Source organism: Mucilaginibacter ginsenosidivorax (assembly GCF_007971525.1).
GTDB classification, from domain to species: Bacteria; Bacteroidota; Bacteroidia; order Sphingobacteriales; family Sphingobacteriaceae; genus Mucilaginibacter; species Mucilaginibacter ginsenosidivorax.
This window is the reverse complement of sequence record NZ_CP042437.1, coordinates 5,411,835-5,469,505: the sequence shown is the minus strand read 5'-3', so window position 1 is coordinate 5,469,505 and position 57,671 is coordinate 5,411,835. Positions and strand designations below refer to the sequence as shown.

The 57,671-nt window shown below is 43.1% G+C and carries 42 protein-coding genes (1 of these 42 only partly in view); 12 read left to right on the top strand and 30 right to left on the bottom strand.

Going from position 1 to position 57,671, the window contains the following annotated elements; all coding sequences use genetic code 11:
* Positions 1-360, bottom strand: the 5' portion of a protein-coding gene (locus FSB76_RS22805) for a helix-turn-helix domain-containing protein (RefSeq protein ID WP_147057468.1). 492 nt of this gene lie to the left of the window's left edge; 360 of the gene's 852 nt are visible here — the first part of the coding sequence; the start codon lies at positions 358-360; its stop codon lies beyond the left edge, outside the window.
* Between the two features lie 206 nt (positions 361-566).
* Here FSB76_RS22805 and FSB76_RS22800 point away from each other — a divergent pair, with 206 nt between their 5' ends.
* The gene (locus FSB76_RS22800) at positions 567-1,379 is read left to right on the top strand and encodes a 3-keto-disaccharide hydrolase (protein ID WP_147057466.1); all 813 of its coding nucleotides are present in this window, start codon (positions 567-569) and stop codon (positions 1,377-1,379) included.
* Positions 1,380-1,455: 76 nt separating this feature from the next.
* Here FSB76_RS22800 and FSB76_RS22795 read toward each other — a convergent pair whose 3' ends face one another.
* The 10 genes from FSB76_RS22795 to FSB76_RS22750 all read right to left on the bottom strand — a co-directional run bounded on the left by FSB76_RS22795 (position 1,456) and on the right by FSB76_RS22750 (position 18,134).
* A complete protein-coding gene (locus tag FSB76_RS22795) occupies positions 1,456-2,103 on the bottom strand; it encodes a class I SAM-dependent methyltransferase (protein ID WP_147057463.1) in 648 nt (215 codons plus the stop codon).
* Positions 2,104-2,200: 97 nt separating this feature from the next.
* Positions 2,201-3,058, bottom strand: a complete 858-nt coding sequence (locus FSB76_RS22790; protein ID WP_147057461.1) for a helix-turn-helix domain-containing protein — start codon at positions 3,056-3,058, stop codon at positions 2,201-2,203.
* 112 nt (positions 3,059-3,170) lie between these two features.
* On the bottom strand, positions 3,171-5,390 hold the full coding sequence (locus FSB76_RS22785; protein ID WP_147057459.1) for a tetratricopeptide repeat-containing sensor histidine kinase: 2,220 nt from the start codon (positions 5,388-5,390) through the stop codon (positions 3,171-3,173).
* 512 nt (positions 5,391-5,902) lie between these two features.
* Positions 5,903-6,937, bottom strand: coding sequence for a LacI family DNA-binding transcriptional regulator (locus FSB76_RS22780; protein WP_225976285.1), 1,035 nt, complete (start codon positions 6,935-6,937; stop codon positions 5,903-5,905).
* 192 nt (positions 6,938-7,129) lie between these two features.
* Positions 7,130-8,803 carry an RICIN domain-containing protein gene (locus tag FSB76_RS22775; protein ID WP_158642961.1) on the bottom strand — a complete coding sequence of 558 codons (1,674 nt, stop codon included), beginning with the start codon at positions 8,801-8,803 and terminating at the stop codon, positions 7,130-7,132.
* Between the two features lie 389 nt (positions 8,804-9,192).
* Entirely contained in the window at positions 9,193-9,810 is a 618-nt protein-coding gene (locus FSB76_RS22770) for an RNA polymerase sigma factor (RefSeq protein ID WP_225976551.1), read from the bottom strand.
* A gap of 473 nt (positions 9,811-10,283) precedes the next feature.
* Entirely contained in the window at positions 10,284-14,414 is a 4,131-nt protein-coding gene (locus FSB76_RS22765) for a hybrid sensor histidine kinase/response regulator transcription factor (RefSeq protein ID WP_147057453.1), read from the bottom strand.
* 595 nt (positions 14,415-15,009) lie between these two features.
* The gene (locus FSB76_RS22760) at positions 15,010-16,197 is read right to left on the bottom strand and encodes an ATP-binding protein (protein WP_147057451.1); all 1,188 of its coding nucleotides are present in this window, start codon (positions 16,195-16,197) and stop codon (positions 15,010-15,012) included.
* Positions 16,198-16,311: 114 nt separating this feature from the next.
* Positions 16,312-17,232, bottom strand: coding sequence for a helix-turn-helix domain-containing protein (locus FSB76_RS22755; protein WP_147057449.1), 921 nt, complete (start codon positions 17,230-17,232; stop codon positions 16,312-16,314).
* A 59-nt stretch (positions 17,233-17,291) separates the two neighbouring features.
* On the bottom strand, positions 17,292-18,134 hold the full coding sequence (locus FSB76_RS22750; RefSeq protein WP_147057447.1) for an SDR family NAD(P)-dependent oxidoreductase: 843 nt from the start codon (positions 18,132-18,134) through the stop codon (positions 17,292-17,294).
* 303 nt (positions 18,135-18,437) lie between these two features.
* Here FSB76_RS22750 and FSB76_RS22745 point away from each other — a divergent pair, with 303 nt between their 5' ends.
* A complete protein-coding gene (locus FSB76_RS22745; protein WP_147057445.1) occupies positions 18,438-19,874 on the top strand; it encodes an AAA family ATPase in 1,437 nt (478 codons plus the stop codon).
* 299 nt (positions 19,875-20,173) lie between these two features.
* Here FSB76_RS22745 and FSB76_RS22740 read toward each other — a convergent pair whose 3' ends face one another.
* From FSB76_RS22740 to FSB76_RS22710, 7 genes are all read right to left on the bottom strand, one after another.
* Positions 20,174-20,968, bottom strand: a complete 795-nt coding sequence (locus FSB76_RS22740; protein ID WP_147057443.1) for an SDR family NAD(P)-dependent oxidoreductase — start codon at positions 20,966-20,968, stop codon at positions 20,174-20,176.
* A 201-nt stretch (positions 20,969-21,169) separates the two neighbouring features.
* Positions 21,170-22,096, bottom strand: a complete 927-nt coding sequence (locus tag FSB76_RS22735) for an alpha/beta fold hydrolase (RefSeq protein WP_225976284.1) — start codon at positions 22,094-22,096, stop codon at positions 21,170-21,172.
* A gap of 30 nt (positions 22,097-22,126) precedes the next feature.
* Entirely contained in the window at positions 22,127-23,122 is a 996-nt protein-coding gene (locus FSB76_RS32370) for an MBL fold metallo-hydrolase (protein ID WP_192910095.1), read from the bottom strand.
* 19 nt (positions 23,123-23,141) lie between these two features.
* Positions 23,142-24,905 carry an amidohydrolase gene (locus FSB76_RS22725; protein ID WP_147057441.1) on the bottom strand — a complete coding sequence of 588 codons (1,764 nt, stop codon included), beginning with the start codon at positions 24,903-24,905 and terminating at the stop codon, positions 23,142-23,144.
* Between the two features lie 4 nt (positions 24,906-24,909).
* A complete protein-coding gene (locus tag FSB76_RS22720) occupies positions 24,910-25,692 on the bottom strand; it encodes an alpha/beta hydrolase (RefSeq protein WP_147057439.1) in 783 nt (260 codons plus the stop codon).
* A 13-nt stretch (positions 25,693-25,705) separates the two neighbouring features.
* Positions 25,706-25,972, bottom strand: coding sequence for an SDR family NAD(P)-dependent oxidoreductase (locus tag FSB76_RS22715; protein WP_147057437.1), 267 nt, complete (start codon positions 25,970-25,972; stop codon positions 25,706-25,708).
* Positions 25,973-26,164: 192 nt separating this feature from the next.
* Complete coding sequence (locus FSB76_RS22710; RefSeq protein WP_147057435.1) at positions 26,165-26,446, bottom strand: hypothetical protein; 282 nt, start codon at positions 26,444-26,446, stop codon at positions 26,165-26,167.
* Positions 26,447-26,829: 383 nt separating this feature from the next.
* Here FSB76_RS22710 and FSB76_RS22705 point away from each other — a divergent pair, with 383 nt between their 5' ends.
* Positions 26,830-28,185 carry an alginate export family protein gene (locus FSB76_RS22705; RefSeq protein WP_147057433.1) on the top strand — a complete coding sequence of 452 codons (1,356 nt, stop codon included), beginning with the start codon at positions 26,830-26,832 and terminating at the stop codon, positions 28,183-28,185.
* A gap of 18 nt (positions 28,186-28,203) precedes the next feature.
* Complete coding sequence (locus tag FSB76_RS22700; protein ID WP_147057431.1) at positions 28,204-28,884, top strand: YoaK family protein; 681 nt, start codon at positions 28,204-28,206, stop codon at positions 28,882-28,884.
* A 13-nt stretch (positions 28,885-28,897) separates the two neighbouring features.
* Here FSB76_RS22700 and FSB76_RS22695 read toward each other — a convergent pair whose 3' ends face one another.
* The 4 genes from FSB76_RS22695 to FSB76_RS22680 form a co-directional block, all read right to left on the bottom strand.
* Complete coding sequence (locus FSB76_RS22695) at positions 28,898-30,847, bottom strand: sigma 54-interacting transcriptional regulator (RefSeq protein WP_147057429.1); 1,950 nt, start codon at positions 30,845-30,847, stop codon at positions 28,898-28,900.
* A gap of 17 nt (positions 30,848-30,864) precedes the next feature.
* On the bottom strand, positions 30,865-33,123 hold the full coding sequence (locus tag FSB76_RS22690) for a tetratricopeptide repeat-containing sensor histidine kinase (RefSeq protein ID WP_147057427.1): 2,259 nt from the start codon (positions 33,121-33,123) through the stop codon (positions 30,865-30,867).
* A 342-nt stretch (positions 33,124-33,465) separates the two neighbouring features.
* Positions 33,466-35,661 carry a sensor histidine kinase gene (locus tag FSB76_RS22685; protein ID WP_225976283.1) on the bottom strand — a complete coding sequence of 732 codons (2,196 nt, stop codon included), beginning with the start codon at positions 35,659-35,661 and terminating at the stop codon, positions 33,466-33,468.
* Between the two features lie 842 nt (positions 35,662-36,503).
* Positions 36,504-40,184, bottom strand: coding sequence for a hypothetical protein (locus FSB76_RS22680; protein WP_147057423.1), 3,681 nt, complete (start codon positions 40,182-40,184; stop codon positions 36,504-36,506).
* 87 nt (positions 40,185-40,271) lie between these two features.
* Here FSB76_RS22680 and FSB76_RS22675 point away from each other — a divergent pair, with 87 nt between their 5' ends.
* Positions 40,272-40,631, top strand: a complete 360-nt coding sequence (locus FSB76_RS22675) for a hypothetical protein (protein WP_147057421.1) — start codon at positions 40,272-40,274, stop codon at positions 40,629-40,631.
* A gap of 59 nt (positions 40,632-40,690) precedes the next feature.
* Here the strand turns inward: FSB76_RS22675 and FSB76_RS22670 are convergent, their stop codons facing one another.
* On the bottom strand, positions 40,691-43,288 hold the full coding sequence (locus FSB76_RS22670; RefSeq protein ID WP_147057419.1) for a KAP family P-loop NTPase fold protein: 2,598 nt from the start codon (positions 43,286-43,288) through the stop codon (positions 40,691-40,693).
* 926 nt (positions 43,289-44,214) lie between these two features.
* On the opposite strand from FSB76_RS22670, the gene FSB76_RS22665 reads away from it, so the two are divergent.
* Together FSB76_RS22665 and FSB76_RS22660 are read left to right on the top strand one after the other, a co-directional pair.
* Complete coding sequence (locus FSB76_RS22665) at positions 44,215-46,722, top strand: MBL fold metallo-hydrolase (RefSeq protein ID WP_147057417.1); 2,508 nt, start codon at positions 44,215-44,217, stop codon at positions 46,720-46,722.
* Between the two features lie 64 nt (positions 46,723-46,786).
* The gene (locus tag FSB76_RS22660; protein WP_147057415.1) at positions 46,787-47,035 is read left to right on the top strand and encodes a hypothetical protein; all 249 of its coding nucleotides are present in this window, start codon (positions 46,787-46,789) and stop codon (positions 47,033-47,035) included.
* Positions 47,036-47,832: 797 nt separating this feature from the next.
* Here the strand turns inward: FSB76_RS22660 and FSB76_RS22655 are convergent.
* On the bottom strand, positions 47,833-49,551 hold the full coding sequence (locus tag FSB76_RS22655; protein WP_147057413.1) for an ATP-binding protein: 1,719 nt from the start codon (positions 49,549-49,551) through the stop codon (positions 47,833-47,835).
* A gap of 166 nt (positions 49,552-49,717) precedes the next feature.
* On the opposite strand from FSB76_RS22655, the gene FSB76_RS22650 reads away from it, so the two are divergent.
* From FSB76_RS22650 to FSB76_RS22640, 3 genes are all read left to right on the top strand, one after another.
* Entirely contained in the window at positions 49,718-49,978 is a 261-nt protein-coding gene (locus FSB76_RS22650; protein ID WP_225976282.1) for an ArsB/NhaD family transporter, read from the top strand.
* Positions 49,979-50,264: 286 nt separating this feature from the next.
* Complete coding sequence (locus FSB76_RS22645) at positions 50,265-51,821, top strand: sensor histidine kinase (protein WP_225976281.1); 1,557 nt, start codon at positions 50,265-50,267, stop codon at positions 51,819-51,821.
* Positions 51,796-52,176, top strand: coding sequence for a response regulator (locus tag FSB76_RS22640; protein ID WP_225976280.1), 381 nt, complete (start codon positions 51,796-51,798; stop codon positions 52,174-52,176). The genes FSB76_RS22645 and FSB76_RS22640 overlap by 26 nt, the downstream gene beginning before the upstream one ends.
* Before the next feature lie 33 nt (positions 52,177-52,209).
* On the opposite strand, the gene FSB76_RS22635 is transcribed toward FSB76_RS22640, so the two are convergent.
* Positions 52,210-53,418 (bottom strand): GAF domain-containing sensor histidine kinase, encoded by a 1,209-nt coding sequence (locus FSB76_RS22635; RefSeq protein ID WP_147057411.1) that lies wholly within the window; start codon positions 53,416-53,418, stop codon positions 52,210-52,212.
* A 105-nt stretch (positions 53,419-53,523) separates the two neighbouring features.
* On the opposite strand from FSB76_RS22635, the gene FSB76_RS22630 reads away from it, so the two are divergent.
* Complete coding sequence (locus FSB76_RS22630) at positions 53,524-53,886, top strand: response regulator (RefSeq protein WP_147057409.1); 363 nt, start codon at positions 53,524-53,526, stop codon at positions 53,884-53,886.
* A gap of 161 nt (positions 53,887-54,047) precedes the next feature.
* Here FSB76_RS22630 and FSB76_RS22625 read toward each other — a convergent pair whose 3' ends face one another.
* The 3 genes from FSB76_RS22625 to FSB76_RS22615 form a co-directional block, all read right to left on the bottom strand.
* On the bottom strand, positions 54,048-54,968 hold the full coding sequence (locus tag FSB76_RS22625; RefSeq protein ID WP_147057407.1) for a helix-turn-helix domain-containing protein: 921 nt from the start codon (positions 54,966-54,968) through the stop codon (positions 54,048-54,050).
* 8 nt (positions 54,969-54,976) lie between these two features.
* Complete coding sequence (locus FSB76_RS22620; protein ID WP_147057405.1) at positions 54,977-55,738, bottom strand: SDR family NAD(P)-dependent oxidoreductase; 762 nt, start codon at positions 55,736-55,738, stop codon at positions 54,977-54,979.
* A 97-nt stretch (positions 55,739-55,835) separates the two neighbouring features.
* Complete coding sequence (locus FSB76_RS22615; RefSeq protein ID WP_147057403.1) at positions 55,836-56,081, bottom strand: DUF2630 family protein; 246 nt, start codon at positions 56,079-56,081, stop codon at positions 55,836-55,838.
* Positions 56,082-56,189: 108 nt separating this feature from the next.
* Here FSB76_RS22615 and FSB76_RS22610 point away from each other — a divergent pair, with 108 nt between their 5' ends.
* Positions 56,190-56,483, top strand: a complete 294-nt coding sequence (locus tag FSB76_RS22610) for a hypothetical protein (RefSeq protein ID WP_147057401.1) — start codon at positions 56,190-56,192, stop codon at positions 56,481-56,483.
* A gap of 37 nt (positions 56,484-56,520) precedes the next feature.
* On the opposite strand, the gene FSB76_RS22605 is transcribed toward FSB76_RS22610, so the two are convergent.
* The gene (locus tag FSB76_RS22605; protein WP_147057399.1) at positions 56,521-57,033 is read right to left on the bottom strand and encodes a DUF892 family protein; all 513 of its coding nucleotides are present in this window, start codon (positions 57,031-57,033) and stop codon (positions 56,521-56,523) included.
* Between the two features lie 4 nt (positions 57,034-57,037).
* Positions 57,038-57,400, bottom strand: coding sequence for a response regulator (locus tag FSB76_RS22600; RefSeq protein WP_147057396.1), 363 nt, complete (start codon positions 57,398-57,400; stop codon positions 57,038-57,040).
* Positions 57,401-57,671: the final 271 nt, after the last annotated feature.

The following is a 57,671-nucleotide window of genomic DNA, read 5'->3' as shown; positions in this document are numbered from 1 at the left end:
AAACGGCGGCAAATCGGGACACAGTTTTTCCTGTTTGAACTCGGGCACATGGCTTTCCAGGAAATAATCAACAAACTCATTTTCCATAAAAATGAGCAGGCTGGTATAATCATCAGACGGGAACAGCTGGTAATTGCCCCGCCGCCTAAACTGGATATCGCCGGCCGCCAGGTGCTGTACGTAACTGCCATACCTAACATCAATGGAACCAGTTAAAATTACCTCCAGGCAATGTGCGGTTTGCAGGGTATCATCGCACCTGAAAGGGCGCTTTTTATCAATGATGATTCCGTACATATCAGACAATCGCAACCTGATATGCGAATGATGATCAAGCAGGTCTTTAGGGATTTGTATCATCGCTACACATTATTTTCACTAAGCTACATGTTGATATTTATGTTTTTTACTTTTTTGATTAATTGTAACAAAGGGATGATAAAACCGATGGTAGATGTCATTGTAAGTTGTGTTATTTGTGCTGTGATTTTGCTTATACTAATGAATTTAATGCTATTTTGGTACCATTAAACAACCTGTTCATAAACCGTAACACCTACCCTGCCATGAAAAACACACGCTATTTTTTTATATTTTCCTGTTTGCTATTACTTGGCTGTACCGGGGCTAAAAAGCTGGCCGATGCCGGTAACGATGGCAAAGGCTGGAACAAGCTTTTTAATGGAACCGATATAAAGGATTGGTTTGTAAAGATTAACCATCACCTGGTTGGCGAAAACTATGGCAATACATTTAGGGTAGAAGATGGTATCATTAAGATAAGGTATGATCAGTATGGCGAGTTTGACAATCAATTTGGCCACCTGTATTACAAAACGCCATTTTCGCACTTTAAACTGCGGTTTGAGTATCGTTTTGTTGGCAAACAGCAAAAAGGCGCACCCGACTACACCCTGCTTAACAGCGGTGTTATGTTTCATTCACAAGACCCCAGGACCATGCTTAAAGACCAGGATTGGCCGATATCAATAGAAATGCAGTTATTGGGCGGCCTTGGCGACGGAAAACCGAGGCCAACCGGCAATATGTGCTCGCCTGGTACCGATGTGGTTTATAAAGGGAGGATTTGGCCCGACCATTGCATCAGTTCGACATCGAAAACCTATGATGGCGATCAATGGGTAAAAGGCGAACTGATTGTTCTGGGCAACAAATTAGTTACGCATATTATCAATGGCGATACCGTGCTGCAATACTCCAAACCCTCTATTGGAGGCGGCGTGGCCAATGGTTACGACCCTAAATATAAACAGGACGGAAAGTTATTAAGCAGCGGCTTTGTTGCCTTACAAAGTGAGGGTCAACCGGTTGATTTCAGGAATATCGAGATTAAACAGCTGCCGGATACAGACGATTAAAACACGCCTTACCTAATTCCGGCAGGACTGTTAGCCTCTAAACAGGTAAATATGTTGTTTTGATAACTTTGTACTGCTATTTTGAGGTTAAAGGCTTCCGGCCAACAAACCTTATCACCAATCCTTTACCGTTGTGGTAACTGCTTTCGTTTAAAATATATTCTTCTTCTTCCAGCAACAATATCTCGTAATCTTTAAAATCGGCTACAAGGTTTTCCTTTGAAAACAACATGTCGATGTCCTTTGGACCGCCAATATGAGGATTATTTAAACTAAGTTGCAGGTTGTTTTTGCTAAATGCCTCAAATATCACTATCCCACCGGGCTTCAGGCATCTATCCAATTTTTGGTGAAACTGCGATTTTTTTTCGGCCGCAAAGTGCGCAAATATAAGTCCTATTACATCAAAAGATTCCTCATTAAAGGTTAATTGCTGCAAATCGCCCACAAGGTAGGCCAGGCTTACACCACGTTGCAGCGCCAATTGCAGGGCCTTGGCTTTGCCTTCGGCGCTCAGGTCAAATGCCGTTACCTGCCAGCCCAGGGTAGCAGCAAAAACCCCGTTACGGCCTTCACCATCGGCAGGCATGAGTATTAGGCCAGGTTCAAATTTTTTAAGCCATTGTTCAAAAAAAGCATCGGGAGCTTTTCCGTAAGCATACTCTTCTTTTTTATAGCGGTCGTCCCACAGTTGTTTGTATTGTTCGTCCCAGGTTTGTTCCATCGTTTTTTATTTTGTTGACTAATTATATTATTGTACGGTACAAAGATAATTTGTGCGATAACGGCAGAGATAGGACAAAAATTCAGTTGTATGGTACTTAACTAAAATTATGCCTGAAAGCTTCGGGCGAATGCCCGGTGTGTTTTTTAAAAAACCTGATAAAATACGATGCATCCTGATAGCCCAACAGGCCGGCAATTTGATTTACCTGGTTGGCTGTGGCCAAAAGGTATCGCTTAGCCTCGAGCACGATATGTTCATTAATTACTTGCGAACAGGTTTTACCCAAAGTGGTAGTGGTAATGATGTTAAGCTGATAGGCGGATAAGTTGAGCATATCGGCATAATAGGCTACCTGTTTGTGTGTGAAAACATGGGTATCTAAAAGGGTCAATAATTTTTCGAGCTGTGCCTGCGTGTGCATGCTGGCGCTGCTGACGGCATTGGCGGGCTGCAACCTTATCAAGCCGATAAAAAAGATATCCATGTTGGCCCTAATTGTTTCCTGGTAGTACAAGTGCCTATCGGTATACTCCTGTAAAATATAAGCCAGGCTATTGAATAGTTTTTGAAAACCTTTGTCGCCGGGTCGATAATGATTGATGCTGCCAGCTTTTCGTAACACATGATCAGCTGCCTTATCGTTCAAAAAATAAAACCCGGCGCTAAATTGCATCAGGTATCCCGTGCTGCCGGCCTTTAATACCAATTGATGTACCTGGCCCGGCCGCATAAAAAAAATGGTATTGTCGCAAATTTGATAATGCGTAAAATCAATATCATGATGGCCGCTTCCGTTTTTTAGGGCAAGGATGTAAAAAAAATCGTGCCGGTGAAGTTCCTGAACCATATCTGTACCGGCAAGCAATTCATCAAGCGCCCAGATATTGAATAAAGCGGTAGTATCGGGTTCTTTTTGTGTGGCACTGATGTGTCTTACCGGGATTCTGTCCATTTTTTGCTGATACAAACGCGAAGTGATACTATTTGCCAAATGTAGTCACATTTTCAGCAAACAGATTCAGGTAAAGGTGATAGTGTGCAGCGCCAGGCATGCAGGCAATTTGCTAACCGGCCTCGGTTGGTGCCATCGTAGCCGTTGGTTGCAGGGGGATAACAAAACTAAATTTGGTACCAATACCCTCTTTGCTGGTTACCCAGATACGGCCTTTGCATTTTTCGACCAGGTCTTTACAAAGCAACAGCCCCATACCTGTTCCCGATTCGTTGAGTGTGCCACTCTTGCTATCCACCTGGCTTTTAAATAGCTTATTAGCCCTGGCGGGCGGCATACCCATACCGGTATCGGTTATTGTCACCAGTACGTTTTCGTCCTGCTCAGTGGCAGATATTTCTATAACATCACCCGCACCCGAAAACTTGATGGCGTTGGTAATTAAGTTCCTGACAACTATCCTTATCGAGTTCGGGTCGGCCAGGGCCAGTAGTTCTTTATTGCCGCCATATATCACGGTAATACCTTTAAACGAGGCCTGTTCGGTATGGTTTTTAATTTCCGACTGGATAATATCATCTATTGAAAAACTTTTTCCAGATGCATTGAAATTCTCGAGCTGGCTGTTGATCCAGAATAAAAGTGTATCAAGAAAGTCGGACGTGTAATCGAGCTTTCGTATTACAGATGGGATCATCTCCAGCATTTCCTGGTGGCTGATAGATTCGTCAGACAACAGATCGAACAAACCGCGCAATGTACTCAGCGGCGACCGCAGGTCATGCGCCAATATGGATATCAGCTTATCTTTCAGTTTATTCAAATCGTTCAGCTTTTCGGCCTGTTCGTCTATATTCACTTTTTGCTCCAAAACTTCATTGTTTTTGAGTTTAAGCTGGGTGTTTATTTTTAACTGCTGTTGCTTTTGCCGGTAATACAGGAAAGCCATTAACAATACAGCGGTTATAATTATAAAAAATATAATGTTTAGCAGGTCTTTATCATGTAGTTTTTGCTGATAGAGCAGGGCATTTGCCTTTTGCTGCAATAATTGCTGCCGCTGTTTTTCGGCATAGTTATATTGGGTAATGTACAGGGTAAACTTTTGAACACTTTCATCTTTACGGAAAGTACGCTTCATGTTGTCAAAATCTCTTTGGGCGGCATATGCTTCTTTGTATAATTTAAGCCCGCCAAGGGTTTCAATTAATTGAACAGCGGCATTCGTGCGCAGCAAAACGCTGCCAATATGGTCGGCAAGTGTTTTGGCCTGCAGGGCAAAACCGTAAGCTTTAGCGTAATCGTGGTTTACATTATAAAACAGGGCCGTATTAATCAAAGCAATTACCTTGTTGTAGTCCATTTTATTATCCGTAGCTACTTTTAGCGCAAGCTGCAGGTAGCCTAAAGCTTTTTGATTTTGTTTTTTACGAATATAACAAACTGCCAAATCGCTATTACAGGTACTTATACCGTCCTTGTCGTCCTGCTTTTGGTCAATAGCCAGGGCATCGTTAAGGTATTTAATAGCGTTGTCATACTTTCCCTGGGCCATTAATACTTCGCCGATGTTTTGTTTGGCTACGCTAATGCCACCGTCGGATTGCATCTGCGTCCAGGTTTGCAGGGCCTCGGTAAAGTAGGTTAAGGCCTGGGGATAAATCTCCATACTTTGCAAAACAACACCAATGTTATTGTAATCTGCCGATATTTTCTTTTTATTACGAAGCTTTGTATCGATGTTGAGGGCCTTAAAATAGTAATCAAGGGCAGCGGATGAGTGACCAAGGTTATCATAATTGTTGCCTATGCTTAAATATAAGCGCGATAGGCCGGGCAAATCATTAATAGCAAGCTTAATTGGCAGCGCCTTATTGTAAAAACTTAATGCCTTTTGATAATCGCTTAGCTGGTAGTACAAATCGCCGTAAAGCTTATAACAATCGCTAATGCCTAATACGTTTTTTGCCTGGGTGTAAAGCGCCAAACTTTCTTTAATATACTTTAATACGATATCGTATTTAGCCTGGCTGATGTATACCGTTGTAACGGCCAGCAACCCATCGGCAATGCCGGTGCTGTAGTTTATAGTGCGCGAAATCTGTGTTGCCTTTTGCCCGTAATAAATAGTGCTATCCGGATAGTATGAGGTATAGGCTACAGCCAGTTTATTTAAATCGTTTATAACTGCCGTATCATTTACCTGCTTTTTGGCCGCAATGGATTTGAGTAATTCGTTTCGGAGGCTATCCGGTTTTGCTTCAAAACGATAGGCCAAGCACAAATTGCATAAAAAAAGCGATAAAATACTAAGCCATATTTTGGTATTCATTCAATCAAAAAAATAGAATTAGGTTTATAAAGTAAAGGTTGTTTAAACTGTATCACAAACGCCATTGCACTGTTATACAATAGCCTGCAGGATTTTTACGGCTTAAACAATATTTAAGTTATAAATATATAATTTAAATTTATTTAATAGTTGGCGTTGGTATTGTTAGCGAGTGGCAAACGCATCTAACCGGGTTAACATAACTTAACACATTTCAGATATTTTTTTTATAAATATCTCATAATCAATATTTTACATTTAATCATGGTTAACATTAAACTGATAGCGCAATTTAGACACATCCAAATATTTGTGCCTGTTGTTGGCCAGTGGTAATCCCTTTGGTAACCGGATCATTTAACCACTATCAGCCAATAAAAATAAGGTATCGTTTGATGCTATAACTTCCCGGGGCTATAAGCTTATTCAGTTAGCTATTATTCCATAACAGCTTATCGACGGTAACTATTTAGTTGCGTTTGCTCTGATTATTGGCGCAGATTAAATATTTTTTAAAACACGTTGGCTTTAAGCGGTTGGCTTAATGTGGATTCTCTTGCTATAAAATTGGTTTTAAGCACTATCCGCTGAAAAGCAGCGGGAGTATTTGATTGCAGCCTGCTCAGCATTATTTCGGTTACCTGCTCCCCTATTTGTTTTACGGGCTGGGCAACAGCCGAAATGGGCGGGCTAAATAGTTCGAAATTGGTATTATCATCAAAAACTACGATACCGATGTCCCTGGCAACCTGCAGGCCAAGTTGCCTGATAGCTTCTATACCACCCAGGGCAAGGTAATTGGTCGAAAAAAACACGGCGTCGATAGCCTTTTGGCCTGCCAGGAATCTCCGGATTTGTTCTACACATTTTGATTTTTCAAGATCATAGGGTATTTGTTTAATCCTTTGCACCAGCCCGGAATCATTCAACGCCTTTAAATAACCATTGGCACGCTCTTCCATCTGGTTTTGCTTTGACAACAGCGTTACCATGGCAATATTTTTAAACTGCCGGTCTACCAGGTGCTCGACCGCCTGTAAAGCCCCGTTAAAATTATCAATCAGCACCTTATCGCAGTCGAGGCCGGGCACATCGCGGTCAAATACAACAACAGGGAAACCATCGGCTACCAGCTCCCGGATATAATTTTCAGTTCCGGGCGGTGGAGCGATGATATATCCGTCGACATTATGGTTGCGAAAGGCCTGCAAGAGGTCAATAGCCTGTACGGTATCATTCTCGGTACTGCCATAAATAACCCTATAACCCGAAGAAAGGGCCGACCGTTCGACAACGCGGGCAATTGAAGAAAAAAACGGGTCCGAAATATCCTCAACAAGCATACCTATGGTTTTGCTTTTGCCGGTACTAAGCCCAACAGCTATGCGGCTTGGCTGATAGCCTACCTTTTCAACATACTTTAATATTTTATTTTCGAGTTTGATACTAATGCCATGTTGCCGTGCTTTGCCATTTAAAACAAATGAAATAGTCGATTTTGATACTTGTAATTGTTCGGCAATATCTTTTATAACTAATTTCTTCATCAGGTTTAACAGCAGGCTGCAGTAGTTAATAAGTTAAAAGTTGGGCAACCTCTTGCTATGACAATTAACCGGGGGTTTTATACTCATATAATCATCATGTCAATATATAAAGTAGAAAGTCTTAAGCCCTAAGTCAGAAAAACAATCTGGCCTACGACTTAAGACTTTCTACTTTGGACTTAGTTGTTAAAATCAAGGCGCAATAGACCACTGCTGGTTTAAGCTGGTATTGCTACCCCAGAATTGCATAATAGAGCCATTAGCAGTACCGCCGCCGGTATCAAGGCATTTGCCATTGGCTCGGTTTACCACTTTATAGTACGACCCAACGGGCACTATTATCCATTGCTGATTTGGCGAGGTTCCGCTTGCCCACTGGGTAACGTTGGAGCCATCGGCAGTATTGGCATTACTATCCAAACATTTACTGCTTGAAACACAGGTAAGCTTGTAATAGCCGCCGCTATAGGATAGCACCCATTTTTGGTTACCCGACGTACTGCTGGCCCATTGCCCTACATTGGCAGCATTAGCAGTAGCGCCAAGGTTATCCAGGTATTTGCCGCTTGCCCGGTTCACGAGATGATAAGTACCATTGGCAATTGGTTGGGTGGTTGTTGTATACGTAAGGGTACCAAATCCCAATTGGTCGTATCCGCCGCTTGTGCTGCCATAATCGCCTCCACCGCCTTCGGGCCTTATATTACTCGCGTACTGGGCACTATAGGTAGCTGTAACCCCGGCTACATTGGCAAAATGGTTATAAATCAACTCCCAGGACGGCCGGATATCTCCCCGGCCTGATGCCGAAATTACCGTTTGCGAATTTGCCGCGCAGGTAGTACCGCTGCCCCAGTTGTAAGTTGTAAATGGTACGGTATTGCCCAGGTTATAACTGGCCGTATATTCGCATACTGCCAGCGCCTTGTTGGTTTCGTAGCCAAACAGGTCATCGCCCTGGTTGTAGGCCATTTGGCAAAATGCGCCAAGTAAGGAGATATCAAGGCACTGGTGCCCCTGGTCGCGGCCGCTTTCCTGGCCCTGGCCAAGCCCGCCTGTATATAAAAAAGGTACGGCATGGTCTATTGCGCCATTACCGGCGCCGGTTTTGAAATAAGTAACAGCTTCATTGTATTTGGTGGCATCGTCGCACAGAATGCCGATAGACAGGATTGAAGCCATGCTGCACAAATCCCAGTTTGCCCAGTAATTGGTGATGCAGGCCCCGTTGTGGTTCACCAGGAAATCGTGGTTCATGGGGTAAAACACGGTAAGCATCATGGTTTTAAACCTGGTAAAGTCGGCCGCTGCCCAGCCGCTGTATGAGCGCATAATTTCGGCGGCATTGGCAAACTCATAGCCGTAAATGCCCGCAGCAAGCCACCTATCGGCACTACCGGATATCGCTACGAGTGTAGATGACCAGGCGTTCATAATAGCCACGGCATTATTGCCACAGGCCACATCGCCATTAATTTTCCACCGCAGTGCATTTTGATACGCTGCCGCAATATCGTTATACAGCTTGGAATAATTTTCAGGCGAGCCCGATCCCCGGTATACGGTATCAACCGGGCCCTTCATGACATAGGTAGACAGGGAGTGGGAATTTGCAGTAAGCTTATTCCAGCCCGAAAGCCAGGGCTCGGTACTTGCTGTTACCATGGTTTGCATACGGATGAAATCGGCCTCGGTATGCAACAGGCCCGGATGGATAAATGGGCTGACAGCGGCGACCTTTAGTTTGGATGATTTACCAGTTTTAACACTGTCGGTGGCAGTCGCGGCCGGGTTACCTGATTTTCTGCAGCTCCAGAAAGGCAGCAGGCAAAAAAGACAAAACAGAGATAGCAATTTTGTTTTCATAATAAATGGTTAAGTATATTGGTTTAATTAATTGCACGTAAGCACCAGCCGCAATAAGGTAGCAGTAATTGTGTTGTCAGGGCACAATTAAAGGCCACCCACAAACAGGCGGCATAGGTTTTATAATGGCTAATGATTGGTTTACAGATTACAAATCTCTGTTATAAAAATCTCTATGAGAGGGGTTTGATTAACCAAAAAGAGGCTACAGATTAATCAATAGTTAACTTTTAAAGTAAAAAGTTAAGCTTGTTGCAGGTAAGATGATGGATCGGCCACTTGGGATAGGGGACATAAGGGTTAAATAGTTGCGTCCCTTCGCAGGGAAGCAGGGAGTAAATTAGCAGCCAATAATTTTCATACACGTGCTAAATTTGCCGTTAGTTCTGTCAAACCGCGATACGGCAGGATTGCACCCTTTTATCATCTACCAAATTGGTGCGCAACTGTTGCATAGCCCGGTGTACGTGGTTTACTACCGATTGGTAATTTATCCCGGTTACCTCGGCTATTTGCTCATACGTCCAGCCGTCAAAATATTTTAAATGTACCATTTCCTTTTGCCTTTTGGGTAAGGCATTCAGCGCAAGTGTTAATAACCTGTTGAACTCCACATCATTTTCGCCGTTCACCCAAATCTCTTCCTGCGAAAAAGCCAGGTCAATTTCGCGCTGGTCTTCGGCTATTGGTAAATGGTTCTTCTGGCTCTTAAAATAGTTGAGCGCAAGTGAGCGGGCCGCCTTAAAAAAGTAAACCCTTACGTTGTATATAGGCCCAAGCCTTTCCCTGCGTTCCCACATTTTTATGAACAACTCCTGAACCAGGTCTTGCGATACAATTTCATCTCGGGTAATTTTCAGCACATAGTGATAAAGTACCGGGTACAGTTCGTGATGAATAGCGCCAAATTCACTGACATCGCCCTGCCGGGTTTTTTCCCAACGTATGGCCAACTGGTCATTCATGTTCATAAAAAATGGATAGTTATAATTGATATTGGTTCCCACTGCTCCCAAAAACAACCGTTTAAAATCAGACTAAAAAATTGGCCCGAACTTTTTTTGATTGCCGGATAATTGGTTTTACAGCAGCTAATATGAGTGGATTTTGGGCGATAGAAAGGCTATAAAACAACCATACAGCGGACGTAAACTGGCCAAAAAGGTGCTAAAAAACCGGTTTAGGAGCAGCTTTTGATATTTGGGTAAATTTCACCCTCAATTTGGTGAACGAAGTAATTATCAGTGCGCTTAGGGAGCACTACCGGGCATCAAATTAACGATATGACAAGAGCAGCATTTATTCGCGCACTAATTGCCTAATTAACAGGTAATATAAGCCGGCAACACGGAGCAGCCGGTAACAACACAGTGACCGGCTTTGCAAGAGAAGACCATTTTAAATAAAAAACCCGGCCAGGAAGCAACTCCTAAACCGGGTTAGATTTGTACCCAGGCATTGAGGCCGCCTAATATTGCGGCTACTGCCTGGCTTTCTCGGGCGACATGCCTGCACCAATGTTATAACTTTTCACAAACGTTTTCCTGTACTTGCGGATAAAATCCGACGGGTTCAATTCAAAAAGCTTAAAAAATTGCTCTCTGAAATACCGCACATCCTGGAAACCAATTTTGTAGGCCACCTCCTTAATCTGCAAATCGCTTTGAATCAATAGTTCGGCAGCTTTTTTGAGTTTGATATGCCTGATAAATTCAGAAATATTTAACCCCGAAATAGCCTTAACCTTCCTGAATAAATTAGACCGGCTCATCCCCATTCCCTTAGTGAACACCGTTGCTGAAAAATTTTCGTCATCCAGGTGTTTTTCTATCAAAGCTATACACTTCGCCAAAAACTGGCTGTACTCCTCCGGAATTTTCAGGTTATTGCTTTTTAGTGTTACCTCGTTCAGGAAAAACTGTTTAAGCGTGTTGCGGCCTTTTAAAATACTTTTAATGCGCGCAACCAGCAGGTCGTTTTCAAATGGTTTGGTTATATAATCATCAGCACCGCATTCAACCCCTTTTAACTTTATTTCGGCCGAAGAACTGCCGGTTAAAAGAATCACGGGTATATGGCTGAAGGAGGGCGAATCTTTTAATTTAGAACAAAACTCAATACCGCTAAACTCCTTAATCACCACATCGCAAACAATAATATCCGGATCAACCTGCATCACAATTTCAAACCCTTGCACTGTATCTTCTGCCTCATAAACGTTATAGGAATCTTTCAGCAACCTCCTCAGATATTGACGGATATCGCCATCATCATCAATAACCAGCACCGATGGTTTGTCTTTTACAATGTTTTCCATTAATTCACTTACGTGATCTGGCTTTTCGGGCTCCCTCAACAATCCGGGGTCATGATCTATAATAGCTTCATTCAGTATCTCAAACGCCGAAGAGCGGAAAACCGGTTTAGTTACCGCCACTGGTTTCATCACTTCGTCCGATCCCGGCAATCCTATTTTAAAAACCGTTCCTTCGCCCGGCGCGCTGGTATATGATAAATCGCCGCCATGAACATCAACGTACTTTTTGGCCAGGAATAAACCAATGCCAAATCCGCTTTGGTTGGCCCTGTCGGTTGCTTCTTCGCGGTAAAACTTTTCAAAAAGGCGGCTACCTGTCTCTGCCGAAATTCCGTGTCCGCTGTCATGAACTTCTATTTCAATTCTGCTTTCCATCTCCCGGATGTGCATAGCTACTTTTCCATGATCAGGTGTGAATTTAAGTGCGTTGGAAAGTAAATTGAACAGCACAATTTCAATTTTCTCCCTATCAATACAGGCCAGGGTTTCCTGCTCCATGTGCAGTTGATAATCAAGATGCTTTGCTTTAGCCTGGTTATTAAAACATGAAAAAACCTCGCGGGCAACGTCCGACAGGCTTACCCATTCTTTTTTCAATTCGGTTAACTCATTATCTGTCGACCGGAAAAGCAGCAATCTATCTACCAGGCTAAGGAGCCGCCTTGCATTTCGATACACCGAACTAAGGTCTATCAGGTCGATATTTTTGCCGTTATTTTGCAATAATTCTTTAACCGGATTGGCTATCAGTGTAAGCGGTGTCCGGAACTCATGCGAGATATTGGTAAAAAAAGCGATTTTCTTATCGTTAAGCTCTTTTTCCTGTTCTACCTTCAGGTTGGCCAGCTTAACTTCATAATGCAGCCGGTTTTCCTTTTTATGATAATAAATATAACCGTAAACCGACGCGGATACGATGCCCACATAAAGCAAATAGGCCCACCAGCTTCTGAACCAGGGGGGCAGTACAGTAATGTACACTATTTTTTCTTTTGTATTCCATACGCCATAACCGTTAGTGGCCTTAATATGTAGCGTGTAGTTACCTTCGCTTAATCTTGAATAATTTAAAACCCGCGCATTATTAACGTAGTTCCAGCCTTTATCCCAGCCTTGCAGGTAGTAGGCATATTGAATTTTTTCGGGGAGCGAATACTCCAGGGCAACATATTCCATTGATAGTACGGCCTTATCATACGGCAGCCTGATTTTATCGATGTTATAAATATTTGCTGCATTTTTTATATAAGCGTTATTGGCATTGGCACTTTCATTTTCGATATTAACCTGTGTAATCAATAAATCGGGGAAGCTGTTAAAGCGCCTGATGCTATCCGGGTAAAATATATTAAAACCCTTTATCCCGCCAAAAAGCAGTTCGCCAGACGCCAGTTTCCCGGATGCGTTAAAGTAAAACTGGTCGGATTGCAGGCCATCCGAACCATAGTAATTTTCGAACTTTTTTGTCGCAAACTTTAATTTTGATAGGCCATTGAAGGTGCTCATCCACAAATTCCCCTTATTATCGCTTTCGATATTTAATACGGTGTTGTTGGGCAGCCCATTATTTTCGTTATACCAGGCTATTTTGCCTGTAGCCAGCTGGTAGGTCATTAAACCCTTACCATGCGTACCAATAAATAACGTTCCACCGGTAGCCAGCAAACTCCTTACGGCAATATTTGACTGGATTATAGCCGACTGCCCGGTATGTTTATTAACCCGTACCAGGTTTTTAAAACCACCCAGCCACAAATTACCCTTACCATCGTCGGCTATTGCCAGTACATCGTCTTTAACATCAAACCCGGCCGAAACAAATTTCCCGGATGCCTTATCAAAATAAAAAAGCCGGGCTCGCTCATTCCCTGTTTTTTCGCCCCTTAAAGCCGTAACCCAAATAGTATTGTCGGCATCTACATAAATTTTCCAGATGGATTTTCTATAATTTCCGGTATTTTCAAATGGTACATTTTTAAATAAATGACTATCAGTATCGTAAATAGCTACTCCTCCCCCAAAAGTGGCCACCCATATTTGGTTCCGGCTGTCTTTAATGATTGATGAAACACGGTTATTGCTTAACGATTGTGGGTTATTTTCGTCATGTACAAAAGTAGTAAAAGTGTTTTTAGCCCTGTTCCATACGCTGAGACCCGCACCATCTGTACCAATCCAGATATTGTGACCGGCATCCTCGCAAAACGAAAATGTAAAATTGGATACCAGGCTGTTTTTATTATAAGGCTGATGTACAATGGTCTTGAACTGGTTTTTATTAGGATCAATAACACTAATCCCTCCCCTTAACGTCGCAATCCATTTACGGCTTTGGTTATCCTCATAAATGGCATAAACCGAATTACTGGAAAGGGTACCGGCATCCTGCTGCTGAAGCAGGGTACATTGGCCCGAACTAAAAATATTTACAATACCAACCCCTATACCATCGGTGGCCAGCCACAGATTTTTTGCTTTATCAAAATAGAAATCAAATATCTTGATGTTATCAAGCGCCTTATTACTGAAAGACTGATGCTTTAACTGGCCGGTAAAGGCATTGAAAGAAAACATGCCTGCATTGGTACTTATCCACAAGTTGCCGTCGGGTCCCTGCTTCATATGAGTAGCGGGCGGAAATGAGGCGGTAACCGGGAGCACAACGTTTTTGCCGGGTAAAAACCGGCATAAGCCAACATTATCAACAACCAGCCAAATGCTGTTGTCGTTCAGTATGGTAAGCGCGGTTACTGTGTATTTCCATTGTTGCTGTTTTTGGGCATTTAATAGCGGTATCTCAACCGCAAAGGTTTTATTTTTATAATAAATGAGTAAACCGGCATCTGCCGATCCGATCATCATATTTCCCGATAGATCTTTTTTTAATACATTGATTACTTTATCAACCGGCAGGGGCGCCAAAGCTTCTGCAGCGCTTTTTTTGTAAGTGATCTGCGAAAAATAGAGTGTCTTACTATCTAAAATACCAACCCCACGACGGGTACCAACCCATATCCTATCCAGCTCATCCTGCTCCAACGCTGTGATGGTATTTTCGGGTAAACTTGCGGGGTCGTTTATTTTATTCCTGATTTTTTTGAAGGAATAGCCGTCAAACCGGTTAAGGCCGTCAAGCGTGCCAAACCACATGAAGCCAAATTTATCTTTAAAAATGGTGGTTACCGTATTGTTAGATAAGCCCTGCTCAATCCCCAGGTACGACATCGGGAGCGACGAGGAATAGGCACTATACTTTAGTAGTATAAAGGCGGTTATAAAAAGCAATCTCTTCATAAAATGGCTGCAAGCTACACTGCAATGTTTTAGCAACAGAATTTACCCTCAGGGGCGATTTATTAATTGGCTCACTAATTTAGTGATTATTAAATTTTATCATCAATTAATTATTGTTTTTAAAACACTTATTTTAAGATAGCTGCGTTAAAGCAACCGGGCTAAACCCACACTACATCCAGCTTAACACCGTATCATCAAGGAATAACTACTGCCGAAACGGAACAACGTCGTTTGTATGATCGTTGGTAACTTAATAAGTTGTGATTACTGTAACTACAGCCAAAAATCCGGGATAAGTGAATTTCCTGAAACCCATATTGGTAAAAATATCGCCCGACGGAATCAACGGGTTCGGGAAAGGGTTCGTCTTCCTTCCAACCTTGTATTAGCTACAGCCCGGGTGTTCAGATGCATAAACTGCCTGCATATCATTTTAAAACTGTGTATTATTGAAGAAAAGACAACAGTTGAAGAAATTTATACTCACCTTGATGTAAATCATTAAAAAATATTTTGATAATGTAAATACCTCCGGGCGACTTTATACTTTTTACAGTAGTAGCATTTACAATTTACCCCGATGAGGCCCTACTCAATAGATGTTGCCGCCCCAGGTAAAACCTGTAAAAGCACTGGCAGGCAGATATCTTCCCATAACAAGATATTGAGAGATACCGATACCTGCAGCGCGCTGGGAAATGGTTTGCAGGTCTTGCTGTGAGGGTGTTTCTTTTACCTCTATAGCCATATCTCCGTTAAAAATAAAGTCGATCTCTTGCCCTGTCTTCTTTTGATAATATTGAATAGTACCCTGACTTTTCAATTGTGCGGCGATCGCATTTTCGAACACTTGCCCACTGGAGACTTGCATCCCGGCTAATACCTGAAGGATACCTGTGTCTGCGAAATATAGCTTGGTTTGCTGTGAGATCTCCTTATCAATATTTTTTGTAAAGGGCCTGGCCTGATAGATCAGGTAGGTATATTCCAGCAATTGGATATAGCTCGCGATTTTTTGACGGTTAATACCGGTAACGCTACTGATCTTGGTATAATCCACTTTGTTACCCGTACGGGCAGCCAGCACCTTGATCAGTTTATAAAGGTCCTCACTCAGCGAATAGTCGGCCAATAATTTGACATCAATTTCTATGTAGGAATTAATAATATCTTTCAGTAACTCCAGTTTGTCGGCTTGATTCTCTTCCAATACCACCTCCGGAAAACCGCCAAAACGGATATATTCTGCGTACGCTGCTGAAAACCTGTTGTACCATGCCCTGTCAAAAGGTTTCCAGGCATATTTTTCAATACTTGGCGGAGTCAGTTCCTTAAAAGCCAGGAACTCACTGAAGCTTAGCGGATACATTTCAAAAATACGTTTCCTACCGGCAAGGCTTTCAGAGAACCGGTTTTTCATATAATAAGAACTTGATCCAGTCACGATAAATTTGACCCCATAAGTGTCATAAAAATATTTGATCACACTGGGTAGGTTTTCCACCAACTGTATCTCATCGAGCGCAACGATCGCGGGCAGCGAAAAATCGATGCCCATTAATTCCAGTTCACTTTTAATACCTTCATAATTAGTGGCATTAAAAAGCACACGGATTTCGATCCTTTCACAATCAAGATAAAGATGGTTGGAAACTCCCAACTTTTTTAAGATATATCTTACAGCGGTACTTTTGCCAACCCGACGCATGCCGGTAATGACGGTAACTTGTTTTTTTTTACAATGATCCAGCAGGGCAGTATAAATTAATCTTTCTTTCACGATGTAAATATACTCAAAAAGAAATACTATTTGATTTATTTTTCATCATATAGTATATAAATCAATCTTATGTTATTTAAAAATAGCCCCCCAGTACCCTTTGCAAGGGCTTGCTTAGTTAAAAGACCGCCTGAACTCGAGTGGAGACAGGTTGGTTTTTGTTTTAAATAGCTTACTGAATGACTGTGGATGTTCGAACCCCAATGCATAGGCTACCTCACTCACTGAAAGCGTAGTAGTAGAAAGTTTTTCTTTTGCCTTTTCAATCAATTTATCATGAATGTGCTGCTGTGCGTTTTGACCGGTAAGTGCGCGCAGCATATCGCTTAAATAGCTGGGCGACAGATGCAGGTTTTCGGCGAGATATTGTACGGTTGGAATACCTTTGCTTAAAACATGTTCGTTGCCAAAGTAACCCGTCAGCAAGTCTTCCAGCCTTTGCAGTAAATCATGACTTACCATCTTACGGGTAATGAATTGGCGCTTGTAAAAACGGTTGGCATAATTTAGCAGCAACTCAATTTGGGATACAATAACATCCTGGCTAAAATCGTCTATCCGGCTATTCAGTTCTTCTTCCATGATCCTGAAAATAGAAATGATGGTAGCTTTTTCGCTTTCAGAAAGGTGTAACGTTTCGTTGGCCGAGTAAGAAAAGAAACCGTATTGGCTGATCTTTTTAGCTATGGGATAGCCTAAAAAGAAATCCGGATGAATTAGCAAGGTATACTCCGAACATACCGTTCCCTCGTTATCGCCGCTACCTATAACCTGGCCGGGAGAAGCAAACAGCAAGCCGCCTTCGTCAAAATCATAATAGCCCTGGCCATATTTCAATTTGCCGCCAAGTTTTGGCTTGTAAGAAATTTTATAAAAACCCAACACATGATTATGAGACGGCTGGTGTAGTTGTACCCCGGAATGCGCCCCATTGATTATACTTATCAATGGGTGTTTGGGATGAGGCAGGCCGAAGGCCCGATGGGCATCGGATAGCGTTTCAAATTTATGCAGACTTTTTTCGTCTTTTTTCATTTCAAAACAAATATAATCATAACCGGCAACCATTTTAATTACCGGTTATGATCTGGTTATTACTCAGCTACCTTTTGGGCCGAACTGGAAACGGCGTCCCATTTTTCCCATAAGGCCAGCCGATCTGCGTAAGCAGCGCGTACCCATGGCAAATTTTGGCTACCCAGGTTAAACCGCAACGGCGGGTTTTCCGCATCTACAACCTGGAAGAGCGCTTGTGGAGTGGCATTAGGGTCGCCTCGTTCCATATCTTTTAATCTTCCGAAAAACTGGTTTTTAAAATCCGAGTATATTTCCATGCCGGCTGCAAATTTCAAAGAGTCCTGGCTACCGAATTCAGTAGCGTATGCACCCGGTTCAATAATAGTTACGTTGATGCCGAAGTCTTTTACCTCTGCCGCCAGGCTTTCATGAATAGCCTCAAATGCCCATTTTGACGAGCAGTAGTAACCAATTACCGGCAGGGTAACGTGTCCAAGATTGCTGGATGTGCCAAGAATATGACCCCCACCTTGCTCCCGAAGCAACGGTAAAGCAGCCTGGATAACAGCAATTGCCCCAAAGATGTTGGTTTCATACATCGCCTTAACATCTTCGGCACTCGCCTCCTCAATAGTACCCACTAATGAATAACCGGCATTGTTTAGTACAATATCCAACCTTCCGAAATGGGCATGTGCCTGGTTTATGGCTGTTTTTGCCTGGCCAGGCTTGGTTACGTCTAATTCAAGGGTTAACACATTTTCGCCATATTTCTCTTTAAGCCCGGCTAAACTATCTGCTTTACGTGCTGTTGCAGCAACTTTATCGCCACGCTCAAGAGCGGCCTCAGCCCAAACACGTCCAAAACCACGCGAAGCGCCCGTTATGAACCAAACTTTACTATTCAATTTATTTTCCATGTTCCTTATCTTTTAAATTATTTTGATGAAACAAAGATGAGGAGTACTAGCCGGCCGTGCGTAGCCTAACCGGGGGTATTTGTAGCCTAATTGCGGATTTAGTTGAGTACTATCAGCGTTTGATAATATGACAGGATTCTTAATTGGAAGCAGGCACGTATTTAACTTAAACTAAGGCTATATATCTAAAATCTATTTCAACATGGAGTTTTGGCGTAATATAAAAATTTATATCACGCCAAAACTAACTTTTTTTATATAGTTTTGGCGTGATATAAAAGCCTGCAACTTATTAAACAATTTATGGAAAACGTAATTGGTAGAACTGAAGAAAAAGCTCTCATAAAAAGAATTGAAACTTCGGCGGAGCCTGAGTTGCTTGCAGTATATGGTCGCAGAAGAATTGGAAAAACATTTCTGATCAGAAACGGATTTAGCCAAGGTCTGACTTTTGAGTTTTCAGGCACTCACAATGCTACACTCAGCCAGGAACTGGAAAGCTTCAGCCTGGCATTAACCAATGCAAGCGGCGGGATCCAGCTTGCTAAGCCAACCAGCTGGATACAAGCATTTCAAATGCTGATTCAATATCTCACACCTTTAGTAAAAAAAGGGCGAAAAGTGGTTTTTTTTGATGAATTTCCCTGGATCAATACACCGCGGTCTGGTTTCTTACCAGCGTTTGAAAATTTTTGGAACAGTTGGGCCTCTAAAGAAAAAAATCTTGTGGTTGTGATCTGCGGTTCTGCTGCTTCATGGATGATAAAGAAAGTGATCAATAACCGCGGTGGTTTACATAATAGGGTAACACGAAGAATACGCTTGTTGCCTTTTACGGTTGCGGAAACTGCCGCATATCTAAAAGCAAAGAAAGTTAAGCTCGATAAATATCAAATATTACAAATCTATATGGCAATGGGCGGGATACCGCAATATCTAAAAGAGATAGAACCGGGATACAGCGCCGCACAAGTAATCGACAAATTATGTTTTACCAAAGATGGATTGCTAAACGATGAATTTAAAAACCTTTATTATTCATTATTTGATAGCGCAGAGAATCACATCGACATTATCAGAGCCTTGGCTCAGAAAGGTAAAGGGTTGACCAGAAATGAAATTATTGAAACTTGCAAGCTAACTTCGGGCGGGTACACCACGCAGTTGCTGGATGAGTTAAAAGAATCTGGGTTTATTACACCATATATACCTTTTGGCAAAACGTCCAAAGACAGTGTTTACAAACTGACTGATGAATACTCCCTCTTTTACATCAAGTTTATTGAAAACAGCAGGGCCAGAGGTCAAGGTACATGGTTAATGTTCTCCACTGGTACCTCATGGAAAAGCTGGAGCGGGATTGCGTATGAAAGTATATGTATGAAGCATATTGATCAGATCAAGAATGCAATTGGAATTAAAAATGTTTATTCTGAAGTTTCTGTTTGGAGATATCAGCCCAAATCACCTGAAGACCAAGGCGCACAAATAGACATGCTAATTGACAGGGCAGATAAGTGCATCAATCTATGTGAAATGAAATTTTCCTCAGATACATTTGAAATAACAAAATCATACGCAAGGGAACTTGAAAATAAGCTTAAAATATTTCATGCGCAAACCAAGACCAGGAAATCGTTATTTATGACCATGGTAACTACCTATGGAGTAAAAAACAGTGATAGTTATCCTGGATTAATACAGCAGCAAATCACTATGGACATTCTGTTTGAACTTTAGATTTTACACAAATATTGCTTATTATCCATCAAATTTTTATGCCAATCATCGGTATTTGTGCCACCCAGTTTTAAGATACATTTAAACCAAATGCAACAATTTAAATATTAAGCATTTACACATGTTTCTACTTAGATAAAAACGAAACAATCTATATTGAACACCTTCTGAGAACTATACGGCTGTATCATAAAAGACAAAAGCCATGGATTCTTCCATGGCTTAGGATAGTGATTGTAAGATGTTTCTACCAAAAGGATTGTGAACAAACCTGCCGGATAACTAAGGGTTGACTACTATTAAACTGCTCCCTTCAATAAACCACCTTCGGCCCTGATGGCAGCACCATTGGTAGCCGAGGCCAGCGGACTGGCCAGGTAAGTGACCATGTTTGCCACTTCGCCGGTGCTCAGGAACCGCTGGATAATGGAAGTGGGCCGGATAGTTTTAAAGAAATCTGCTTCCACCTGTGCAATAGTTTTGTTTTGATCTTTGGCCAGGTTATCAATAAAGCCGCCAACGCCTTCTGATAATGTAGGCCCCGGCAGCACAGAGTTTACAGTAACCGCGGTACCTTTGGTTAGTTCAGCCAGACCGCGGGCAACTGCCAACTGGGCGGTTTTGGTCATACCATAATGTATCATTTCTTCGGGAATCTGCACGGCCGACTCGCTCGATATAAAAATGATGCGCCCCCAGCCATTACTTAACATTTGACCGAAATAAGCTCGGGACAAACGGATACCGCTCAGTACATTTATTTCGTAGAAGCGCAGCCAGTCTTCATCGGTGATATCTGCGAAAGCTTTGGGCTCAAAAATGGCTACATTATTGATCAAAATGTCTACCTGTGGTAATTGACTAATCAAATTGTTAATAGATTCGAGGCTCTTAAAATCAGCCGTTATGCCACTTACCTTATCATTGGCACTTTCGGTTTTAATTTGTGCTACTGCTTTATCCACCCGTTCTGTAGTGCGACCATTGACGATAACTTCGGCGCCTTCCTTAGCTAATTGAAGAGCAATGGCATAGCCTATACCGGCTGTGGAGCCTGTGACCAGCGCTTTTTTGTTTTGTAACTGCAGATCCATAATATTTAAAAATTAATGCGATATAAAACTAATATTGTTATTTAATTGAGAAAACATAAGCCAGATGTACCCGGTCTATGCTCCTTGCCATGCTCAACATCGTTGAATTGGTTTGAACTTTCTTATTGTACACCCACATCGTGATAACTGCCCCTGCTTAACAGCTACATAGGGCCAATTGTTGACGCCCGGGCTTAATAATTACTTCATTAAAAATGCCAGCAGGTCTTTTTGAACCTGCGGTGTGTTTTCCTGCACAACCCAGTGTCCCGAATCCTTGATGATAGATTCTTGTACATTGGTGGCCACCAGCCTGGTGTGTGTTGCAAGAAAAGCGCCTGCAAAATGCTCTGAGCCCATAGCCAATACCGGCATGGTTAATTTATGCCTGGCAAGTTCAACATTGTCTTTTGCATCCTGGTTAAAATACCCGAACCAATGAAATGCGCCGGTAGTTGCGCCGGGCACCGAATAGGCGCGGATAAATTCATTACGTTCGGCTGTGGTAAAGGCATTTTTTTTGAAACCTACCACCGGCCAAAAATCTGTTAAGAAAAGACCTACTTTACCTGATACCAATTCTCCGGCGTGTGGCTGAGCGAAAAAACCGAACCACCAGGCCTGGGCCTTCACCTGGCTCCATACCGGCTCAATGCCCGGTAGCAAAGCATCCATTAAAGCAAGCTTTTTTACATCATCAGGAAACTGTGCAGCGTATGCATAGGCTACCATAAGCCCAATATCATGGCCTACAACGTTAACATGCTGATAACCTAATTTTTTCATTAGTTCATGCATATCTACCGCCATATTCTTTTTATCATAACCTGCCGTGGGCTTGCCCGATTCGCCAACACCGCGCATATCGGGCGCAATAACGGTATAGTGTTTTGATAACTCGGGCAGCAGCCTGTTCCACATATACCAGTTTTGGCCAAACCCGTGTATCAGCAACAAGGGCTCGCCCTTACCGCCTATCACGTAGTGGATTTTTACATTGTTTACAGTAGCATATTGGTGTTTGAAATTTGATGGCGGATTAGCCGGGCTAACCGCAAAAACATTACCCATTAAAGCGGTGAACAGCAGGGTGACTAACAGCTGTTTCATTGTTGTTTTGATTTTCATGATTTTATTATTTTGATATGGATTAATTGATTACCGGTGCTTGCCGGCGCTGATGTCTTTATATGCATTAGGCAGGTTGTAGTTATCATGCAGCCAATGGAAGAGTACGTAGCCTTTATCATAGGCTTTCATGGTTACGGTGGCTTTGGTCTGTTCAAGGGTGAGGCCTTTGTCTACTGCCATCTCTACTTCCTTTTTTAGTTCCTCCACGTAATCAATGGTATATTTTATTCCGGCTTTGTTAGTAATACGGCCGTGGCCGGGAATTATAATGGCATCATCAGGCAAAAAGTCATACACTTTTCTCAGGTTGGCAACAGGCTCCAAAAAAACGCCATCGAACAGCCAGGGAATGGCCGGACTTTCGGCAATGAACGGGTTGCCTGCCCAAAACACTTTTTGATTAGGCATCCATACAAACAAATCGGCCTGGGATTGAGCGGGGCTGATATTCAGCAGTTCGACAATTTTGCCGCCCCCCATATCTACTTTCAAATTACTGTTCTTAGGTATCACGATATCCGCCGGCCTAAAAACCGTATTTTCAATACCCCTGCCTGTGCCAAAAAGGCTTACCATAAATGCCTTGATCCCATTATAATTTTTTGAGAGATTTTCTTTCGCAAATTCATTTTGAATAATTCGGGTAGATAAAGGCAGCAAATAATTACTGAAACAATGGTCACCGTGATCGCTGGTATTAACGGCATAAATAATTGGCTTGTCGGTTACCGAACGAATAAGTTTAACCTCCTGATCGTAAAGACGTTTAGTCATCATAACCTCAATCAACAGTACGCCTTTATCTCCTACGATAAATCCGCCTGTTGTAGCCTGGGGGATACCTTTGGTGGTTTCTTCCCCGGCGGTGGCCGGAATGATGGCATAAATATCCGCAGCAACTTTATGCAGCCCCAGGGTTACCTTATTGGCATCCCAAATGGGCACCACCGGCGGCATTTGGGCAAAAACACTGTTGCTGAACAGCAGGCAGGCCGTTAACAATCTGATAAATGTTGTTTTCATAATGATTTGAAGTTGGTTTTTATCTTTGGTAAGCTCCGTAATAATTAATTGGCGACCAATCTGGAATTGCGCGCGCTATTGGTGGGCACTGCGCGGCATACTTACCAGCAGCGTATACCATCTTGCCGTTAACAATGGTCATCAGCGACGAAATGTGCTTTACCTTTTCTGGAGCTGCACTAAAATAATCGTCAGAAAGAATGACCATATCGGCATACATACCTTTCACAAGTTTGCCTTTAACGTCCTGCTCGCCAGAGCACCATGCGCTGCCTGAGGTGTAAAGTTTTAGCGCAGTGAACTTATCCAGCACCTGGTCTTTTGGCCAAAACTGCATACCTCCAATGGTTTTACCGGTTAGCAACCAATGCAAGGCCATCCATGGGTTATAGGTTGAAATACGAGGCGCGTCGGTACCCATACCCACAGGGATGCCCATAGCCAGCATTTTTTTGATGGGCGGCAACTGGGTTTTAGGCTGCCCGTACATTTTGTTATATAGTTCGCCCTGATAATACATGCGGAACTGTACGGCTATTCCCCCACCCAATGCTTTTACACGGGCCAGTTCACTATCAGAGATAGTTTCGGCATGGTCAAAAAACCAGCGCAGGCCATTGAAAGGCGTGTCTTTATTTACTTTTTCAAACACGTTTAGCATACGGTCAATGGATTCGCCATAGGTAGCATGCAGCCTAAATGGCCAACGGTTTTTAACCAACAACCGGATAACCGGCTCCAGGTCGCTTTCCATTTCCGGGGCCAGTATTATGCGCGGTTCCAGAAAGTTCTCAAAGTCGGCACCCGAGGCGATAAGGTTTTCACCGGCTCCTTCCATAGCGTAGCCATTAGCCATAAGGATATGATCATTCTTGTTTGGATAAGTTTGCCCTATCCATTTTTCGTAATCGGCTAATTCCTTCCCTTTTTGTTGCGCAAATAAATAATAGGCAGTGCGTACAGTTAGCTTCCCGGCCTTAGCCAACGCCAAAGAGGCCTGGTAATCGGCATCATAATTCTGCGATCCGCCGGCGGCGTCTACCACACTGGTGATACCGAAGCTGTTAATCTCGCGGTAAAAATGTTCAGAACTGTTAACTCGTTCTTCGGGCGTAAGTTTGCCGGTGAGCGCCAGCGTGCGGTATATTGCCATTGGTGTTTCTTTAGCATACAACAAACCTGTTGGGTTGCCCTGTTCATCAAGTTCAACCAAACTGCCGGGATAGTCGGTATGTTTGTCGTAACCCAGCGTCTCAATGCCCTTTTTATTCAAAAAAGCCTTACCGTATAGGTAAGTAATGAACACAGGCTTGTCAGGAACTGCGGCATTGATCTCATCTATGGTTGGCTGCCTTTTTTCGGCAAACTGGAATTCATTCCAGCCGCCAACCACTTTCACCCAAGCACCGGGCGGTGTCCTGGCGGCCTGCTCCTTCAGCATTTCCATGGCGCGTTTAAGCGTTTTAACGCCGTCCCATCGCAGTTCCATATTAAAGTTCAGGCCTTCCCTGATTGCGTGCATATGACTGTCATTCAGTCCCGGGATTACGGTTTTGCCGGCAGCATTAACCAGCTTAGTTGAATTATTTTTATAGGTTTTAAAGATAGCCTGGGTGCTGCCTGTCGCCAGGATTAAGCCATTTTTTACAGCAATCGCTTGTTTAAATTCGCCCGGACGGGCCATCGTCGCTATTTTTCCGTTGTAAACTATCAGGTCGGCTTTTTGCTGAGCTGCGGCTGTTAGCAACGTTACCAGGAACAATAAGGTTAGTAATTTTTTCATGGTCTTATTTTTTTGTTAACCAGTTTAAAATATATTCTGCTATCTCCTGCCAGCCAGGCTGGCCCAGCACAAAGTGGTTTCGCCCGGGGAATTCCTTGTAATCGGCCACGGACTGGGCATGGCTGTATTTTTTATAGTTTGTATAGTTGAGCGAGGCCGGGATGAAATTGTCTTCGCTACCGGAGAGAAAAAGAAGCGGTGCATGCGGCTTTGCAAAATCCACCTTAGCAGCAGGCGTTGTGGCATCGCGCACCAGCAGCTTCGACTCCGGCACCAATAGCTTGTAATAAGCATCCTTTTGCACTTCGTAAGGCATACCATTTGTAAAAGCATATTGCCATTCGGGGAAAGACATCAGGTAGGTTTTACGGGTATTGGTAAAAAAACCCAGCGCGGGCCAGCCGGCTTTATAAAAGGAGAACTTGAAAGTAAATATACCCTGCGGCTGAAGCGAATGAATGGCGATACCCGCTGCTGCCAGCCCGTTTTGCACCAATAACTGGGTGATAAGGCCGCCCATAGAGTGGCCTATCAGGATGGGTTTTTCCGGCAGGGCCCTCACAAAGTCTCTGAAATAAGAGGTTAGCTTATCCAGGCGCTGGCTGGCGACATCGGCATCGGGGTGCAGCTGGCGCAATGTGCAGGCCGGGGCATCTTTGTATGGCCAGGCCGGTGCAAATGTTTGATAGCCGCGTTCTTCAAAATAGCTTTTCCATTCGGCCCAGCAATCACTACTTACAAAGGCACCGGTAATAAATACCACAGTTTTTGAGTTAATTTTTTTCATGATTGGTTTAGATTTATTGCATTACCGGCTTGACAAGTAAACCACCGTTGATGGGAATTTTTATACCGGTGATAAAAGAAGAGTTATAGGAGTTTAGATCTCCCTGGTGTGATTTGTAACCGGTTACCGCTAACGCTGATGCGACCTTGTTAATCGCCGACGAATTTCTGCCGGTAACTATAACGGTTGCATCTTTTGCTTTAAATAGTTTTGCCGTAGCATAACCTATGCCGCCGTTCCCGCCAGCGACGATAGCTATTTTTTGGTTTAACGTGTTCATGATTTATGATATTTGTTATGAACCACCTGGTACAATCCAAAAGCCACTTATCTAACACTTTAAAAATCAACAACTTATTTTTTGTCGATATATCTCATTAGCGGTATGTCGTTAAAACGCCCACGTTTAGCAACGAAATAAGGTAACACATTCCATTTTGCCGTTAGCAGGTTTGCCGGCCATCATCATATGTTAACTGCTTAGCCCTAATATTCCGTTGGTAATTAACAATCCGCGATAGCCAACCTGGGTATCAATGGTATGGATATATTGATAGGAACCGGTAAGCATGTCATAACTACAATCGATCAAACTAACGCGCAGGTCCTTGATGGCAAAGTTCTCACCGTTTTGGGCGCATTGTACCTCGCCGCTTTTTAAAGGTAAAAAATCGTCGGTGTATCCAATTTGATGGAGGCGGATAACCCAGTTGGTTAGGGATGAGTTCAATTTTTTAAGAGATTGCTTTTTCATGTCATAATTATTTCCTTCATAAATGACAAGCGCTATTCCATTTATATAAATAACTAAAAATCAATTACTTAAAACATCAAGATTACCTATAAAAAAACGACATGTCGCAATTTCCGCCCCTCTCTTAACGATATGTAGTTAAATTAACTGATAACCCGATAGTTATCTGCTAAGTCGATGTTACCTGGGCAACAACGCTATTTCGTAGAAAAACCGGGCAAACTCCGAAATAAAGCGATAACCTCAATAGTACCAAAACACAACCAGTTGGTTTTTAAACAATTACCAACAAGGCACTACTATTGATTCTTTAGCGAACAATGAATAACAAAAATTAGCTATTTCTAAACTTATTGATCAAACGGCCCTATATCCCTACACCTATGAAAGCCATTACTACCCTATTTTTCGGTATAGTTTCCTGCACCTGCCTGGCACAGGAAACCTCTTTTAAACAATTGCGATACGATGAAAATTACGCCTATCTCGCAAAAGACACATCAGCCAATTGGTACAACCGGTTAAAATTCCAGCCTGTGTCTCAAAATAAAGCCGATTACCTCAGTTTCGGTGGCGAGGTACGCTACCAATATTTTCATTTTGACAACCAGGACTGGGGAGCCGCACCAGCGGATAAAGACGGCTTTATTTTAACCCGGTACCTTGGGCATGTGGATTTTCATGCCGGCAAGCACTTTCGTACGTTTGTGCAGTTACAAAGCAGTTTAGCCAGCGGCGAGGCAGAAAAACCGTCGCCGGTAGATCAAAATCTGCTTGATCTGCACCAGGCCTTTGTTGATCTGATGACTAAGGACTTAACGCTTAGACTTGGCAGGCAGGAATTATCCTACGGATCGCAGCGCCTGGTAGCGGTACGCGAAGCGCCAAACAACAGGCAGGCATTTGATGCGGCTAAACTGATGTATGGCAGCAAAAATCTCAAACTCGATGTATTTTACTCGTACTATGTGCCTGCCAAACCAAATATATTTGATGATGGCTTTAACAACGGAACGCAGTTTTGGGGCGCTTACGGGGCCTTTACCCAAATACCTGTAGTCAAAAATTTCGACATTTATTACCTCGGTATCCATAAAAAGGCGGCTACGTTTGATGACGGAAAAGGGGCCGAAACCCGTCATTCCATAGGTACACGAATATGGAGAACTACACCTTACTGGCAATATGACCTGGAAGGCCTTTATCAATTTGGTAATTTTGCCGCTGGCGCTATTTCGGCCTGGACCCTATCCGCAAATATTTCGCACACATTTTATCAAACTAAGCTAAAGCCACAAATAGGGTTAAAAACGGAAGCTATCAGCGGGGATAAAAACTATGGCGACGGCAGGTTAAATACGTTCAATCCATTATTTCCAAAAGGCGCTTATTTTGGTCTTGCAGCATTGATTGGGCCCTACAATTTACTTGATGCTCACCCATACTTTCAGTTTAACCTGACTAAAAAATTGGTATTTTCGGCAGACTACGATTTGTTTTGGCGCATGAACCGTAACGACGGGCTTTATGCGGTAAATGGCAAGGTTATCTATAGTGGTAAAGCAGGTAGTTCAAAGCAGATAGGCCGCCAGCTTGGGGGCGCACTGGAATATACCATAAACAAATACCTGTATTTACGGCAGGAAATAACATGGTTTAGCGCCGGCCACTTCCTGAAAGAAGCCGGGCCAGGTAAAGATATTTTAATGGCGGGCAGCACCATTACGCTAAAATTTTGAGCCGGTAATATTAATAAGATGGAAACTGAAAAATTGGTTAGGAATACAACGCTGCTATTATGTTTTGCAGCCGGGTTTTGTGATACGCTTACTTTTGTTGCCGCAGGCGAATTATTTTCGGCCCATGTTACCGGCAACTTTATTGTGTTTGCTTATGACCTTATTAAGCATAATAACCCGCATGACTGGCAAAAGCTGCTCACCTTTCCTGTTTTTGTGCTGGCCGTAATGCTGGGCGGCCGTATAGGCAAAAAATCGGCTAATATGTACGCGCTGTTAATTTTGGAAGGACTGTTGCTACTTATTAGCGGCATACTATCGGCGCTGTTGATAAACGGCGGGCAGATTACGGGCTGGCAGGTGCAACTAATTGTAATACTCATTGTAACGGCTATGGCGTTTCAAAATACGTTTGGCAAGCTGTATAGCAAAGCTACCTATGGTTTAACAACAGTAATGACCGGCAACGTAACCCAGGCTTCGCTTGATTTGATAAAAGGCATAACCACCCGCCCGGCAGATGCCGAAACATGGATAAGCTTCAAAAAACAGGCTACCTTAATTATTGGCTTTTTGGCAGGATGTTTTGCAGGCGCGCTTATGGCTAAACACTACGGGTTGGTTTCGGTTTTGCTGCCGGGCGCAATGATGCTGGCCTGGCTGGGAACAAATAATCTCTTTAAACAACAAGCGGCCTGATTTTGCTCCCTGCCTACGTACCAAAATCTTTCCGAATGCCCAGCTTTTTCATTTTAGAGTTGAGTGTGGTTGGGGGGATATTGAGTAAACCGGCCGCTCCGCCTTCTCCCCATATTTTGCCGTTACACTTTTTTAGCGCTGCCAATATGTGGGCGCGTTCTCCTTCAATCATGGTGGTAACCACGGTTTCGGCAGGCATAACAGCTATAGGTTGCTCTAACTGGGTAGGCAACACCATGCTATTAATCATGTCATCGCGTGTTAGCAATACATTACGCTCTATTAAATTTTCCAGCTCGCGGATATTGCCCGGCCAATGGTAACGTTTCATACTCTCCAAAACCTGCGGAGATATGCCGCGCACAGTTTTACCGGTTTTACGGGCGTAGATGTTTAAAAAATGCCTGGCCAGGTCGGCAATATCCTCTTTTCGTTCGCGCAACGGGGGCATTAGTATAGGAAAAACATTGATACGGTAAAAAAGATCGAGTCTGAAACGGCCCTCGGCCACTTCTTTATCCAAATTACGGTTGGTAGCCGCAATAATCCGCACATCCGTTTTGATGGTAACACGACCACCAATGCGTTCTATTTCTTTTTCTTGCAATACCCTTAGCAATTTCGATTGCGATTCCAGCGGCAATTCGCCTATTTCATCCAAAAATATAGTGCCTGTATGCGCCTGTTCAAACCGTCCAATTTTTCTTTCGTGGGCACCTGTAAATGCCCCTTTTTCGTGGCCAAATAGTTCAGAATCAATTAACGATGTGGGTAAAGCCGCGCAATTTATCCTGATGAAAGGTTTGTCTTTTCGGAGCGATAATGAATGAATACGCTCTGCTATTTTTTCTTTGCCGGTACCGCTTTCGCCCAAAATAAGTACCGATGAATTTGATTTAGACACCTGGACAACATTATCAAACACCGTTAACAACAAATGGCTACTGCCAATAATACCGCTGAAAGGATTTGGCTGCTCTGTTGCTTTAACCTGCTGCTTTGGGGTATAATCACTTAACTTGTTAATAAGTGGACTGTTAGGCGCATGCCGCATACTTTCCATAAAACTGGTTAACAGAAGCTGCAGCCTGTTGCATAACACTAAGTGATCGGCCTGGTAGGCGTCCGGCCGGCGGCTATAAAAATTAAAATAACACACTTTGCCATCGCTTAATGAAATAGGCATTGACAAATGCGACTTTAAGTTGTACGTATCGGCAAACAATTTTTTTAACGATGGTTTTTTCAGCAAAACTTCCAATTCATTTTCGTCATACCAGGTTGCTATCAGGTCGGTCAGGTCATTAGCCTTTAGTTTGGCCAGTTCATGCTGCTTGTGGTTGGTAACAATCATTAATTCTGTACCGCCTATCAACTGGTATTCATCAAAACCTATCCTCGAAAAGCCGATTTCATAAAAACTCCCGGTATCCTCCTGTTTCATACCTACCGACAAAAATTCAAAGGGAATATAGGGTTGTAAAGTTTTGCCTATCTGCAATATTTTATGCTCCCAGCCAATTGTTGAAGCCAGTATTTCGGCGGCTTTTTTTTGTAATACGGCAATTTGACGCAAACCATTTTCCAGTTGGTTTTCATAACGGTACATTGCTATATCCAAAGCAATTAATACATCTTTTTCGCGGAATGGCTTAATTACAAAACCATAGGGGTTGGTAACCTTTGCAGCCTCCAAAACCTTTTGGTTGGAGTTGGCCGAAATATAAATAAACGGGGTATTTATTTCGGTTAAACGATGTGCCAGATCTATGCCTGTAAGCTTCCCTTTTAAATAAATATCCAGCAATACAAATCCCGGCGCAAATTCATCAATCATTTCCAGCGCTTCTGTCACGCTGTCGGCAATACCGCAAACGTCGTAGCCTGCAGTTTTCAGGATATTGCTTAATACATCTGCAATAATAAACTCGTCCTCAACAACAAGAATTTTTTTCCTATTCATGACCTTCTAAGTTAGTGTTATTTCTGTTTTGCTGTAACCCTGTTAAATATTTCTGTTTTAAAATCAATATTTATTATACATCCCTGTTCGCTGATGATATCAAAACTTCCGCCCAGTTGCTTGGCCAATCCCCGCATTAAATTTATACCTAACGATTCAACTTTATTTATATTAAAGGCAGCAGGCAGGCCGGGCCCGTTATCGGCTATAGTTAACTGGTTGTTCCCGTCGGCTTTACTAACCAGTGAAATATAAATAGTACCGGCCTCATCGGGTTTGTAAGCGTATTTAATGGCATTTGTGATGGCTTCGTTCAGTATTAAACCAAGCGGCACTGCCTGCGCCACGTCCAAATAAAGTTCATCTATTTGTTTTTCGAACAAAATACGGTTATCAAGGCCGCAACTGTCTTTTAAATAACTGATCATTTCATCAATATACTCCTGCATACAAATCAGGTCGAGATTTTCGGACTGGTACAGTTTCTGGTGAATCAGCGCAATGGAGTGCATCCTATTTTCGCTATTCTGTATGGCGGCCAGCGCCTCGTCATTATCAATATAGGCCGACTGCCGCTGCAACAGCCCCATTACTATTTGCAGATTATTTTTTACCCGGTGATGGATCTCTTTTAGCAGCCATTGCTTTTCTGCCAATAGCTTATCTTTTTCATTAACAAGCGCGTTCAGCGCCACGTTGGTTCGCTGTTTTATCCTGTAACTATTAAAAATCAAGCATATTAAAAAAATAAGCAGCACGCTAATTGCCAGGGTAAGGTTGCGCGTATTGTTGGCCCGTACAGCCTTTTCATGTTGCAGTTGGCCTTCCTTTGTTAAGAATTTGATATCGCGTTCCTTTTGCTCAGTTTCATACTTAATCTGCAACTCCTGAATTTCCCTGCTTTTATTACTATTAAAAATAGAATCGCTAAACTGCTTAAATAAATATTGATGCTGTAGTGCCGATAAATAGTCCCCTTTTGCTGAATCAATTTTATAAACTATAAAGTGATAGTCCCTGGCCCTGGTGACAGCGGCATATTTGGGAATGTTTTCATCAAGGTAAAATGCGGCCCGATCAAATTTTTTTTGCGCTATATAAAATTTGGCAATATCATATTTAGCCAAAGAAACAATCTCGTCCGATTTGGTTTTGGGATAAAGCCTCATCATTTCAACATAGGCAGCTTCTGCATTTTTATAGTCTTTTAAAGCTTCGTAACAATAAGCCTTTATTTGTGTAATAATAGCTTTATCGTAATTATCATCCGGCGGGTGCCTTTTTTCTATGCCAAGCGTAAGGGCAAGCGCTTCAGAATATCTTTTCTGCTTTATCAGCCCTTTAACAATAAAACCGGCTGTCCTGTATTTTTGCTGAAGCGGTAAAGGAAGGTTTTCGCGCAGGGCCAGCGTTTTTTTATACCAGGTAATACTGTTATCGGTTTGCCCGAGTGCATCGTATACTTCGGCCAACTCGCCAAAAAGTACAGCTTGCTTTGCCGGCAGGTTGGTGGTATCGCGACTTTTATCTATCCACCTTATACTTTCTAAGATATAAAAAAGCGCTTTATTCATATTGCCACGATACCTGTGGATATGGGCCAGGATAAAATAAATAGCTTCCATATTGCTAAATGAGCTATTCCCGTATTTCTCAATGGCTTGTATGCAATCTTTTTCGGCCAAATATATAAGGCCGAGTTTAAAATGCCCGTGGGCAAGGTTGTACCTGGCCATAATTTCACGCTGCCTGTCATTGGTAGCTATAAATAAAGCAATAGCGTTGTTGTACGCCCCAATTACTTCTGTTGCCAAATTTGCGGGCACAAGGGGCCAGTTTGCCAATTCGGTTGTTTTACCAAACCTTTCCCATATATCAGCTTCCTGTTGTTTGTTGCCCTTTTTTTTATAAAAATCTACTACCTGCATAAAACATGCCTTTCCGCTGTCGAGCATATTCTTCGAGAGGTAAACTGTACCTAAACTGCACAGGCTTTCTAAGCGGCCGGAACCAGCCTCCACATGCAACTTTGTGCTTAAGCTGTTCTCCCTTTTAAAAAAAACAAAAGCGCTGTCAAGATCGGGCTTGTTTAACCTGAAGTGCCGCTCAAGGTAATAGCTTCCAAGTTGGTGAAGAATGTTTAGCTGATTGGTATCCGGCCTGGCCGTTTGTAATTGGGCAAGCAGGTTGCTTACCTTATCCTTAGGCGCCGTTTGGGAAAAGCTTGGATAGGTTGCAGCAATAAATAATGACAGAAGAACCGTCGCTTTAAGCATAATTTATTGTTAATAGCCAATTGCTTCTGCATCCGGCAACTTGTTGATGAAGTTTCCCGGATCTGCAATTAAACCTGGCTGTCATTTAAAATTTAAAATCCATTACCTCGATAATTATTGCCGTTCCGGCGGCAGGTTATAACTGAGGGGAATGCTTATTCATAAACCCTGCCACAACTTAGCGTAATAGCCGCCAGATTTTTATTAGCAAACACAATTACAAATTGAGATGTATTTTTATTTTGCGGCCTACGTAAAATATGTTACCGTGTAACGATGGCAGCGATATTTAGCTGCAAAACAACGATATATCGTTGTTTTAATAAGTGTTGTTTTATAATTTTAGCGTGTATGAAATGCTATTTTTATAACCAGCCCATGAGCATTTGACACCGATAATTTTCCACCAAGCTGTTTGCTTAAACCCCGCATGAGATTAAACCCCATCGAATTCATTTTCTCCAGGTCAATGTCAACGGCAAGGCCCCGGCCATTGTCGGCTATTTCCAATAAATAATCGTTTTCCCCGGTTTGCTCAAGGGCCACCCGTATATAACCATCCCGATGACCGTTAAAAGCATATTTAATTGAATTGGTAATAGCTTCGTTCAGAATAAGGCCCATAGGTACGGCAATATTTACTTCAAAGTTGATATCGGCAACTAATTTCTCAAACCTGATGCGGTTGCCCAAATCAAAGCATTCCTGCAGGTACCCAACCATATCGTTTATGTAATCAATCATGTTTACCAGCATTAAACTATCTGACTGATACAACTTTTGGTGTATAAGGGCTATTGAATGCATGCGATGTTCGCTATTGCGAATAGCTGCCAGCGCTTCTTTATTATTGATAAACGACGATTGCCGCTGAAGCAAGCTCATTACTATTTGCAGGTTGTTTTTCACCCGGTGATGAACCTCTTTTATCAGCCATTCTTTTTCTTCCAATAAACTATCTTTTTCGCTCACCAATTGGTTCAGTTCTTTATTCTTACGATCTATCTCAATAGTTTTTTTTTGGTTTATGCGATGGCTATTGTAAAGTAAGCCTACAACAATTAAAAGCACACCAATACCTATCAATGTAATATTGCGTGAGTTGGTGGCATGGTTCGCCTTTTCATACTGTAACTGCCGGTCTTTTGTAACGGATACAAGGTCGCTCTCTTTCTGATCGGTGGCGTATTTTATTTGCAATTCTTCTATTTGTCCGCTTTTTGTGGCATTAAAGATCGAATCGTTCAACCGTTTATACTGCTGAAAATACTTGATAGCAGACCAGGGTTTCCCAGCAGCAGAATCTATTTTAAAACGCATTAAATTGATATTCCTTTCGCGGGATAAATTAAAATTCCCCTCGTTCAAATCTTTCAGGTAATAAGCCGCCTTGCTGTATTTTTTTTGTTGTACATAAAAATTGGCAATATCATACGTACCTATCTCTCGCAGGTAACCGGTACGCGAGTTCCTGTAATACATCATCATTACCAGGTAGTATTTTTCGGCTAACTTATACTGCATAAGCCCATCATAACAATATGCCTTTACCTGGGCGGCCATACCTCTCACGTCATCGTCTTTTGGTGGGTACCTTTTTTCCAGATCTATGATGTAGCTGAGCCCTTCGGCACTGCGCCCCCGTTTGTTGAGGTTAAGCGCCAAAAAACCAGCCGTCCGGTATAAGCCCGCCGGTGATGTGTTGGGTATATTTTCCCGTAGCGCCAATGTTTTTTTATACCATTGTATGCTTTCGTCTACTTGTCCCAGTTCGTCATAAATCAGTGCCAGTTCGCCATATAGCACATCTTTATTAACTGTATCTCGTAACCGGTCCATACGGTTCATCGCTTTCAGTAAATAAAAGAGCGACATGTTGTTATTGCCCTCATCCCTATAAATCTGTGATAAATTTGCACACAGCGCATTAATCTGGGCAAAGCTGGAGGTTTCAAATTTTTTAATGATATCTATAGACCTTTTCCTGTAATACCGATTATAACCGCGGGCACTAAAAAACGTGGCTATAATAATTCCCCTTTCAACAAGAGCGCCGGTATCCCCGGTGGTTTCCAGCAATCTTATACCTCGGTTATAGTATTTTTCGGCTATTTCGGCTGCCAACTCAGGATTTCTTTTTCCGGTATCTGTCATTTTATTTAACACATTCTCGCCGAATTCCAACCACGTTTGCGCCTGCTTAGCAGTTTCCAGCTTTGCTTCATGTGCCTGCGCCACAAGCGTGTAGTATCTTTCGGCAAAAGGCAGGTTATTGCGTGCCAGGTACACATTGCCCAATTGCAAATTACACCTGTTTACCTCGGTGCTTCGGTGTGCCGCTGTAGCCATCAGGAGTGCTTTGTTCAAATAAAACTGCGCACTATCTAAATGATTTTTTTGATTATAATGCGATAAATAGTAAAGGCCCAATTGATATAAAGCCTTAATACGCGATGTGTCAGGCTGGTGATGAACTGATTGCGTATACAATTGCTGCTTTAGCTCCTGGGCGGGGCAAAATCCTGGCAAAATCAGCATTAAAATTGCTAACAGGATTGTAAAATATTTGCAATTGACAGCCACCGTTAGCCAGCAGTTTTTTGGGATATTCGCCTTTCTGCCTGCTTGTTGGGCAAGGGCTGGTAACTGATGACCCATTGAATTTATTTTTTGAAAGTTAAGTAGTTAACGAGTTGGTGGCGAACATGCTTACCCAAATAACATACCAATATAAACATTTTTGTTTCCGGGCGTTATGCGAAATATATCACATGATTTAAAAAATCTATTTATAGCATACCGCTAACCAATAACAGCATATTCATATATATTATTGATTACCAACCAATAATTAATAAAAAAAATAAAATCGTTCTTCGTGATGATTAAAAAAAATCAATCATCATCACAAAATAAGAAGCCGACAAAAAATCAGGTAATTTGCTGCAATTAAGAACCCTAAAGATAGATTGAATTTATTTTTTTTACAGCTTACTTGCCGATACAGAAAGTAATGACACACTGATTATCAATCAATTAAAACATCCAAGATACAAATCAGTAACAAAATGTTTGACATTTTTTCCGGCCCCTAGATTATGCAACTTGTACCTATTGTAGTATTTCAAAAGTAACATTTATTTCTTGGATTTATGTTTTCAGCATTCACAACGCAACGTGAGAAAATAATTTTTACTCACTCCGCTTTTTGGTTGGGATTGAATTCGATTAGGGAAAGGTCGAAATACGTCCGGAAACTCCTGAAGATCCTTTTCGGTGTGCTGACGTCGTTAGTCAGCATTATTTTAAGAATCGCCCCCCGCATGGCTCTTCAATCATGAAAATATTCGCTGCGTTTTGATTTTGTAGTTATAAAGCAATTATAATGAACTTAGCGAATTCGGATTTCGTTTCCACTCTTGAAAATCGTAAAACGGAAGTCCCTTATAATTTTTTGTAATGAATGGAAAAGGGATTTTCTCACTGGTCAAAAAGATCGACTTGATCTGATAATCAGCTATGTTGATTAATTTATACACACTCACTATTTCAGCGAGGTTAGCAACCAGCCATTTATGCCGCTTTAAATGCTTGCCAATCCATTCTGATTCGAACTTTTTCAGTTCCGACGCAAATTCACTGGTGATCCTGGCGGGGGTGACATGTTTACATTCAACAGAAATGATTTTTTTTAAATTCAAATCGATAATGAGAATATCGATATCTCCGTAATTCTTATCCGCTTGAAGCTTGCCCCTTTCGTCAATCTTTACCTCACGGTCAATGATGTAGTGATCAGCTGCGGTAACTTCAGTAAGCCACGCGAAAACCGCTCTCGTAAACCGTTTCCCTTTTTCATGAAGCAGCGTACTGATATAAGACTTCATTGCAGCACTCCGGGCGTTATAACGGCCATCCGAAATGATATCATCCAGGTACTGGTAAGAGAGCAACGCCTGGCGCATTCCCCAATAAAATAAGTTTTGCCCCCCGATGACTATCTCCATAATCGGCTTGCGCATGAGCGATAAACTTCTTGTATATCTCCAGGGATAAATATCGGTTATGCGGTAGCCGTCCGGCAGGGTCTCCCATGTTCCGCGTGTTGAAAGGCTGAACTGTTGCAGAAATGAATCGATAAGTTCTTCTTTTAGCGGGTATCTTTCCTGTATCAGGCGAATTATTGACGCTCTGCTGCGTACCACAACCCCATCTGGTGTCTCAAATCCCTGATCAACCAAGGTCATCAGCATATCAAGATACGTCGACCAATTGAATCCGAATTCTGCTTCAAAAGCATGTTCTCTCGTGCTGTTGTCTCTCTTTTCTTTTACAGGAGACGTGCCAACTGCCTGCATCTCCTCTTTCGATACACGTTCGTCTATCGCCTCATTCTTTTTCGCAACATTATAAGGGCGGATGGATTCATTAAGGAATTTTTTTCCTGAGCCTACGCGTCCCGACGGTAAGACACCAAGATCCAGCTCGTTGACCCCAAAATTGAGCTCATCGCTGATAGTGCCCCAAACAATGATTTCTTTAGTGAGCGCCAACATCCGATCATAATCCTTGTTGTTAACCATCTTATTGCCCGATGGTGGGATAGCGACCACGATCTCAATCAGACAACGAAGTGCCAGCGTGGCCTCTTCAATCTCCAGGTTTTCGTCAATAATCTCTTGCCGCATCGACGGTACTCGTGAAAAACAGGCCAGTCTCGATGTTATCTTTTGTCCTGTCATATGTTTAAGGCGCCAAAGGGACTCGTTCATGGCGAGCAGGTAATGTAATAACGATTGGCTCGGAAAGTTGTTAATCATTTCCTTTAGAGCATTAAAATGATAGGCGACGATAGCATTGGACAATTTATTTTTCTCCCGTACGGTAACCAAGTCTCCTACCGGATACCCGGGTGCAGCGTTAAGCCCAAGATCATTGAGGATGGATTGAATCTCAAAATCCGCAACGAAACGGGGCTCAGGAAGTTGATGGGCATGCAGCATGGGATTTTTCAGGGTGTCAAATCCCATCATCATGGTTTTCTTTCCCTTCGGCGCATATTTTTCGATGATTTCATCTGCGTTCAAAAGTTGTTCCAAACCGCGGGAAGAAAGACAATGATTGTAGCCTGTAATCAGCCATCTTAAAATAACCCGATCATTGTTGTTGTTCATGCCATTGACCAGATAAGCGAGTTCAAAAGGCACAATTATCTCGATGAGCTGCGGCTTTGCCATTGCGGAAAAAAGTGGCAAAACTGTTTCCGGATCCCAGGCTTCATCAAAGGTATACCCGGCGTATTTCTCCTCATCTTTAAGGATCAGCTCATAGTGTATAATTATTCGATTTTCATTTACGAACGGGCGCTGCAGCTCTTCACCAATTTCCCACAACCAATAAGCAACTGATTCCATGAGCATCCAGGCTGTTTGACGGATAACCGGGTTACTGCGTTTAGAGAACTGCACATGTACCCAGAAAGAAACGTGGTCGTTTTCTACATATTGTCTGGGCAAAAGATTGCTTTCGTTTGGGAGATAGATATTTATTTCCCGGTGAGAAAATCGCTTTTCTACTTCGACCAGGGCGTTCGCTAAAGGTACCAAATGGATATCGGTTTTGTCCTGAGCCTCTTTTCTGAAGTCGTTGGCCAAACCGATATCGATCCAAACCGAAGGGTACCGGTGCTCATCTGTCAGATAAAAGCTGTCCTCATGGAGCTTGAAATATGCATAGGAGTCCAAAAAGCTAAATGATCGGATCTCGCCATGCAGGGCGTAGTCCTCTCGCGCGCGAAAGTAGTGCCAGAACCGTAAACCGTCTGACCCGGAATCCCGAAGCGTCACATAACGGAGGTCTGAGAACGTCAAGGCGACTATCTTATGCGCGGCCTGCCGGAGGGCAATGGCGAACTCCCTTCCTACCGGAGCATAAACGTCGAGATATAAAACCTCATGGTTCGGGTAATGATTTAACAGATACTCGCTGATAGCCTCTTTTCTCTTTAACAATACTTCGGCTGGAATAAAATGATTTTCTTTCGTAAAGAATATTTCTGTGTTATAGGATTTAAAAAGATCGGGAATAATGGTGATCCAGGCAAGTTTATCCTCATCGAATTTATAAAGCAGCTCGAGTTCAAACAGGGGGTGTCCACTTGATACTGCAGGCACATTTTCGATTTCATCAAAATCAATCCTCCTGATCAAATTCCTGACACGTTCTTTGAGCACTCGTTTGTATTCCGCCAGAAAACTATCCAATATTTTGTATTGGAGAATCTTTTTGACTATAAAATGTACTAAGGCTGCTGCAATCCCCTGTAAGTTAATGATGATCAATTGATTACCTATTTGGTACAGTGGCCGCGTGGCGACCGGGCTATTCATATGATCATCGGTAGCGATAAATGGGGAATTGGCCTTACATGTGAACGTATCGATGATGGCCTTCCGGATCGCTATGTCGTTTAGATCGGGCTTTAATATATCATCGTATAAAAATTGTACAGCAGCCAGGCCTGCTTCCTGTTGTTGCCTTGAAGGAAAAAATACGGGTTCGTGATGCCGTTCCGGGCTTGTCGAATTCCTCCGATAATCCATTCTTGCAGCTACCTGGTCACTCATGATTAAAAGCGCGCTCACCGCGAAAAACACTTCCTCTTTAAACGCTTTGGGAAATTTATTTTCGGTCATGAATATGGTATCGACCAGATTTCTCAATCCGTTATGGCTATCTGCGAACACTTCCGGGAATATTATAAAGTTTCCCCCATGGAAGAGGAACAACTCGGTAAATAAAATTTCCTGCGGATCTTCGATATTCCATGCGTCAGTTCCCGGTATGAAAACCCGTTCTAAAACTTCAGCCAGCTGTGCCGGGGAAATTCTCGCTGCCTGGTCGCCGGCTTCCATCCTGATAGCAGCTTGTAAAGCTGTTGTTATGCGTATACGCTGCGAATGATTTTCAGGAAAAACGTTCAATGAACTCAACAGGAGAATAATGCTGTCTTTTGAAAAATTGCAGAAGGCTTTGCTGAGTTGCGCGTATACATCATCCATTGAATAAAAATTTAACAACTTTAAATTTACTAAAATGATGGACACTATTTTTAACTTTATATGCAAATAGAGCAGGCTTAATTCAACATGAATGCAATTGACAAAACGGTAGGGTTTACTTACCAGAACGATAACTTAGAGATCAGGCTCGAAATTTCCTCGGCACCTGACGACCTCTTTATCGAAAACCTGGACCGGTCGAGTTACGAGGGCTATACGTACGTCGTTAAGATAAGCAGCTCACCTTCGATGCCCCGGAATTATCCGGATAAGCAGGAATTGATCTTCATCCTTTTTAATGGCGGCGATCAGTTGCTGGGCTATTTAGAAAATAATGTATTGAACAGTTTGCCGGAAACCGGGTTCACGCAGACACTTGGAGCAGTGATCCTGGAAGCGCTTTTATTGAACGATGACAACATGGTATACCACGCGGGAATTTGGTAAACAACCGGTTATCGCTTTTCGAACAGGAGGAAATGCTTACACAGGCGAATTACTAATCATTACGTTATTTGGCCACGGGGTGAAACCTTGATGGTTTTGAAATCGAATGGCACGGCATTTTTAAAATTCTCTTTGGACAGTTCCTGGTAAAATTGGCCAAACTCGGCTATAACCGCGCTGTCAGGCCCATCATACTTGTCGAGAAAATCACCGAACGCATCGAAACTGCCAAAGATGGTTGGAATGACACCGCTGATGAACATGCGGTCGTCCACGAAAGGCGGAAAATCTACAATAACCGGGAGGAAAGTGTCAATATGCTTGGCAATGGTGGCTATCATGACTTGATTAGCCTCATCGGGATAAATAGTTTCGCTTCGATACGCACCGCCCCCTGTAGGCGTCCATTCCTTGTAAGAACACGCATGGTACAAATTCCAAAGCTGATAATCCCAGGCTTTAAACTGGCTGACATAGCTGTAAAATAACTTCAGCACCATTTTTAGGCGTTCAGGCTTCGGAATCGGGAATGAAATTGATTCGTCAAAGCTCTTGTTCAGGTGCTCCAGGAATGTGGCGTCAAATGTGTAGGGAGACGTTGCGCCGGCAAACATGCGGTACAGAAAGGCGGCATAGTCTTCGTGTCTGTCGTCGTAAAAGCCCTTCGAAATCCGCTTTTTGTAATCACTAAGCAGTTCGGCAAGCTGACGATGTTCGAAGCCATATTGGCTGTTATTGTCCGGTTGCCGGGCAAAATAAAAGATCCCTTCTACTACCGTCTCGAATTGATGACGATCTTTAAAAGACTTGAGTTGTAAAAACCTGCGGAGCACCTCGAAGTTCAAATTTTCCTTGTTCCATTCGTCAATCTGCTTTTTCAATTCTGCAAATGTCCCGTTAATCGCCTTTAAAAAATCATCTTCCGAAAGCTTGCCTTCCAACATACTGTAAGAGAAATACAGCTCGAAACGGCTGGGATGGACTACGGAAAGATGGCTGCGAAACCGGGCAGTCAAAGTATTGACGCCGAACAGTCCGTCGATAAGCGCGACAATTTGCGGAATTTCGTATTCCTCCACAGACAAGCGGGAGGCATTTTGTTGCAGGAAAGCTTCGAACGCTGTATGCGCTTTCGTTAAAGTTGGCGGTTTAGCGCCATTACTGTCATTTTTTTTAAGCTGATAACCCTCGGTGCCGTTATGTTTGTCATCAATATGCAGGAAGGCGGACGATCGGCGATAAAAGGCTTCATAAACGGATGGGAACTTGAGCCGAAATATTTCCAGGCGGATAAATTCAGAAAAAACTACTTCGGTTAATAAGTTATCAAGGTTTAGTTTAATACCATTGCTGAGCCGCGTGACATCTCGCAGGGTTTCGATCCAACCCTGAAAGTAGTCCGGGTAGGCAAAAGCCGTACCGACAATTTCCTTTTCGATAACCTCATGATAGCCTTCGGGGTAATAAGCCTTGAGCAGATCTGCCAGTTTTCGCTGTATGACCGACGGATGAAAGTACGGCAGGTTTACCTCAATTTGAAATATTTTCTCCAGGAAATGGTTGTGGTTAAAAGCATTCATTGCTTTAATAGCTGTGAGTACGTAATCGCGGTCGTAAGCAACGATAAAAAACGTATTGCTAAAACTTGCAGTATTACGGATAAGCCGGATAACTTCGGCAATCTCTTCTTTGTCAAGCCGGTCGAGATCATCAATGTAAATAATAATCTTGCGGTCTATCGCTTTAATTTCCTTATTGATCTGCTCGTGCAGGTCATTGAGCGAGCGCTCGGGCGCGACAAGGCTTTTCAGTTCTTTCGCAAACTTTCCCCAGCCTTCGCTGTGCAGATTAAGAAGTTTGTCGGTATAAATATCAAGCAGTGCCGGTAACTGGGAATGGTAAGGGCGGATACCACGCTGGACCGTATCAAAAAAGTCCTGAATGATGGCTTTGGGACTAATTGAATTCCAGGGATCAAAGTTGATCACAATAATTGGCTCCTCCGCCATGTTCCTCTTTAACAAATCAAAAAACGAAGTTTTCCCGCTTCCCCAGCGGCCATTAATACCTATGGCAATGGCCGTCTCAGGACGACTTTGCTTAATGCGTGAAGCAACTGACCTGACGTAGGGTTCATAGCCCAGCAAGTCGAGCCTGTCCTTCCCCAATGAGCGGTCATCGTCAAAGCCGTTAGCAGCCTTAATCACGGGCTTTTTCAAAAAGCTTTGTTTACCTAATAACAAGGCATTGAGCAGCGTGATCTCTAAAATGAGATCTGTGTAATAAAGATGAATGTAACCCCTGAGCGGATGCAACACCCAAATATTCTGATCAATACGGTAATGAAGGTAAATCAGGCAAATGATCAGCTGCAGGACGAACGCTTTACGAGAGGCGACGAAGCTGACAGTACGGGAGAAGAATAGTAAAAGTATGTACGCAGCAACCAACCAGAAAATGACGTTATTGGTAGCGGTCGAACCGACTTTTGAAAGTATGGGTGTGACGATTGCGAGGCTGACCATCTCTTCAATCGGTTTATGGAAGAGTATCAGAAGGGCAATGGGTAAGCCGTAACTCAGCACCATTTTGTCGGTTAATACTTTTCTGACACGGACAATCCTGTTGTTATTTTTTATTGATGATTTGTTATTCATGACAAGGTTCTGCAGATTGGAAGGCCTGTAAAAATAAGGATTGCATTGATTATAATTCCCGTAACCACTGTTTAAGCATCACAAAATCTACAAGCCCAATCTCCTTAGATGAAAAAGACATTGCTCAACATAAGTAGTTTGCGGTGTGGTCTTCCAATTTTTCATATCCAAAAAATGGGTGTTGCTTCATCAAACCTGCCTTGCAGTGCTAATGCTTCGGCGAGGTGTTCCTGCGCGTCATAATGATATCCCGCATTTAGGGAGATAGCGACTTTTGCATTTTTTTCAGCGGCAGTAAATTCCCCTGCAAATAACTGATACCACGCACGCTTACTGTTAACGAAATATTCGGCTCGAGTACAAATGAAATTAATAATTACAGATGTATATTGCCAATCAGAACCATATATAAGTCAATTTATTAAAGTTTCAGATTACATTCTATTCATTTCGCGATGGTAATTAACATTCAAGACAAGTTCATCGGATACCCCCATATCATTTAGGCTTCCCTTCGGACGAAGAATTTCTAAGATGGTTACAATAGGTTGTTTTAACGATACTTCAAAACGAAAATCATATCGCATTAAACTTTGGGAAAGTCCAAGAGATCATTCAGACAGCTATCTATCCAACCAAATCATTATAGATTGGCTGATTGATCACAAAAAAGAATTGGGGCCAGTTATTTTTCCCAAGTTCCATACTGTATTAACCGGACCTATAAATAACAATTGTTTACAATTACAACGATAAAATAAAATTATAAACAATGTATTTATTGGAACCCGAACTATAGGAAATAAATATTTGTAATACATATATTTATTTTCCTTAATTTTAAGTTCGATAGCCAATGCCAATCTTAGGTACCATCAAAGGTTTAACTATGATATAGCATCCTTTACCCAAACCTATCTTAAACCATGAAAATTCACATCCTCGATGTCGGCAGAACGAAATATGGTGATTGCATCATCATTACGCATAATGAAAAGGTTATCATGATCGATGGCGGACATCTTTCCGATGTCAACCTGATCCAGTTTCAGCTCGATAACATCTTCAATCGCAGGACAGGGATAGCCGTTGATCTATTGATCGTCACCCATTGTCATAGTGATCATATTGGATGTCTGCCGGAACTGATCAACATGAATATCATTGAGGTCGGGAAAGCGCTGGTTGCTGATGAGGAAATAGGTTGGGGAGAAAGTAAGGATACGGGTAATGACAGTTTTTCTAAGGTAAGACAGGGCCTTCGTTTCGCTTTACAGGAAGAAGACGCTGCATCATTTACCGACAGTGAACTGGAGTTATTCCTTTATGACGCGTTTACACTTCGTCAGCGATATGACGAGATGCTGAAAAAGATCGGTGATGCCCGCATCATCCGCTATGGAAATCATTCTGCTGAGGATCTGGAAAAGCTACTGGAAGAGTTCAGTGACTTTGGTTTAAAGATATTGGGACCGGACAAAGAGCATCTGGAAATCTGCAGAAAAGCGATCAGCCAATCCAATGACGCTTTTGACAGTATTATCAACGATTCGAAATTGGAATCTGACGCATTTGAAGATGCTGTCGATGTCTACAGGACTATTCTCAAACAGGTGGAAACCGACAATTTTGATGTCAGTGACAAAGCCAGTACCGGTGCGCCGAGGAATAACCAAAGCATCGTATTGAGTCTGGAAGCTGAGGGATGGAAAGCCCTGCTGACCGGAGATATGCAACTCGCAAAATCACAGGTTCAGGGCCTTGATGAAAAAATGGAGGCCTTACTTAAGATCATCGACAATAACGGCCCTTACCAGTTCATTAAACTGCCCCATCATTCCGCAAGTAACGGTATCAATGAAACGATCTTAAAGAAATGGAATGAAAATACCATTTTATTCGGCCATACAGGCGGGTGGAATGATCCGGCACACCCGGATGGGGGAGTCCTGAGGATACTGGAGAAATATAAAAACAGTCTCCTGTTTGCACGTACAGACAGGAATGGCATGTACATTGTAGAAAAGGATGAAAGCGGAGTCGCCTTTTTACTTACCAGGGATAACACCAACGATTTCAGTAAAAATATCCGTACTGACACAACAGTTCCGGGTCCGCTGCCCTCCTCTCCTGCTGCTGTTCCAGCATCTGTTCTTCCGGAAAAGGAAATCTCCAAACCGCCGCTAAACTATGCGAAACAGATGCAGGATGACGACAGCGTGGTGGAAATTACGGCAAAAGTCCCGCATACCGACACGAAAGTCACGCTTACGATAGAAATAGATACGTCTAAAAAAAAAAGCCCTGACCTAATCAGCACGACTCCTCCGGACAAACGAAGCAGCAACGGCGGAAGATTCGAAGGGTTATTATTTGTCACCTGCCTGAGCCGGCTCGAAAAGAGTCTGGGAACATCCCCAGATCCTATTGTGTCTGTCATTAAGAATTTCCCAGGCGTCTATTGGTTAAATATTGAACGCCCCGTCTCAGCTGCTTATTGCGCGGAGCAAGTACGGCAATATACCTCCCAGAGTACGATCAAAGGTGTCGTGATCATCGGCGGCTATGATATTATTCCCGCAGAACGGGCTGCCTTTCTTGATGAACAACTTCGGGAAGACTTGATCACCGAGGGAACACAAAGTGACGACAATGATGATTTTATCATCTGGTCTGACGACATTTACGGGGACAACGACAACGACGCGTTGCAGGAACTACCGGTAAGCCGGATTCCAGATGGCCGTTCGATAGAACTGGTCATGGTCTGCCTGCAGGCGCCGCAATTTGTTCCGGTGTCTCGTTTTGGCGTCAGAAACCTGGCCCGGCCTTTTGCAAACGATGTCTTTAAAGATATTCCCGGAGGTGATTCCGCTATAGAAGTGTCGGAAACCTTTGGACCTTCAAATGTCATAGGACACAGCGGCTGCGGCTCTTTCTATTATATGCTGCACGGTGCGGACTGGGACTGCACCCGATTTTGGGGGGAAGCGAAGAACCGCAGGACTGTTGAAGCTTATACGATCGAAAATGTTCCCTCTTCAGCCCCGGGAAGTATAATTTTTGCAGGATGTTGCTACGGTGCCTTAACCGTGTCGACTGCTGCTTCCAAAATGACAGAAGATACGACACTCAGTCAATGGAAACCGGACGAGTCGATCGCGCTGGCGTTCCTTAAAGCGGGAGCTCTCGCTTTTGTCGGATGTACAGGCGAACATTATTCCCCTCAGCAATCTCCTTATAATTACTATGGAAAGCCGATGCATGATCAATTCTGGAAAGAAATCAGGAATGGATCTTCGCCCGCTCTCGCGTTATTTAAAGCAAAGGAACAATATGCCAGAAATTTGCCGCATAAACTCGACCAGCATTTCAACGCGGCGGTCGAACTAAAGATTCTGCATCAATTTGTTTGTCTTGGATTAGGTTGGTAAGATATTTGCATAATAAATTATTATATTATACATTTGTATAAGAGTTTGATTAAATGGAGGTTTTATGAAAAAGGTCAGTTCATCATCTGTAGGAAAAAGTGCTGGATTCGGAGAATTTACGACTCAGAATAAACCTTCTTTGACGGAAACAGTGACTAAATATGGCGGAGTTGTCCGGGATTCGGACAATTCAAAGAATAATGGCAGTCTTTCATTCAGAGAGTCTACCACTGTTGGAAATGCTGCATCCGGTAAATCTTTGAATAAACAGGACATCTATTATCAGGGAAAGATTCTCGGATCTAAAGGATAAGATAATATTTATTTACTACGATATAAACGCCTGGATTCATTCCGGGCGTTTCTGTTACACATCAATTCAGGTGCAGTCAAACGACATCTTTCAGTCGTCCAGCAGAGAAAAATTTCTGTGACAGTCTGAAATTTCACTATAATCTTGTGGAATAAAATCAAATCTTGTGGAATTGGACAAGTCGAATGGCATCCGATCTTTCTCTGAAAATCAATCGGGACATTGGTCGAGATTTTTTTCTGTTCGAAGACAGAATTCTGTCTTCTTCCTTTGAATCTTTTCTTAGATCCTGACATTCGAAGACGGAAATCTTTTCACGTCCAGTATCTCTATAGAAAAATCAGGCAATTTAAGAGACAATAAGACTATTACTTGTCATAAAACTGTAAAATCACAACATGTCGGGAATAAACAAATCTTTAGACGATAAGAATTCGAATGAATTCCCCTGTGAATCCCTCGAAAAGTCTTGTTCAGAAAGATCTGACATTCATTTCTGCAAAGATTTCTCTGAACGAAGAAAATGATTGAAATCCTGACTGAAATTCTAAGACACTTTTCTTAAATCGACTTCCGGAAATAGACGAAATTCCGTGATTTCTGTGGAAATTCGACTGTTCTTTGTGGAATCAAACCGAATCAATTAGAGGAATAAGGGGTGTCCCGACCGGAATGAACCGGAACAAATCACATTTCATTCTTAGAACAAACGAATTCATTCTTGGTCAAGATCAGGAAATCTTGTGGAATTGATTTTCTTTCCGGTCTCAGCAGACTTTCCGATTTCCAATATGAATCTAGACATTCTCCTCATACTTGTCACTTAAGAAACCCTCGACATTCCGGACAGCAAGACGGGGGCTTTCACTAAACTGTTCAGCAAGCTGATAAGCTGTCGCACTTCCTTTTCCCTTTTTTATAAGAATGTCATCTTCCACCAATTTCTCGATCAGAAATTTCACCTGTTCCCGGTTTAATGATCCGGAAAAAGCGTCTACGAACAAGCCCATTTTGACACTATTCACTCTCTCGAACAGCTTTACTACTGTTCTCAATTCATTAACGGCATAGCTTCCGATTTTCAAAGGCACATTCAACAATCCCTGATAGAGTTCTCCAAGCACATATCGCTGACTACTGCCGCTACCAACCCTTTCTACCAAACGCAGACTTTCCAATCTTTTGATGACATCCTGGTGAGTCCCTGTAAGCAACCCCTGCCTGACCCTGTTCAGTGCTATTACTTCATTTACGGTCAGTTTCTCGTCTCCGCCAAGACTTTCATTCGCTTGTTTAATGAATACATTGAATGTCTTATCGTCCACAGATCCGTTCAGGATTAAGGATACCTGAAAATAATCTGAATGGGAATAATCGGGTTCGGGCTTACCCTGTGAAATGGTCAGATAGAATATTTTGTCAATTCCCTGACCGGACCGTTCAACCAGTCCTGTTTTCAATAAGATATCAGCCATCAATCGACTCCTTGGAGTACTATTAATCGACAACATATTTTCCAGGTTGACCCCTATCGGAAATCCTCCGGGACTGTTGATGATCAGTTTCTTGGGAAATTGCTTGATGACGATCTCTGATGTCAGGCGATAATCCCGGTGTGCGATCGCATTAAGCAGGGCCTCACGTACGACGATTTCGTCGAATACCGGCGTGTCAAAAATATACGGCCCCAAATTATTATGTTCAATGATATTTCGGGAATGGATCAGGCGCCAAGCTTCTTGTATCCCTATGAATAATGGCGCATTGATTTCCTCTCTCCATTCATGTGTAATGGAAGATTCATTACTCCGGTATTCGATTATAATTTTAGCCTGCGGCAAATACTGATGAATAACGTCCCTTTTTCCTAAGAGGATAAGCGCCGCATAAGTCAATTTATCATCACGGATCAATTCCAGATCCGACAAGGCCTGAACGTTCCCCAGTGACTTAAACCGGTCGTTTCTTTGCTTTGCGGCATAGTTGTCCTTCAAGATTGCGATCGCTTCAGGATCAAGATCATCGATCGAAATCTGCCGGCATAAAGTCGCTGAGAAATCGGGTTCCTGTTCCAGAAGAATTCTCAGGATTTGTTCATCAGACATGTTCCTCAAACTTTCCCCGGTGCGCATCAACGGAACGCCTTCAAATTTCATTAATTTACCGATAGGCCTGCCAGGAACAGTGACCACGACCACCCGGAGACCGTTTTCATGCAGCTCCTCTATCGACACCCTGATACCTAATCGTTCATAGGTCTCGTCAATAAGTTCGTTTATCTTACCTTCGCCGAAATTACTGCCGACTGTTTCATGCGGTAAATGATCTCTAAGGCCGAGAACCAGCCGACCACCTCCTTCATTACATAAGGCGACAACGTAACCTAAAAAGCATTTTCGCCTTTCTGACTGTTCAGTATGCTTTCCTCCGCTGTACTCGAAGTTATTTTTTGCTGCTTTGAATTCGATCTTATCTTCGGATTCCCGGAGATGTCTTAACTCTTCAATGGTTGACATGAATGGTTCGTACGCCGAAGGCCATGATAAGCGCCTTCAATTAAAGTTACTTTAATACTTTTTAATAAGTAAAATTACATAAATTCTAATAACTCGTCTTAATTGTTAATTGCCTAAGTATAAACTGACGAAGAATTGGTACTTATTTTCGTAAAAAATTCAGGCTATGTATATTTTTAACCGCGATACGCTCAAACCATTTGATGTCATTCTTTTCCGTTTTCCGGGCAACAAAACATCAGAAATAATACGTCGGATTTGCAAATCTGGATACAGTCATGCTGTGACGCCTGAAATGGTCAAAAGTGCCGTTTTGATCGGCTTGGACACAGGGCCTAATCTTTCGATAACCGGATCGCTGGCAACGATCTTATGGCTGGTTGCGCTCCGGAGGGAAGGACAGAAAGTAAGTGCCTGGACATTTTAAAAATAGGCAGCGTGGTCATGACCGCGGCGCTGATCATAGCGATCCTATCACTGTGGATTTAGCACAATATGATAGTCCTATCGAAAATAGAAAAGCTGAAAGGACGTTATACAATGTGTTTTGTTAACGGGACACCGTATATCCGGTTACGGCCTAAAAGACGAACGCCGGTGCCGGATATCGTAACTGAAGGCCCTTCACTTAAACATGATTTTAATTCGCATCGATTTTTGGTGTCAAATGGCAAAAGATTTGCAATGTTCCGAAACATAAAAAAGGGTACAAATTGGACAGTTTAAAAAACGGGGAATTTTCATTTTCCAACGACACCATAAAACAAGATCTTTCCCTGTTGATTCAGGCACTGGATTCGTCTATTTCCGGGATCATTTTAACAGATAACCAGCAGCCGGATAATCCTATTATCTATTGCAACAAGGCTTTTGAGCGGATCACTGGTTACCGGCGCCATGAGATCATCGGTCATAACTGCCGTTTTCTTCAGAAAGAGGATCGAAATCAGAAAGAAAGACTGGTTCTCAGAAAGGCTGTTGATGATGGAACCGAATGTGTAGTTGAGATGCGCAATTACCAAAAGAACGGTACCCTTTTCTGGAATGAACTTTATATGTCGCCAATAAAAGATGAGCGTGGTAATGTTTGTTATTTCATCGGTGTTCAAAATGATATCACCCGCCGTAAAAAAGCGGAGCAGGAATTACTCCACCAGCAGTCTGTCATGGAAGCGCAGATACAGGAGCGCACCAGGAGCCTGAGAGAAAGTGAGGATTATTTGTCGAGTATCGTTCAAACGGTCAGGGAAAGCCTGGTGGTGCTGGACCCGGGATTTAAAGTTTTAAGTGTCAACGATCACTTTTTAAAAACTTTCAAGGTGACCAAAGAAGAGACCGAAGGAAAGTTACTTTATGAATTAGGGAACGGTCAATGGGATATCGTTCAGCTTAAAGAGCTGCTTGAAAGTATCTTGCCAACCAACAACCCGGTCGAAGAATTTGAAGTGGAACACGATTTCCCGCATATCGGCAAAAAATTAATGCTGCTGAATGCACACCGGATCGAACTGGAGGGGCAGTATAAAGACCGGATATTGATCGCTATCGAAGACATTACCGACAGGCGCGAACTGGAAAGACGCAAAGATGATTTTCTTTCCATCGCCAGTCATGAATTAAAAACGCCGCTGACAACAATTAAAGGTTATGTACAGGTCATGCAACGCCTGTTGCCGGAAACAGTAAGTGACAAATTTAAAGATATCCTGCGAAAAACCGGGGTCTATGTAGAGCGTTTAAATACGCTGATCTCAGAGTTATTGGATATGTCCAGGATACAGACCGGCAATATTGAATTGCACAAAGAGACTTTTGATTTTGATAGGGCAATTCATGAAGCGGTGGAGAATATTCAAACGGCTACGAAAACGCACCAGATCATTATTCGCGGCCAGGCGACTAACAGCTATACCGGCGACGAATCGCATATTGTCCAGGTAATTAATAATTTATTATCGAACGCGATCAAGTATGCGCCGGAATCCGGTGAGGTCCAGGTCTATTTATCCAGGGTCAGCAACTATTTAAAGGTATCCGTGTCTGATAAGGGTATGGGGATAAAGATAGAGGACCAGAAAAAGATCTTTGACCGTTTTTACCGCGTCGGAGATATACAGCAGCGTTTTCCGGGAATGGGCATCGGACTTTATGTTTGCGACCAGATCATCAAAAATCATGGCGGGACCCTTTGGGTGGAAAGTGAACCGGCCCAGGGTTCGACATTTAGCTTTACCTTACCTTTAGATGAAAGGAAATCTGATGAGCAATAAAACGATCCTGATCTGTGATGATGACGAAGGTATCCTGGATATGCTGGAACTGATCCTGGAAGAAACAGGTTACCGGATCATCCCGGTGAAGAATAGTCTGCACATTTATGAGGAGATCGAAAAGGAAAATCCTGACTTAATTCTGCTTGATTTGTGGATGCCGGTATTGTCGGGAGATCAGGTATTGCGGACTTTGAGAAAAAATCCGGAGACAAAAAGCCTGCCTGTGATCGTTATTTCTGCAAGCCGGGAAGGAGAAAAAATTGCAAATGATGCTGGTGCGGACCTGTTTCTGGCAAAACCTTTTGACCTTGATAATTTAGTGACAACCGTACAGGAAATCATCGCTGCGTGATTTCGTCAGCCTGAATTCGGATTATAATAGAGCCTATTTTTTTAACCTAACGGTAAATTCCGAACCTTCACCAGGAATCGATTTGAGCGTGATGGAGGCGCCCAGCAAATATAGCAAATCCTTTACCGTGCCCAGGCCGATACCGGACCCCTGGTTGTTAAAGCGGTCTTTAACTTTCAGTGTAAAGTTATGGGCAAATATCTTATCATGATATTCTAACGGTATACCCTGTCCGTTATCTTCAACAGCTAAGCGGTAGTCATGTTCATCTTCGGAAAAATGGATACGGATCAATCCCAGTGACTTGTCGTTATAGCGTATCGCATTGCTCAGCAGGTTGATCAAAATTTGCTCAATTGCAATAACCGAAAAATATACCTGCTGGTTTTCATCCGGCCATTCAATTCTGATGCTGTCCGGCACGGTCAGCAAACTCACCACTTTACCGATCAGCGCATTCAGGTTAAACTCCTGGCGCTTTTCCAGCAGCAAAGCAGGTTCTTTGGAATAGGCCATCATTTCATCCACCAGCACCAGCAAATTATCCGCCGCCGAAATATTCATATTCACTAAACGTAAACAGCCCTCATTTTGCGTGATCTCCTGACGGGTACGCAGTGCCTGCGAGGTCAGCCGGATACTGCTCAGCGGGTTTTTAATATCGTGGGCCGCCATCGAAGCAAACTTCTGGATCAGGACATTGGCGTTGATCAGTTCCTGGTTAGTCTTCTCCAGTTGCATCACTTTGCGTTGTAACTCGATCTTATCTACCACCTGTTTGGCTAATGCTTTTAAAGCATCGATCTGGGCTTCGCTGAAATCATGCGGCTCCTGATCCAGAACGCAAAGCGTTCCTAAAGCATAACCATCCTCATTCACCAAAGGGACACCTGCGTAAAAAGTAACTTGTGCATCCGTCACCACCGGGTTGGTGGCGAACCGCTCGTCCTGCAAGGCATCCGGCACGATCATAATTTCCTCTGTTCCTGCTATCGCATAAGTGCAAAAGGATAGGTCACGAAAATTTTCGGTCAGGTCCGTACCGATATGGGATTTAAACCACTGGCGTTTGTCGTCGATAAAAGTGATCAGGGAAATGGGCGTCCCGCAGATTGCGGATGCGATGGCAGCGATGGCGTCGAAGTCTTTTTCTTCACCGCTGTCGACGATGGCATAGGAGGCTAAAGCCGCCAGCCTTTCGGCTTCATTTTCCGGTACCGGCAACGCTTTTTCTTTCTCCATCAATGTACCAAAGGTACGCTTTAAAAAAGAATATGCGTCACCGCCGAGCAACAACCCGTATTACTGGCACCGTATTCGCAACGTATATATTCTAAGCGGTTATAGATGGGCAAGAAAATACTTTTACTGGATGATGACCAGAGCATTTTATACATAGTTTCTTACCTGTTGAAAGACAGCGGATTTGAAGTAAAAACCCTGGCTACCGGGATGGAAGTCTTTGCTGTGATCGCCGAATTTCAGCCCGACCTGGTATTGATGGATGTGATGCTGGCGGAAATGGATGGCCGCCTGATCTGCAGGGATTTAAAAAATAATATATTAACCCTGCACATACCTGTGATCCTGATATCCGGAACTCATGATCTGTCTGAATCCCTGCAGCAACAAGGCGCACCAAATGATTTTTTATCCAAACCCTTTGACCTGGATGATTTGCTCCACAAGATCAATGTGCAATTGGTATAGCCTCTTTTACCACACAGTGATTCGTCTAATACGGAAAGTTGTCCTTCCAGCTTTACGCCTGTTTTCGGCGTCTAAAAATATATCCGGCTCCAGGCCTGTCCGTTAACACCTTATTTAATAAAATAGTTCAGGCATTATTACCGATGACAAACGGTGCTCAATCAATTAAAAGACTTGCGAAACTCCTGCGGAGACAAACTGGTCTTGGTTTTAAACAGCGTACTGAAAGATTGCGGATGTTCAAAGCTGAGTTCATAGGCCACCTGGCTGATGGATAAGTTGGTGGTAGACAATAGCTCTTTGGCTTTATCAATAAGTTTCAGGTGAATATGCTGTTGCGCATTTAAGCCGGTCAGCGAACGCAGCATATCACTCAAATAATGAGGGGAAAGATGAAGCTGGTCTGCGAGGTACTGAACTGTTGGCAATCCCCGATTTGCGGAGTTTTTTTTGTCAAAATACACATCCAGCAAGTCTTCCATTTTTTGCAGCAGGTCATTGTTGACCGCTTTACGGGTCAGGAACTGGCGCTGGTAAAAACGGTAGGCATAATTCAAGAACAATTCTAACTGGGAGATCAGCACATCCTGGCTTAACCTGTCGATACGGCTATTGAGTTCATCATCAATCAGTCTGGCCATATTTAAAACAACTTCTTTTTCCTGGTCTGAAAGGTGTAACACTTCGGTAGCAGCATAAGAAAAAAAGTTGTATTGTTTGATCTTTTTAGCCAAAGGATAATTGAGCAGCAGGTCGGGATGGACAAATAAAGTAAACCCACTGAAGTCGAGGTTCTCATCGCTGGTGCCAGTCAGCTGGTTCGGAGCCAGGAAGAACAGGCCGCCCTCTTCGAAATCATAGTAATGCTGGCCGTACCGGAATTTCCCTTTGAGGTTAGGCTTATAGGATATCTTATAAAAAGGCAGTATGAATTGTTTACAGCTGCTGTGCGGTATGCGGATCTTGCCATCAGTATTATAAACCAGGCTGATCAGCGGGTGCACAGGCTTAGGCAAGCCCAGCACCCGGTGAAATTCCGATAGCGATTCAAATTTGTAAGGAGCTTCTGTGTCTTTTTTCATTTCAATGTTTACCAGGGTATATGCTCATTTTCCCAGCGGGTAAAGGTACCATTCGGATCATCAGGCCCAAACAGGCAGACCCGTACGACTTCGCGTGAACCATCTTCTATGGATTCTATACCTTCGAAACCATTCAGCGCGGTACTGGTAAACGCCGGTGATACCAGGTTCAGTTTAATTCCGCTGCCTTCCAATTCGATCATCATGGCCAGTGACATGGCATTAAGCGCGGTTTTGGAAGCAGCGTAAACCGGGCCATAAAATGCACGGTAAGGAAATGCCGGGTCGGCATTGGAAGCCAGCGAGCCAACACCGCTCGAAACGTTAACGATGCGGGCGTCAGAAGATTTTCGCAGCAACGGCAGCATGGCCTGGTAAACGGCCAGTACCCCAAAAACGTTGGTTTCCCAGACAGCTCGCACTTCATCCAGTGAAGCGGTACTGGCTTTGCTGATCTGTGCATATGCTGCGAGCGATAAATCGCCTTTCCGGGTATTGGATATGGCAGCGTTATTCACTAACAGGTCCAAACGACCGAACTCCTTTTCAATCCGCCCCGCCGCTGCGGTGACGGATGCCTGATCGGTCACATCGATCTGGATGGCCATTGCGCCTGTCCCGGTTGCTTTTGCTGCTGCCTGCCCTTTATCCAAATTCCGGGAACCCAGCAATACGGTGACACCGGCTTTTACTAATTCTTTGGCGACCTGCAGGCCAACGCCCTGATTGGCACCGGTGATCAGCGCGATTCTTTTATCATGATTTTCCATAGCTCAAAGGTCGGGTGACCGGATCATGGAAAATTAAGCAAAGTGCGGAATCTTGTATGCATAATGAATCACGACGATCCGATAAGTTACAATCGTATTATTCCTTATATTTTTCGATGGTTTCGCTTGAACGCATTTTCGCCCTTTCAGGATCCTCACCCGCATCGCGAAACGCCCTGCGCTGGCGCAACAGGTCCCAATACTGATCCAGTTCTGATTTGACTGTGTGCAGATCTTTTACCTCGTCATCGGTCAGGTTTGGTTTGCCGTACAAATGCTCTTCTTTTTCGGTTAATTGTTTGATGTGATCCAATACTGACCGGTCGTTCTTGTTGTTTTCCATGATATCGCTTGTGGTAATACAAGCACTCAACCGGGTTAAAGTTTGGGCGGCGCCAGTATAGTTGCTAACAAGTGAAACTTAATCGCCATCCAAAGCTTGTACAGACCTATGGCAACCATCAACAATGTAAAGCCGCTGAGCGCGGAAAAGTTATTCGATTTGTTAAAAACAGCATTCGCGGACTATATCAACGGAAAGTTAAATTCCAACCTGGCTATTGAATATGCCCATGTATTCAATGAGATCAATGTGTCCTTCCCGGAAGTGATCGAGGGCCCGGCCCTGAATATTACGATTACGGAACAGGAACTGACCGTTACCGTACTGGCTGCCGGGTCTGACTATAACACCGGTTTACTGGCAGAACAGCTGAACGGTTTCCTGGAAGAGCAGGCAGGTTAAAGGTGTTTTTCGCGGCCAGGTCAGCTTCCGGCTAATTTTACCTGGTTATGTATTTGGCCGCGATCAGCAGTAACAACGTACGGTCGGCTTTCGCCTCGTCATAATTCTCTTTGAGCAGTTGGGTGACCTGTTTGTTTTTGAGTTTGACCGCGGCTATTTGTAATATCTGGAAAGAAGCCATTTCCACGCTTTCGATATTTTGCAGGTAAAATATGATGGACATGTCGCGCAATTCTGCTTCCCCCTCCTGCTCTCGGATAGCCTGGAAGGCATCATCCACCAACCCGGTCAGCCCGTTAATGCTGCCTTTGGAAATTTCAGCATCCAGCAACTCGTAGATCACTTCCATCCGGGCGATCTGTTTCTCCACGTCCTCAACGGTCTCCCTGATCGCGTGCCGCAGGTCGCTGAAGTGTACTTCATCCTGTAGTTTAGGCAGCCATTCTACCAAATGGGCTTTTGCATAATAAATCCTGTTGAGGTGGTTGACGAAAAATACCTTTAACTTTTCCGACCCTAATTGAATTGACTTTCCTTTTTGCTCGCTCATGCGGCTAAGATAGATATTCTTTTACCTGCGCCAGCAATTCATAAATATCGAATGGCTTAGCCAGGTAAGCATCAGCCCCGCACTCCCTGGCAATAATGCTCAGATCAGATTCTGCCGAAACGAGCATTACCGGCAGATGCCGTGTGTTTTGCTGGGACTTTATCTCCCGGCAAATCTCCTGGCCGTCTTTCGCCGAACCCACGATCCGAACATCCAGTAAGACCAGGTCTGGTTGGATGACCTGCAGATGTTCTGCCGCTTCACCGGTGTTGGACAAAACGATGTCATACCCGCTCTCCTGGAAGATGATGTTCAGTAATTCCAGGATATCTTCATCGTCATCGATGACGAGTACGCGCTTGGCCATAATGCAGTGTAAGCATACATCGCAGCAAATAGCAGTCCAAGATTACATTTACCAGTTCTTAAAGTTAATATTAAGCAATTTCCTGTTTAAGAAACAAAAATAAAAGATTGGTCCACCAGCATTATTGGATGAATAATCATTTTTTTGTAGCTAACAGCGACCTTTTTTCCTGTTGGGTGGTCAACTGACCCTAAGTCAGCTATTCAAAGAAGCAACTATATACCTGGGCACTATGAAAAGGCCATATATCCCTCTCGTTAACCGAGATGTT

Bases quoted from the DNA above. Each gene is read 5' to 3' on its own strand.
- FSB76_RS22795 (WP_147057463.1), bottom strand. From the start codon at position 2,103: ATGGAACAAACCTGGGACGAACAATACAAACAACTGTGGGACGACCGC.
- FSB76_RS22680 (WP_147057423.1), bottom strand. From the start codon at position 40,184: ATGGATGATGTATACGCGCAACTCAGCAAAGCCTTCTGCAATTTTTCA.
- FSB76_RS22670 (WP_147057419.1), bottom strand. From the start codon at position 43,288: ATGAATAACAAATCATCAATAAAAAATAACAACAGGATTGTCCGTGTC.
- FSB76_RS22745 (WP_147057445.1), top strand. From the start codon at position 18,438: ATGGAAAACGTAATTGGTAGAACTGAAGAAAAAGCTCTCATAAAAAGA.
- FSB76_RS22640 (WP_225976280.1), top strand. From the start codon at position 51,796: ATGAAAGGAAATCTGATGAGCAATAAAACGATCCTGATCTGTGATGAT.
- FSB76_RS22735 (WP_225976284.1), bottom strand. From the start codon at position 22,096: ATGAAAATCAAAACAACAATGAAACAGCTGTTAGTCACCCTGCTGTTC.
- FSB76_RS22750 (WP_147057447.1), bottom strand. From the start codon at position 18,134: ATGGAAAATAAATTGAATAGTAAAGTTTGGTTCATAACGGGCGCTTCG.
- FSB76_RS22800 (WP_147057466.1), top strand. From the start codon at position 567: ATGAAAAACACACGCTATTTTTTTATATTTTCCTGTTTGCTATTACTT.
- FSB76_RS22610 (WP_147057401.1), top strand. From the start codon at position 56,190: ATGGCAACCATCAACAATGTAAAGCCGCTGAGCGCGGAAAAGTTATTC.
- FSB76_RS22720 (WP_147057439.1), bottom strand. From the start codon at position 25,692: ATGAAAAAAATTAACTCAAAAACTGTGGTATTTATTACCGGTGCCTTT.
- FSB76_RS22710 (WP_147057435.1), bottom strand. From the start codon at position 26,446: ATGAAAAAGCAATCTCTTAAAAAATTGAACTCATCCCTAACCAACTGG.
- FSB76_RS22625 (WP_147057407.1), bottom strand. From the start codon at position 54,968: ATGAAAAAAGACACAGAAGCTCCTTACAAATTTGAATCGCTATCGGAA.
- FSB76_RS22690 (WP_147057427.1), bottom strand. From the start codon at position 33,123: ATGCTTAAAGCGACGGTTCTTCTGTCATTATTTATTGCTGCAACCTAT.
- FSB76_RS22695 (WP_147057429.1), bottom strand. From the start codon at position 30,847: ATGAATAGGAAAAAAATTCTTGTTGTTGAGGACGAGTTTATTATTGCA.
- FSB76_RS22790 (WP_147057461.1), bottom strand. From the start codon at position 3,058: ATGGACAGAATCCCGGTAAGACACATCAGTGCCACACAAAAAGAACCC.
- FSB76_RS22715 (WP_147057437.1), bottom strand. From the start codon at position 25,972: ATGAACACGTTAAACCAAAAAATAGCTATCGTCGCTGGCGGGAACGGC.
- FSB76_RS22660 (WP_147057415.1), top strand. From the start codon at position 46,787: ATGAAAAAGGTCAGTTCATCATCTGTAGGAAAAAGTGCTGGATTCGGA.
- FSB76_RS22655 (WP_147057413.1), bottom strand. From the start codon at position 49,551: ATGTCAACCATTGAAGAGTTAAGACATCTCCGGGAATCCGAAGATAAG.
- FSB76_RS22600 (WP_147057396.1), bottom strand. From the start codon at position 57,400: ATGGCCAAGCGCGTACTCGTCATCGATGACGATGAAGATATCCTGGAA.
- FSB76_RS22705 (WP_147057433.1), top strand. From the start codon at position 26,830: ATGAAAGCCATTACTACCCTATTTTTCGGTATAGTTTCCTGCACCTGC.
- FSB76_RS22740 (WP_147057443.1), bottom strand. From the start codon at position 20,968: ATGGATCTGCAGTTACAAAACAAAAAAGCGCTGGTCACAGGCTCCACA.
- FSB76_RS22635 (WP_147057411.1), bottom strand. From the start codon at position 53,418: ATGGAGAAAGAAAAAGCGTTGCCGGTACCGGAAAATGAAGCCGAAAGG.
- FSB76_RS22675 (WP_147057421.1), top strand. From the start codon at position 40,272: ATGAATGCAATTGACAAAACGGTAGGGTTTACTTACCAGAACGATAAC.
- FSB76_RS22630 (WP_147057409.1), top strand. From the start codon at position 53,524: ATGGGCAAGAAAATACTTTTACTGGATGATGACCAGAGCATTTTATAC.
- FSB76_RS22620 (WP_147057405.1), bottom strand. From the start codon at position 55,738: ATGGAAAATCATGATAAAAGAATCGCGCTGATCACCGGTGCCAATCAG.
- FSB76_RS22755 (WP_147057449.1), bottom strand. From the start codon at position 17,232: ATGAAAAAAGACGAAAAAAGTCTGCATAAATTTGAAACGCTATCCGAT.
- FSB76_RS22665 (WP_147057417.1), top strand. From the start codon at position 44,215: ATGAAAATTCACATCCTCGATGTCGGCAGAACGAAATATGGTGATTGC.
- FSB76_RS22775 (WP_158642961.1), bottom strand. From the start codon at position 8,803: ATGAAAACAAAATTGCTATCTCTGTTTTGTCTTTTTTGCCTGCTGCCT.
- FSB76_RS22785 (WP_147057459.1), bottom strand. From the start codon at position 5,390: ATGAATACCAAAATATGGCTTAGTATTTTATCGCTTTTTTTATGCAAT.
- FSB76_RS22780 (WP_225976285.1), bottom strand. From the start codon at position 6,937: ATGAAGAAATTAGTTATAAAAGATATTGCCGAACAATTACAAGTATCA.
- FSB76_RS22615 (WP_147057403.1), bottom strand. From the start codon at position 56,081: ATGGAAAACAACAAGAACGACCGGTCAGTATTGGATCACATCAAACAA.
- FSB76_RS22650 (WP_225976282.1), top strand. From the start codon at position 49,718: ATGTATATTTTTAACCGCGATACGCTCAAACCATTTGATGTCATTCTT.
- FSB76_RS22765 (WP_147057453.1), bottom strand. From the start codon at position 14,414: ATGAAGAGATTGCTTTTTATAACCGCCTTTATACTACTAAAGTATAGT.
- FSB76_RS22725 (WP_147057441.1), bottom strand. From the start codon at position 24,905: ATGAAAAAATTACTAACCTTATTGTTCCTGGTAACGTTGCTAACAGCC.
- FSB76_RS32370 (WP_192910095.1), bottom strand. From the start codon at position 23,122: ATGAAAACAACATTTATCAGATTGTTAACGGCCTGCCTGCTGTTCAGC.
- FSB76_RS22685 (WP_225976283.1), bottom strand. From the start codon at position 35,661: ATGCTGATTTTGCCAGGATTTTGCCCCGCCCAGGAGCTAAAGCAGCAA.
- FSB76_RS22605 (WP_147057399.1), bottom strand. From the start codon at position 57,033: ATGAGCGAGCAAAAAGGAAAGTCAATTCAATTAGGGTCGGAAAAGTTA.
- FSB76_RS22700 (WP_147057431.1), top strand. From the start codon at position 28,204: ATGGAAACTGAAAAATTGGTTAGGAATACAACGCTGCTATTATGTTTT.